Here is a 55,331-nt window from a genome sequence, read left to right on the forward strand (position 1 = left end):
GGACTCCCGCTCCCGCCTGACCCGCAACCACCACCCGACCGTCACGGTCCACGATGCCGCATACCCACACCCAAATCAGGCACCTATCCAGTTACATCAACCGTACCGTCACCTTCGCCAAGCAGAACGCGCCCGAGTCATGGCGCATCGCAGCCCGCCGGGCCCAGCTGGAGGCCCACAACATCCGGTTGAGGCTGGCCGTGCCGGTCAGCGCGCGGTCGGAATTCGCGAACGTCTACCACTGCGCGATCCGCAAGACCGCCAGCCAATGGATAACCGCATTGTTCGGCGATCCGATCCTCTATCAATATTCGGGACTGCTGCCGTACGTTCCGCGCTACTACAAGTGGGAACACCCCGAGCCGCCACCGCAAGGCCGGGTCGCGCTGTCGATGTTCCTGTCGCACAGGAAGTTCGAGACCATTCCCAAACCGGAGCGCTGGCGCGCGTTCTATGTTTATCGCGATCCGCGGGACATGGTCGTATCGAGCTATTTCTCGACCTTGAAGACACACGGCCCGATGGGCGACATCCCAGAACTCCGGCGGCAGCTGGCCGACAAGCCGGTGAAGGACGGCCTGCTCCACCTGATCGGCCACCTCAACAAGCAGGGCGCGTTCCGGGCGCTGCGCTCGTGGGTGACCGCGGCCGAGGACGAGCGCATCGCGCTGTTCCGCTACGAAGACCTGACCGGCGACCGGCAGGCCGACGAGCTCGACCGCCTGCTGCGGCACTGCGGCATCACGGTCCCGCCCGACGACCTGGCCACGCTGCGCCAGCGTTACAGCTTCTCCCGGATGCGCGGCAACCAGACGGTCTCGCACTACCGCAGGGGCTCGGCCGGCGACTGGCAGAACCACTTCGACGATGACCTGCACCAGGCCTTCACCACCGCGACCGGCAACCTCATCGACCTGCTCGGCTACCCGGCGAAACACCAGGTCCCGGCCCCGCGCCAGGGCACCTGACGCGCGCGTCCACAGGCGTCAGCGGCGCCCGCCGAACTGCCAGTTGTGCACCTCGATCCCGGCGTACCGGCCGGGGGTCAGGATCGCGCGCGCCGCAGCCGGGCCGGGCGCCTGGATCAGCGCCGCGGTGCCCAGCCAGGCGGCGCCGTCGTCCGAGAGCAGCGGACCGTACGCGATCAGCCGCTCCTCGCCGGGTGGCACGGCCAGGTCGGCGGCCTCGCCCGCGCCCAGGCCCAGCACCAGGTAGCGGTGGCCGCCGGCCGGGCCGCCCGGGAACTCCCACATGGTTCGCCCGAGGGTGTTACGCCAGCGCCGGAGCAGCACGTCGCGGTAGACGCCGGCCTGATAGTTGGGCTCGTCGAACGCGAACGCCCGGGCCGCCGCGGGGCCGGGCAGGTCGACGATGTGCAGGCTGCCGGTGGCCGTGTCGAGATCGTCGGCGAGGGCCGGCCCGCGGGCGATCAGCTCCGACGCGTACCGGTCCATGTAGGACCAGTGATCCTCGACCAGCTCGTCGCGCAACGCCCCTGAGCCGGGCCGGTCACGGTGGAAGCACAGGAATTCCATGCCCCATTGTTGATCACACGGGGGCCGTCGCGCCGTCCCGGGCCTGGTCGAAGGCGGCCAGCCGCGCCTTCAGAGCGGGTTCGATGAAGCTGAACGCGGCCGGGCCGACCGGGACGCGCAGCGGTGGCTCCGGCAGGTCGGCGACGCGGCGCACGGTGTCGGCGAACAGGCTCGGCGGGCTCACGATGTCGCTCTCGGTCAGCCCGCGCACCGCGTCGAGCATGCCGCCGACCAGCGGCTGGTAGGCCGTGATCGGGTTGCGGGGCAGGCGCAGGTTCGATCCGTACGCGGTGGCGAACCCGCCGAGCTGGAGGATGGTCACCTTCACCCCGAACTGGCCGGCCTCGGCCGCCAGCGCCTCGGCGAGTCCCTCCAGCGCGAACTTGCTCGCCGTGTAGGCGGACAGGCCGGGGAACGCCACCGTTCCGGACACCGACGACGAGAAGATCGCATGGCCGCCGCCCTGGGCGCGCCACACCGGCAGCGCGTGCCGCAGCAGCCGCCACGGCCCGTACACGTTGGTGTCGAACTGCTCGGCCAGCTGGTCGTCGCCGACTTCCTCGACCGCGCCGAACTGACCGTAGCCGGCGTTGTTGACCAGGACGTCCAACCCGCCGAGGCGGTCCGTGGCGAGCGCCACGGCCTCCGCACACTGCGCGTCGTCCCGGACATCGAGCGAGGCGGTGAGCAGCCCGAGGTCGGTCAGCGCGGCCAGACTCGCGGCGTCGCGCGCGGTCGCGAGGACCTGTTCACCCTCCGCGGCCAGGCGTTCGGCCAGGGCCCGGCCCAGACCCGACGAGCAGCCAGTGATGAGCCAACGACGCTGTGCCATGTCGGGAAGCCTGTCGGATTGGACGGCAAATGTCACGTCCTGTCCCCTCGGCGGGTGACGGGGCGTGGTCGAAACCGCAGCCGGATTCGAACCGGCGTACACCGTGTTGCAGACGGTTCCCTGGCCACTCGGGCATGCGGTCGTGCCCCCGGCTGGAATCGAACCAGCGACCTCGGCGTTCGGAACGCCGCGCTCTTTCCCCTGAGCTACGAGGGCGGGGTGACCGAAGTTCGTGTTCGCACGGGCGAGCGCCGGGATGGTCGACGGGACCATCCGGGACGACTTCTTGGAGCTGCGCGACAAGGCCGATATATACCAGCTGACCGGCAGCGTGGTGGAGCGTCCGCTGGACGAGGTCAACACGCCCCGCGGCCGCACTGACATCCAGCTCCGTATCCCGCCGACCGACGCGGAGGTCGACACACGCTGTTCCGCGGATGGCGAGACGAGATGGCCACGCCAGACCCGCAGTCTCCACTGGTGCGCAAGCCGCTCAGAAGCATGCGTTCGGTGGAGGATGGGTTCAGCTGTCTGACCGGCTCGCCTTCTCCCACACTGGCACCGACGGCAGGCCGAGCTCGGCCCGTGCCCGGTCGGTCAGCTCCTGGATAAGATCAGTCTTGGCCTTCGCGTAATCGCCGGGATGGATGCTGGCGGCGGCGAGCGTCTTCTTCAGCCGGGCGTAGCGCTCAACGTCTCGCGGGTGATCGCGGAGGTAGTCGCGCAGCAGCCGCTGGTTGCGAGTCGCCCAGGTGTCGAGCGTGACCACGTGAAGGATGTGGGTGCGTCGTTCTTCTGCACTGCGCACAAAGAGCAGTCTGTCCGCCATTCCGTTGAAGTGCCGGCAGTACCCAAGATCCGCCAGCTCGTTTTCATGCTCCTCAACGAGGTCCAGCCTGTCGACGGCTGCCATGAGGTCGATGGTGGGTTTGGCCGCGAGGCCCGGCACAGCGGTGGACCCGATGTGCTCGATCTCAGGCGTAGTCCCATGCAGCACAGACCGGAGCTCAATGATGGCGATCGCCGCGAGGTCTACCCAAGCGGGATCGTAGTCAACTACTTCTATGGCCGGTCTAGTCACGGCGACATCGTCTCAGCCCTCACCGGGCTTGACCAACTGTCACCTATGCCGACGCACGGACCTGCCGCAGATAAGTGCGCGGCTCGCCTCCGGCGCTGTCTCCGTGTGAGCGGCGCTGATCCGCTGACAGGTGCATTTCTCCCGACGAACGTCAGAATCTGGGCCTGGCCAGAGGCGTTGAGCATCCCGAAGTTCACGCCGACGAGCCTTCAGTTTTCGTGAACTTCGGCAGGGTGCCCGCACCAGGGTTCGAACCTGGGACCTTCCCCGTGTGAAGGGGACGCTCTTCCACTGAGCCATACGGGCCGGACAACGAGCGGAGACGGGGCGAGTCGAACGCCCACGGGAGTTACCCCCGACCGCTTTCGAGGCGGTGGCCGGCGCCCATCGGCTGGCGTCTCCGAGCAAACCAAGATCCGACGGCGATGGGTACGCCGGACGGAATGGTGATCACCGGCGGGGCCCGGCGTGAGCGCGGGGAGACCTCCTCGCGCCCGGTTCCGGGTTGTCCCGGTGGGTCGCGCCTGGGTGCACGACCGACTGCGTCGGGACGGCCGGATTCGAACCGGCGACCCCCGGTCCCCCAGACCGGTGCGCTACCAAGCTGCGCCACGTCCCGCAGTATCGCCGGGTGGGTTCGAACCACCGACCTCCGCTGTATGAAAGCGGCGCTCTCACCGACTGAGCTACGGCGACACGGACGGCCGGCGGGGGTGGCGAAGTCCCCCCGCCGGCCGATCCCTTCAGCGCGGCGGCAGCGTGTCCCAGGTCGGGACCGCGGGTACGGTCCGTAGGGGCATACGCGCCTCGACCGGCGTACGGTCGCCCTTGCGCTGGTTGCAGCCGCCACAGGCGGCCACGGTGTTGAGCCAGGTGTTGCCGCCACCGCGCGAGCGCGGCAGCACGTGGTCGATGGTGGTCGCGAGCCGCCCGCAGTAGGCGCACCGCCCGCGGTCCCGGGCCAGCACACCGCCCCGGGACCAGGCCGGCCCCCGGCTGTGCCGCCAGCGCGTCACCACATAGCTGACCAGCCGGACCACGGTCGGTACGGGCCAGACGCCGATCACCCGGTCGGGCCGGGCCTCGTGGACCTCGGCGACCTCCCGGACGAGCATGCGGACGGCGTGCCGCAGACTGACCCGGTGCAGCGGGCCGAGGTCGGCGTTGAGGACAAGCACGTCGCTCACCCGCTTCTCCCTTCGTGAAATGCTGAAACGTCCGTGGAATGCGGAACCGTCCGCGGAATGCTGAAACGTCGTGGATCGTGAACAAGGAGCGGCTGACCGGGATCGAACCGGCGACCTCCACCATGGCGAGGTGGCGCTCTCCCAGCTGAGCTACAGCCGCAGATGACTAACCACTGTGGACTTGTCAACGAACAAAAAAGAACCGCCGTTCCGGGTTCGGAAGCGGCGGCCGACCAGCGGGCTGTGCCGGGCTAGTCAAGCCACCGATGGGAACAACCGCGCCGCGGCGAGGTGGTGGGTACGGGCCACATCATCGGAGGTTCTCCTTGGTCGTTGCCGTGTTTGGTGATCTCCACGGTAGGAGCCACGGGCGGCCACGGCAACGGATTAACGTGACGCCATGACCTTTCCCGATCTCGTCGCCGAGACGCAGGGCTTTTCGCTGGGCCGCGCCCGCCACGTCCGGATCGCCCCGGACGGTTCGCGGGTCCTGTTCCTGCGGTCGAAGGGCGGCACGGACCGCGTACACCATCTGTGGTCCTATGACGTCGCCACCAGGACCGAAACGCTGCTGGTGGACGCGGCCGCGCTGGACGCCGGGCCGGGCGCCCCGATGTCCGAGCAGGAACGGGCGCGACGGGAGCGGATGCGGGACCGGTCGGCCGGCATCGGTTCCTTCGGTACGGACGCCGGCGTACACACCGCGGTCTTCGCCCTGAACGGCAGCCTGTTCGCCGCCGACGTGGCGACCGGCGAGGTCACCGCCCTGGACGCCGAGGAGCCGGCCGCCGAGGCCCGGATCGACCCGACCGGCCGGACGATCGCCTACGTCTGCGACGGCGCCCTGCACGTGATCGGCCGCGACGGAGCCGGCCGGCGCGTGCTGGCCGGGGACGAGAGCCCGGAGGTGACCTGGGGCCTGCCGGAACACGAGGCGGCCGAGTCGATGGGCCGGTACGAGGGCTACTGGTGGGCGCCGGACGGCACCCGGCTGCTGGCCGCCCGGGTGGACAACGAGCCGGTGCAGATCTGGCACATCGCCGACCCGGCCCACCCGGAGAAGCCCGCGGTGGCCCTGCGCTACCCGGCCGCCGGCACCCCGAACGCCGACGTCACCCTGCACATCCTCGGCCTGGACGGCGGCCGCGTGGAGGTCGAGTGGGATCGGGCCGAATTCGAGTACGTGACCCGCGCCGGGTGGGACGAGCACGGCCCGCTGATCGCGGTGCAGAACCGGCGGCAGACCGTGATGCGGGTGCTGGAGGTCGAGCCGAAGTCCGGCGCGACCGAAAGGACGGCCGAGAACACCGATCCGCACTGGACCACGATCGTCGACGGTGTGCCGGCGCGGACCGGATCGGGACAGCTCGTCTGGAGCGTGGACGACGGCGACACCCGGCGGCTGACCGTCGGCGGCGAACCGGTCACGCCGCCCGGCCTCCAACTGGATGAGGTGCTGTCCGCCGACGGTGACACCGTGCTGTTCGCGGGCCGGGAGGAGCCGACCGAGCGCCAGCTGTGGACCTGGTCGCGGGCCGGAGGCCTGGTCCGGCTCACCACCACGCCGGGCGTGCACAGCGGCCGTCGCACCGAGCGGGTGACCGTGATCGAGACGGCCGACCTCGACGGGGCCCGAGTGACCGTCGACGGGCACGAGCTGCGGAGCGTCGCCGCCGAGCCGCCGATCCGGCCCCGGCCACAGATCGTCACGCTGGGTGAGCGTGAACTGCGGGCGGCCGTGCTCTTCCCGACCGGGCACGAGCCGGGTTCGGTGCGGCTCCCGGTGCTGATGGACCCGTACGGCGGGTCGGCCGGCCAGAAGGCCGAGGTGGCCCGCAATCGCTACTGGGCCTCGCAGTGGTTCGCCGACCAGGGCTTCGCGGTGGTCGTGGCCGACGGCCGGGGCACACCGGGCCGGGGCCCGCGCTGGGAACGGGCCCGCGGCGGGGACCACGCCGCCACGCGCCTGACCGACCAGGTCGACGCCCTGCACGCGGCGGCCGAACGGTTCGGCGACCTCGACCTGACCAAGGTCGCCATCCGCGGCTGGTCGGCCGGCGGTTACCTGGCCGCGCTGGCGGTGCTGCGCCGCCCCGATGTGTTCCACGCGGCCGTGGCCGGCGCCCCGGTCACCGACCTGTTGCTCTACAGCTCGCACTGGCAGGAGCGCACGCTGGGCCTGCCGGACGAGAACCCGGAGGCGTACGCGCGGGGCTCGCTGATCGCCGATGCCCCGAACCTGCGCCGCCCGCTGCTGCTGGTCCACGGCATGGTCGACGACAACGTGCTCCCGGTGCACTCGATGAAGCTGTCCGCGGCCCTGCTCGCGGCCGGGCGCCCGCACGCCGTCCTGCCGCTGTCCGGCGCCTCCCACATGGGCGCCGTGGCCAAGAACCTGTGGCGGTTCGAGCTGGATTTCCTCCGTACGTCGCTCGGGCTCAGCGCCCCGGCGGACCGGCCGACCGGATAGGTATGCCCTGCTGGCCGCCGCGCTGCGGGTCGAGGTCGACGCCGCGCCGCTGGACACGATCAGGCGGGTGTCCGGGCCAGATCGAGGCGGGTCAGGCCGGCTTCCACGTGGGCGGGCAGCCGCCGGCGGCCACGCAGCGCCCAGCCGAGGCGGGGCAGGGTCGCCAGGAGCGCGGCCGGGTCGGCGCGCCAGGCCGCCGTGACCGCCCGGCTGACCTCGGCCGGCGGGCGGCGCAACAGGGCCACCAGCAGCCGGTTCCGCGCCTCCAGCCGGCGGCGTGCCCGCGGATCCCGGCCCTGGGCCTGCGGCAGGTGGCGCACCTCGAGCCGGGGCGTGTAGCTCAGCTGCCAGCCGTGCGCCGCGAGGTCCATCGCCAGGAGGTCCTCCTCGCCGTAGATCAGCAGTTCGGGCGCGAAACCGCCGACCGCGAGGAACGCGTCGCGCCGCACCACCGCGGCGCACGCGAGAAAGCCGAGCACCGCGGGCCCGGGGGCGGAACGGGCGGCGCCCAGCGGCGCCGCGGCCATCGCCTCGGAGATCGCATCGGCCCGTTTCTCCGGCCCGACGACCACCCGGCCGGTGATCAACCCGGTCCGGGGGTGATCGCGCAGCACCGACGCGGCCTCCCGCAGCGAGCCGGGCGCCCAGTACGAGTCGTCGTCGGCGAAGGCCACGTACGGCGTGTCGGCCATCGCGGCCCCGGCGTTGCGGGCCGCCGCACCCCGGTTCGCGCCCAGCCGCATCACGGTGACGTGCGGGAACGTCTTCCGGATGGCCTCGACGCTGCCGTCGGTCGACCCGTTGTCGACCACGATCACCGGGGCAGCGTGCCGGGGCAGCGTCTCGAGCAGCCGCTGCCTGCGGTTCCGCGTGGCGACGACCACCGTGACCTCGTCGGTCTCCTGTTTCATGGCGCAGCGGGTACCCGCCTGGAGCCGTCGAAACCTGTCAGAACAGCGCCGGCTTGGTGCCCTTCTCCAGCTCGAAGTGCATGTAGTCGTGCACGGAACTGCAGCCGAGCCAGTTGAGGTTACCGGCGTCGGTGCCGGAGAGACCGGCCACGAGCAGCGGCTGGAGGCTCAGGAAGCCGTTCGCGGCGACCGAGCCGACGGTGCCCTCGGTGGCCGGTTTCGGCCGCTTTCCGGACGCCGGGTTGGCCGCCCGCCAGGCCTTGGACAGGCGCAGCAGCGACGCCACGGCCGTCTTGCGCGCGGGGGTCTCGGCCCCCGGACCGAAGGCGGCGGTGAGGACCGCGTCGGCGCCCGGCGCCTTCTTGCCCTCGCGGAGCAGGGCGCTCAGGGCCCCGGCGGCGGTGTCGTCGAGGCCGGTCAGCTTGTCGGCCGTGCGTACGCCATCGGCGATCTGCCGCACGCGGGCGGTGAACTTCGGCTCCTCGGTCATCGTCGCGACGTAGTCGGCGCTGGCCTGGTGGAGGGCCGCCGCGACCTTCTGCACGCCCGCGGCGTTCAGGCCGTCGTCCTCCTGCCGGCCCGGGTCGACGCCGGTCGCGTCCTTGACCGCGTCGAGCCCGCCCTTCTTGCCGATGTTGGGGTTCATCGACGCGTTGAGGTCGATGGCGAAGCCGAAGCTGTGCTCGCTGAGGGCGAGCGGGTTGTTCCGGTTGGGCCGGATCCAGAAGCCGCCTGGCTTGCCCATGCCGGTCTTCACCGCCTCGACGTCGACGCCGGGCTGCGCCTTGATCCAGGTGGTCGCGGCGTCGAGCGCGGCCTGCATGTCGGGGTGGACCAGGCTGCCCTTGACCCCGAGCAGCTCCGATCTCACCATCTTGTCGTAGAAGTCGTTGGCCCGGCCGATCGCCTTGTCCGGGCCGACCTCGAGCGCGCCGAAGGTGGCCAGGATGGTCCGCCGCACGTTGACCCAGCCGCCCTCGCAGTTGTTCCGGATCTGCTTGCTGACCGAGGCCTCCTCGGCCGCGGCGGCGGTGTCGTTGGCGATCGGCGCGTCCGGCGCGGTCACCGCCCCGGTGGTCTTGTCGGCCGCGCCCAGCTGGGGGATGAGCGCGTCGAGCAGGCCGTTGACCACCTCGAGGCGCTGCTTCTGGCTGAGCCGGGCGAGCAGCGCCACGGTGTCCTTCGAGTACAGCTCGGTGTAGAGGCCGGCCATCGGGTCGTCCGGCTTGTGCTTCGGGGCGGTCGCCCGGGGCTTCTTCCGGTTGACCTGGTTGGTAATGACGCCGAAGAGGCCGGCCGCGGCGGGCGTGCCGACGATGTCGTGGGCCGCCTTCGCGATGGCCGTGCCGAGGGTGCTGAGCTCGGCCGGCGTGACCGCGGCGGGGGCGGCCGCCTTGGCCTTGGCGAGCTGCACGACGGCCTGGTTGCCCACGGTGCGCTGGAGGTCGATGACGCGGTCGAGCGCGGACTTCTGGGCGCCGGGGATGAGTTCGGGCGGCACGGCCGTGGCGCGCCGCGGCCGATCGGCCTGGACGGGGGCCGGGCGACTGCCCGGTGCGGCCTGCGATCGCGCCTTCATCTCGTCATTGTCGCTGGTCGAGAGCGTGCCGGGAGGGCAGAGGTCGGTGCCCCTCCGGCCCCGCCCTACCTCCCCGAGATCAAGCGCCAGGGCTCGCTGCTGCCGCTGCTGCGCGAGCGGCGATAGCCGGGATGTCGCCCAGCTCGGCCTCGGTCGCGGTCACGGTCGGGCCGAGGGTCGCCCCGAGCTCGGTGAGCAGCGCGGTCAGGTGTCCGGCGGCGGCGTCGGCCTGCGGCTGGACGCCGGCCGTGAGCACCGGCACCGCGGTCTTGCCGGCCAGCGCGTTCGCCTGGAGGTTGTCGAGCAGCACCTTCAGGACGCCGGTGTACGAGCCCTTGTACGTCGGCGTGGCCACCACGAGCAGGCTCGCCTCCAGCAGCGCCTCGACGGCGGCGGCGGTGGCCTCGTCGCCCGGGGTGAGCAGGCCGGCGCCGATCTCGCCGGCGTCGATCACGGTGACCGGGGTCTCGGACAGGGCCTCGCCGACCGCGACGGCGAGCTTCAGCGTGCGCGAGCCGGGCCGCGGGTTCCCGGACACCACCAGGGTCGTCACATCGATCTCCTTGAACAACTCGTATAACCTATTAAGCCGGTAGGTGTTGTAGGTTACCAGCATGACCACACCGACCGTCCAGCGACGTACTCTGCTGCTTGGCCTTCTCGGGGCATCGACGCTCGGCCTGGCCGGCTGCGGCGAGGCCGCGGCCGGGGACGGACTGGCCGCCGCCGCGCCCCTGCCCAGCGCCGTCCCGCCGGGCACCAAGCTCGCCATCGCGATCCACCCGACGCAGGTGGCGCTGCAGGCCTCGGGCGAGATCGGCAAGCTGCCGTTCCAGGTGACCGACTGGCCCAATCTATCGGCCGGCCCCGACATCATCCAGGGCTTCCGGGCCCGCTCGATCGACCTCGCCTCCAACGCCGGCATCCCGCCCATCCAGGCCGCGGCGATCAACGTGGAGGCCCGGATCGTCGCGGTCCAGACCAAACAGAAACCCCTCTACACGTACGCCACCGCGCCCGGCGCCGCGATCAACGCCGTCACCGACCTGCGCGGCAAGAAGATCGGCTTCTCGCAGGGCCAGGCCCAGGGCGTCGTGGTGCTGCGCACGCTCAAGGAACAGGGCCTGACCCCCAAGGACGTGGAACTGGTCGCCCTGCCGAGCACGAAGTTCCTGGTCGCGCTGCAGAGCAAGCAGGTCGATGTGGCCCCGTTGAGCGAGCCAGTCCTGACCAAATACCTCAGCGAGTACGCCAAGGACGGCGCCAAGGGCATCCCGATGACCGCCGTCGACTACCTGACCATCCTCTGGGCGCCCGCCGAGGTGCTCGCCGACGCGGCCAAGGCGGCGGCGATCCGCTCGTTCATCCCGTTCTGGGCGCGGTCCGAGGTCTGGCAGTTCAAGAACCAGCCGGCCTGGATCGACGCCTACTACGTCAAGGACCAGAAGGTGACCGCCGACGACGGCAAACGCATCGAGGCGGTCCAGGACAAGCCGATCTTCCCGACCAGCTGGGACAAGGCGATCGCCTGGCAGAAGGAGTCGGCCGACCTGCTGGTCGAGGGCGGGTTCATCAAGCCGATCAAGGCCGCCGACCTGTTCGACCGCCGGTTCGAGAAGATCGCGGCCGAGTCCGTGCCGGCCGAGTACCGGGAGTGACGCCATGACCCTGACCACGTCGTCCCGTGCCGCCACCGCTCCCCCGGTGGCGGCCGGGCCCATCCGCCGCCGGCGGCTCGGCCCCGGCCGGCCCATCCCGTACGGCCGGGCCGCCGGCCCGCTGCTGCTGATCGTGATCTGGTCGATCGCCTCGGCGACCGGCCTGCTCGACCCCCGGATGCTCTCCGCGCCGTGGACCGTGTTCAGCACCGCCGCCGACCTGATCGTCTCCGGCGACCTCCAGCAGAACATCCTCGCGTCGCTGCAGCGCGCGGCGCTCGGCTTCGTCATCGGCGGCGCCGCCGGAACCGCGCTGGCGGTCGCGTCCGGGATCAGCCGGATCGGCGAGTCGATCATCGACGGGCCGGTCCAGATCAAGCGGGCCATCCCCACCATCGGCCTGGTCCCGCTGCTGATCCTCTGGCTCGGCATCGGCGAGACGTTCAAGGTGGTGACCATCGCGCTGGCCGCCGCGGTCTACATGTACGTGCAGGTGTACGCCGGGCTGACCGGCATCGACCACCGCTACGTCGAGCTCGCCGAGGTGCAGAACTACACCCGGTGGGAGTTCCTGCGGCACGTCGTGTTCCCCGGCGCGCTGCCCGGCTTCTTCGTCGGCCTGCGCCTGTCGGTGACGTTCTCCTGGCTGATCCTGATCACCGTGGAGCAGATCAACGCGCTCAGCGGCGTCGGCTACATGATGTCGCAGGCCCAGTTGTACGCGCAGACCGACGTCATCGTGGTCGGCCTGCTGGTCTACGGCGTCTTCGGGTTCGTGTCCGACACCCTGCTCCGGCTTCTGGAACGGAGGGTGCTCTCATGGCGCCGCACGCTGACCAGCTGACCTCGGCGGTCGAAATCCAAACCCTGACCCGCCGCTTCGGCGAGCACGTGGTGCTCGACCGGCTCGACCTGAGCATCGTCGACGGCGAGTTCGTGGCCCTGCTCGGGCGCAGCGGCTCGGGCAAGAGCACGCTGCTGCGGGCGCTGGCCGGGCTCGACTACGACGTGGAGGGCGACGGCGGGCTGCGCATCCCGTCGCGGGTGTCGGTCGTCTTCCAGGACTCGCGGCTGCTGCCCTGGCGCCGGGTGCTGGACAACGTCATCCTCGGCCATCGGGCGCCGGACGCGCGTACCCGCGGGATCGACGCCCTGGCCGAGGTCGGTCTCAGCGGGCGCGAACGCGCCTGGCCGAACCAGCTCTCCGGCGGCGAGCAGCAGCGGGTGGCGCTGGCCCGGTCGCTGGTCGGCGCGCCGCAACTGCTGCTGGCCGACGAGCCGTTCGGCGCGCTGGACGCGCTGACCCGGCTCAAGATGCACGGCCTGCTGCGCGACCTCTGCCGCCGGCACACGCCCACGGTCCTGCTGGTCACGCACGACGTCGACGAGGCGATCGCGCTGGCCGACCGGATCGTGGTGCTGGACGCCGGGCGGATCGCTCTGGACGTACGCCCGGCCGTTCCTGATGTTCGTGATCTTCTGCTTCGCGCCCTGGGAGTGACCGCATGAGCTCTTCGAGAAGAAAGCTTCACCTGAACGCCTTCCTGATGACCGTCGGGCACCACGAGGCGGCGTGGCGGCTGCCCGAGAGCGACCCGTTCGCGCACGTGGACGTCCGGCACTACGTGGAGCTGGCGCGGATCGCCGAGCGCGGCAAGCTCGACTCGCTGTTCCTGGCCGACAGCCCGGTGCTCTGGAACAGCATCGGCCGCCGTCCGGCCGGTGGCCTGGAGCCGACCGTGCTGCTGACCGCGCTGGCCGGCGCCACCGAGCACATCGGGCTGATCGCCACCGCCTCGACCACCTACAACGAGCCGTACAACCTGGCCCGCCGGTTCGCGTCGCTCGACCACATCAGCGGCGGCCGGGCCGGCTGGAACGTGGTCACCACGGCCGGGGTGGACGCGGCCCGCAACTTCAACCTGGACGAGCTGCCGTCGCACCGCGACCGGTACGAGCGGGCGGCCGAGTTCATCGACGTGGCCCGCAAGCTCTGGGACAGCTGGGAGGACGACGCGCCGCTGGGCGACAAGGACTCCGGCGTCTGGGGCGACGACACCAAGGTGCACCCGCCGTCGCACGTGGGCCGGTTCTTCAAGGTGGCCGGGGCGCTCAACGTGCCACGCTCGCCCCAGGGCCACCCGCTGCTGGTCCAGGCCGGGTCGTCGGCCGACGGCAAGGAGCTGGCCGCCCGGTACGCCGACGCGGTGTTCACCGCGCAGCAGACGCTCGAGGAGGCGCAGGCCTTCTACGCCGACCTCAAACGTTCCGTTTTAATGAATGGGCGCGACCCGGACACCGTGAAGATCCTGCCCGGCATCGTCCTGGCGATCGGCGCGACACCCGCGGAGGCGCTCGCGCTGGAGGAGGAGCTCGACCGGCTGATCAAACCCGAGTACGCGCTGCGTCAGCTCGCCCAGACGCTCCAGGTCGGCCCCGCCTCGTTGAGCCTGGACCGCGAGCTGCCCGCCGACCTGCCGGACGAGGAGCAGATCGAGGGCGCGAAGAGCCGCTACACGCTGATCGTCGAGCTGGCCCGGCGGGAACGGCTGACCGTGCGGCAGCTGATCGGGCGCCTCGGCGGCGGCCGCGGGCACCGGACCTTCGCCGGCACACCGGTGCAGGTCGCCGACGCGATCGAGCACTGGTTCGTGAACGGGGCGGCGGACGGCTTCAACATCATGGCGCCGGTGCTGCCCTCCGGACTCGAACGATTCGTCGAGGAGGTCGTGCCGATCCTCCAGGAGCGGGGACTCTTCCGGACCGAATACTCGGGAAACACGCTGCGCGAGCACTACGGCCTCGAGCGCCCTCGTATCGTGCCGGAGTGGACGCATTAGAGATCGCCTCGCAGCGCGCGCGTGAGTGGCTCGCGCAGCGCAACACGCGGCCCATCCCGCCCCGGGCCTCCTTCGACTCGTTGACGGCGGCCTTCGCCGATCTCCCCGCCGGACCGACCGACCCGGCCACGGTGCTCGACCTGCTGGCCGAGACCGCCGAGCCGGGCCTGATGGGCATGAACTCCGGCCGGTTCTACGGCTGGGTGATCGGCGGGGTGCACCCGGCCGCGCTCGGCGCCGACTGGCTGACCAGCGCCTGGGACCAGAACACGGCCCTGCGGGCGGTCACCCCGGCCACCGCCGCGCTGGAGGCGGTGGCCGGCGACTGGCTGCTCGACCTGCTCGGACTCCCGTCCCGGTCGGCGGTCGGCTTCGTGACCGGCGCGACCATGGCCAACTTCACCGGGCTGGCCGCCGGCCGCCACCAGGTGCTCGCCGACCGGGGCTGGGACCTGGCCGCGGACGGCCTGATCGGGGCGCCGCCGCTGCGCGTCCTGGTCGGCGCGGAACGGCACGACACGATCGACCTGGCCCTGCGCTACCTCGGGCTCGGGCGGCCGACCGCGGTCGCCGCCGACGAGCAGGGCCGGATCCGGGTCGACGCGCTCACCGAGGCGCTGGACCGGGCCGGCGACCGCCCGGTGATCGTCTGCCTGCAGGCCGGCAACCTGCACTCCGGCGCCTTCGACGACTTCGGGCCGGCCATCGAGCTGGCCCACTCGCGCGGCGCCTGGGTGCATGTGGACGGCGCGTTCGGCCTCTGGGCCGCCGCCTCACCGGCGCTGCGCCACCTGACCGCCGGGGTCGCCGCCGCCGACTCGCTGGCCACCGACGCGCACAAGACGCTCAACGTCCCGTACGACTGCGGCGTCGCGATCGTGACCCGCCCGGAGGCGCTGCGTACCGCCATGGGGGTCCGGGCCGCGTACATGATCAACGCGGCCGACGCGGCCGGCCCGCCCGACCCGGTCGAGGTCACCCCGGAGTTCTCCCGCCGCGCCCGCGGTGTGCCGGTGTGGGCGGTGCTGCGGTCGCTCGGCCGCGACGGCGTGGCCGAGCTGGTCGACGGTCTGGTGGCCAATGCTCGGGCGCTGGCCGAGGGCATCGGCGCCCTGCCCGGCGTCGAGATCCTCAACGATGTCGCGTTCACCCAGGTCTGCTTCGCGATGGCCGACGACGACGCCACCCACGCTCTTACCGACCAGTTGGTAACTTCGGGCACGGTGTGGATGTCGGGCTCCCGGTGGCGCGGCCGGGCCGTCACCCGCATCTCGGTGAGCAACTGGGCCACGAACGCCGACGACGTGGCCGCCTCGATCGAGACCGTCCGCGCCGCGGTTCAGGGCACGTAGACCAGGGCCGCCCGGACGATCTCGCCGTTGTCGGTGGTGATCGCGACCATCTCGCCCGGGTTCTCCTTGATCCAGTCGGCGAACGCCTTCTCCTTCATCGGGCAGGTGCCGCCGTCCTCCGGCTTCTTCAGGCAGACATCGCCGTTGTCGTCCTGCCAGGTGAAGTACTTCGGCTTCTCGGCCAGCGGCACGGTGACCTTGCTGCGGCTGTCCTCGGTGTCCCACTCCCGGTTGCAGTCCGGGGCGTCGGCCGCGCACACAGCGGTCTTGAAGTCGATCGGCTCGACCACCGCGGCCGAGTTGTCGGCGTCGAACGAGTACATCTTGACCACGGTCTTCGCGCTGCCCTGGGTGAGGTCGGCGAAGGCCGGGGCGGCCTTGCTGCTCGCCGGCGCGGCGCTCTTGGGCGGCGCGCTGCTCGGGGCCGCCGCGGACGGCGGTGGGCCGGCCGGCGCGCCGCCGGGTGTGGCGGTGCCACAACCGCCGGCCAGGGCGACGAGGGCGAGAGCGACCAGGGCACGCTTCACAGCGTCCGTACCTCCACGTTGGCGAAGGCGACCTTGAAGGGGTCGCCGCTATCGAGGTCGTCGTTGTACGGGCCCAGCTCGACCCGCCCGGCGGCCAGCAACGGCTCGTCGACCGGGAAGGTGAGCTTGACGATGCCGTCCACGTACACCGACGCCTGCTGACCGGTCACGGTGATCTCGATCCGGCGCGCGTGGCCCAGCTCGACCGCCGGGATCGCGGCCTTGACCTCGCCGGTGACCTCACCGCCGCTGTCCAGGCCGGCCCGCACCTCGGCCGGGCAGACCAGCACCTGGTACCCGTTGTCCTCGACCACCCGGAACCAGACGGCCGCGCAGGCGCCGCGACCGAGGATCGACACGTCCAGGGCCACCGACTGGTCCCCGGCGAAGGTGTCCGTCGGCCCGGGGCAGGCGAACCAGTTCGAGTCGCCGGTGCTTGCCTCGAGCCGGTCGTTCGCGAACTCGCACCGGCCGGCGGCCTGCCGGCTGGTCCGCCACTGCCCCGGCCGGTCGAGCCGGTCGAAGATCGACGGGCCTCGGATCACCCGGCTCCTGGCCGGTGTCGGCGACGGCGCCAGGACCGCGGTGTCGCTCCGCAGGGCGGCCGGCTCGGCGCCCAGCGCCTCGGAGATCTGCGGCGCGAAGGAATGCGCGGCGAGCAGGCCGCCGGCCACCAGGGCCAGCACCGCGGCGGCGGCCACCAGCGCGCGGCGGAGCTTGTTGACCGGCCGGGTGCGCCGGCGCGCCTCCTGGGCCACCCGCAGCAGCTCCGGGCGTACCACCTGGGTGGCCTCGCTCGGGTCGACGTCGAGCAGCAGGTCGAGCAGTTCGTGGGCGCTGGGCCGCTCGCGCGGGTCCTTGGCCAGGGTGCGGGCCACCACCGGCTGGAGCGAGGCGGGCAGCCCGGTCAGCTCCGGCGGCTGGGTCAGGATGCGCGCTGCGGTGGCGGCGGGCGAGTCGGCCTGGAACGGGGTGCGGCCGATGCCCGCGTACGTGACCACGGCGCCCCACGCGAACACGTCGGCGGCCGGGCCCACCGGCGTGCGGTGGTCGGTGTCGAAGCGCTCCGGGGCCATGTAGGCGACCGTGCCGACCATCTGGTCCGTACGCGTATGTTGGCTGGTCACCTCGAACGCCCGGGCGATACCGAAGTCGATCACCTTCGGCGTGCCCAGCGCGAACAGCACGTTGGCCGGCTTGAGGTCGCGGTGGATCACGCCGGCGGCGTGGATGGCGGCCAGCGCGGTGGCCACCCCGACGGCCACGCTGTGCAGGTTGCCGGCTGTGAGCGGGCCCTGGTCGGCGATCACCTTGGCCAGGCTGGGCCCGTCGACGTACTCGACCACCAGGTAGGGCGTCGGGTGGTCGGGGTCGGCGTCGAGCACCTCGGCCGTGCAGAAGTGTGGCACCTGCCGGGCCCGGTTCACCTCGCTGCGGAACCGGCCGCGGAACTCGGGGTCGGACGCGTACTCGGGCCGGATGACCTTGACCGCGACCAGCCGCCCGTCGGCGCCCTGACCGAGGTAGACGGCGCCCATGCCGCCCTGGCCGAGCCGGCCGAGCAGCCGGTAGCCGCCGAGCTCGGCCGGATCACCCGGGCGCAGCGGATCAGTCACCCGCAGGACGATACATCGAGTCCTCTCAGTACTCGGCGGTACCGGCGGGACAGCTTTCCGGGGTCGGGCGGTCGCGCTGCGTCACCCGTTCGGCGACCCGAATTCAGGCCGCTGAACTGCGGAAACGCCCCGGCGGAACCCCGTGGCGGCGGCGGAAGGCGGCGGCGAAGGCGAACTCGGTCGCGTAGCCGACGCGCCGGGCCGCGGCGGACAGCGGCCAGTCGGCCCGCAGCTGGCGGAGGATGTGGACGATCATCAGGTCGAGCAGGGCCGAGCGGCCGGCCTCGGTGCCGGGCCCGGGCGACGTGAGGTCGGCGCGCAACATCTCGACGACCGCCCGCAGGCCCGGGTCGCCGTCCGGGGTCAGGGCGGTCACGCCGGGCAGGTGGCGCAGCTGGGCCGGGGCGCGGCCGGGGTCCATGGCGTACGCGGCGCAGAGGAACTCGCAGTCGCACGGCCCGTCGGCCGGCGGGAACTCACCCAGCTCGATCGGCAGCAGGTCGCCCAGGCGGCATGGGGCGTGGGCCAGCCCGTGATCGGTGCCGGCGGCCGTGAAGACGATGTCGCCCGCGCGTACCCGGGCCGGCTCCTGGGCCGCGGTGATCAGCCAGCCCTCGCCGCTGAGCAGGACGTGGAAGCCGAGCGCGGCGACCGGCGGGAACCGCACGCCCCAGGCGCCGGACTGCCGGATGCGGCGGCCGTTGGCCCGGCCGATCCGGGCGCTGCCGATCGCCGCGGTGATCATGTCCATCGACCGCATGGTAGCGACGCGTATGAAATCGGGCGGAACGCGCATGGCACCGCCGCGCCCGCGGTGCTGGGGTGGAGTCATGATCGACACGCTGGCCGCCATGCTGCTCTTCGGGCTCACCGTGCTCGCCCCCGTGGTCGGCGCCACGTTCGGCGCCCTCGACACGATCACCCGGATGTTCGCCTCCGGCCGCAAACCCTTCATGAGCGCGTACGCCAGAATGGGCGGCTCCCCCGGCGCACGGTACTGGCTGACCGAAGCCACCCACCTGGCGCAGCGCGCCGACCGCACCATGCTCGGCATCGCCACCGAGATCGACGCCGACCGCCCCCTGACCCCGACGACGACGTCCGCCTGCACGTCGACCTGGCCGACGCCGCCCGCGACTGCCGCGCCGCGGCCGACCTGATGCTCGACCTGCACGGCTCGAGCGGCTTCCACATGAGCAATCCCCTGCAACGCTTCTGGCGCGACGTGGCCGTGGGCAGCCGCCACCCCCACCTGAACCCCTACCTGGCCGTCGAACGCTCGGGATCGCTGCTGGCTCAGTAGACGATCGGCTCCGCCTCCGCCGCATGTCGAGAACGGGCCGGTGGCTTCGTCCCAGGGATGGAGCGGCCACTTCGGCCGCACCACGCCAGGGAGGCAGAGCATGGCCGTCAAGCGGATGGACAACGTTCTCATCGTTGTCGAGGACATCGACGCTGTCATCGCGTTCTTCGTCGAGCTCGGCATGGAGCTGGAGGGCCGAGGCCCGGTCGAAGGACGATGGGTGGAGCGGGTGATCGGCGTGCATGACGTGCGGCAGGACGTCGCCATGCTGCGGATCCCGGGCGGCCCCGGCCGGATCGAGCTGGCGAGGTTCCATACGCCGAAGGCGATCAGGTCCGAGCCGGCCGACGCTCCGACGAACACGCTGGGCCTCCGGCGCGTCATGTTCGCCGTCGACGACATCGACGACGTCCTCGCCCGGCTGCGCGCGCACGGCGCCGAGCTGGTGGGCGACGTGGAGCGGTTCGAGGACGTCTATCGGCTCTGCTACGTCCGGGGGCCGGAAGGCATCATCGTCGGGCTGGCCGAGGAGCTGGGCTGACGACCGGGCCGAACATCTTGCGCTGGAGGACCGGCACGTGGGAGCCGATGCGCAGGAGGGTGCGGAAGGCCCGGCGGTTGGCCGGGCCGTGATCCTCAACCGGGTCACCGGCAGTCCCCGCGACTGGCACCACCACCGGGCCCTGCGCCGGGTTCACCTGACCGCCACCGCCACGGCCATCGGCATCAACAGCGTCAACGCCGCCGTGCAGGTCGTCTTCTACGGCCGTGGCGACACCGCGGTGCTCGCGGTCGCGCACACCGCGACCGGGCCGGTGTTCGCCACGCTGGTCGCGGTCACGATCGTCGCCGCCCGCCGCGCTCTGGCCCGGCAACGATGACGCCGACCGCGGCCGATCACGACGGCTGACCCCTTCTCTCAGTACATCGTGCGCTGTACTGTCGGCCGGGTGGAGACGGCGACGTACGGGCAGGTTCTGGCGCGGTTCGGGCACGCGCTCTCCGACGCGACCCGGGCGCGGCTGCTGCTCGCCCTGCGCGATGCGCCCGGTTATCCGGCCGAGCTGGCCGACCTGCTCGGCGTGAGCCGGCAGAACCTCTCCAACCACCTGACCTGCCTGCGCGGGTGCGGCCTGGTGGTGGCCGCGCCCGAGGGCCGCCGCACCCGGTACGAGCTGGCCGACGTCCGGATCCGGCACGCGCTCGACGACCTGCTCGGGCTGGTCCTCGCGGTCGACCCGGCGGCGTGCGCCGACTCCGCCGGCCAGGGCTGCTGCTGATGAGCCTGCCGCTGATCCCCCTGACGCCCGCGGGGCCCGGTGAGGCCCGGCGAGCATTGCTGGCTCGTCGCATCCGGCTGCTGGTCGCGGCCACGATCGCCTACAACGTCGTCGAGGCGGTGATCGCGATCGGCGCCGGGCGGGCCGCGGGCTCGACCGCGCTGATCGGCTTCGGCCTCGACTCGGTCATCGAGGTGTCGTCGGCGGCCGCGGTCGCCTGGCAGTTCGCCGGTCACGACCCGGAAGCCCGGGAGAAGACGGCTCTGCGGATCATCGCGGTCTCGTTCTTCGCGCTGGCCGCCTACGTCGTGGTCGATTCGGTACGCACCCTGGCCGGCGGCGCCGAGGCCGATCACTCGTACGCCGGGATCGCCCTGGCCGCGGTGTCGCTCGCGGTGATGCCGGGCCTGTCCTACGCCCAGCGCCGGGCCGGCCGTGAGCTCGGCTCCCGCACCGCGGTCGCCGACTCGAAGCAGACGCTGCTCTGCACGTACCTGTCGGCGGTCCTGCTCGTCGGTCTCGGCCTGAACGCGCTGTTCGGCTGGACCTGGGCCGACCCGATCGCCGCCCTGGTCATCGCCGCCGTGGCGGTCAAGGAGGGCCGCGACGCCTGGCGCGGCGACGCCTGCTGCGGGAGACCGACAACCGGGAGCGGCTGCGCCGACGGATGTTGCGCTAACCAGAGCCACCGGCCCGGCGTCCATTGAGGACGCCGGGCGTGGCTGGCAACCGGCCAATGCGGTTGCGGCGCACCATCGAACCTACCGCGGTTCACCCCGCCTGTCCATGGTTCACCATGGCTCCCCTTTGTCGACCACGGTCGGCCTGGGCGTGAGATGTTCGCCGGGTGATCGACCATGACGGGCCCGTGCCGCTGTATGTGCAGGTGGCGGACGCGGTTCAGACACGCATCGAGTCGGGTGAGCTCCTACCGAACCGGCCGATCCCCTCCGAGAATCGGCTGGTGCAGGAATACGACGTCGCCCGCGGCACCGCGCGCAAGTCGATCCAACTGCTCCGCGAGCGCGGTCTGGTGACGACCGTGGTGGGGCGCGGCACGTTCGTCGCGCCCCACCCCACCGGGTGACCCACTGCATACCCATGCGGCGATCCCCCAGTCCGGGGACGCGCCGCATGGGTCGACCGTCGGTCACGCCGAGCAGGTCGGCTGCATCCTCACGAGCAACTGAGCGCCGGGCTCGACGTGGGCCCGGTGGCGACGAACCCGAACTGGGCCGTGGCGCCGGGCCGGAGGGCGCCGTTCCACGACTCGTTCGTGACGGTGACCGCCGAACCGGACGCCGACAGGCGACCGCCCCAGACCTGGCCGATCGACTGTCCACTGCCGAGCGTCCAGGTGACCCGCCAGCCGGTCAGCGCGGTGCTGCCCGCGGTCACCGTGACCTGGCCCTGGAAGCCGCCGTTCCAGGTCGACGTGGTCTCGTAGGTCGCGGCGCAGGCGCCCGGCGTGGGCGGCGGCGACGAGGACGAACCGGCCAGGCTGAAGGCCAGGTCGGGCTGGAAGGAGCCGGCCGCGTACCGGCATCCGTCGGCCTCGCCGGGCGGCTTGATCCACACGTACGCGTCGATGTCGGCGCTCCCGGTGGCCGTGGTCGGCGCCGGGCCGACGCGCCGGTCGGTGTTGTCGTCGCCGCACCAGTCGCCGGCCGCGCCGCCGTTGCGGCTGGTATCGATGACCTGCCGCTTGCCGGTGACGCCGCGGCTGTTCAGGGCCGCGATGACCGCCCGGCCGAAGGCGGCCTCGTTGGCCGTCGAGTTGAAGTTCGACGCGTTGCTGTAGAAGCCGTCGGCGTCCGCGATCCCGGCCGCGATCAGCCGGTTCGCCTGTTCGGTGGCGGAGTTCCAGGTGGAGTGCCCGGCGTCCAGGTAGACCTTGCCGCCGGCCCCGCGCAGCGTCCTCGTGGCCGTGTGCAACGCCTGGTCGCGGGCCGTGATCTCGCTCGCGCTGAGGCAGGTCTGCAACGCGATCGAGTCGGGCTCGAGGATGATCACGGTGGTGCGCCCGGCCAGGCCGCGGGCGATCAGGTTCACCCAGGTCTGGTACGTGGCCAGGTCCGGCGCCCCGCCCGCGCTGGCGCCGCCGCAGTCGCGGTTCGGGATGCCGTAGAGCGTGAGGACGGGCACCTTGCCGGCGGCGGAGGCGGCGTCCACGTACCCGTCGACCTCGGTCTCGATGGTGTTGAGGTTGAAGTTCGAGAGCCAATGCGACGCCGGCTGGGAGGCGATCCGGTCCCGGATGGCGGCGGTGCGCGCGTCGCCCGGGTTGGCCGCCACCCAGCGGGCGACGGGCGTGTCGGGCTCGCGGTAGAACTCACCGGTCAGGGTGCCGGCTTCGGCGACCCCGCTGGTCAGGACGGCTCCGGCACAGGCGAGGACGGTCGCCAGGATGGCCGTACGAGCGGGTTGTCTCACGGGCGGTCCTTTCACGTACATCGATGGGAGCGCTCCCAGAAGGTAAGCCTCCCGACGTACGTCAGGCAACCTCAGCGACGGACGGCGGCGGTGCGCGCGCGAAAATCGCACGACAAGATCACCAGCCGGCGGCCATGCCGTCCTTGCGCGGGTCGGAGCCGCCCAGGATGCGGCCGTCCCGGATCTCGATCGCCTGACCGCCGCCGAAGATGCCCCGGTCGGGATCCTCGATCACGGTCAGCCCGGCCGCGCGCAGGCTCTCGGCCCGCGGCCAGTGGCCCTCCTCCAGCCGTACGCCGTCGGGCTCGATCCGGAACCGCGGCCGGTCCAGCGCCGCCTGCGGATCGAGGCCGTCGTCGACCACCGACGTCACGTACTGGACGTGCGCCTGGGCCTGGATGAAGCCGCCCATGATGCCGAACGGGCCGCGCAGCCGTCCGTGTTCGAGCAGCAGGCCCGGCATCAGCGTGTGATACGGCCGCTTGCCCGGCGTGACCTCGCCGGCCACCCCGAAGCCCTCGGCCCGGTTGTTCAGCACCACGCCGGTGCCGGGCGCGACGATGCCCGAGCCGAAGTTCTCGTACAGGCTCTGGATGAACGACACGGCCATGCCGTCCGCGTCGAGCGTGCAGAGATAGACGGTGCCACCTTGCGGTTCGCGGGCCAGTCGCGCGGTTTCCCGGGTACGCGCGGCGAGGTGCTCCGGTGACAGCAGGTGGGCCACGTCGGCGTCGTCCCGGACGTACGCGAAAGCATCTTCGAGGGCGAGCGCGACGGCCCGGACCTGCTCGTCGAAGCCGGGGCCGCCGAGCAGCGCGAGCGCCTCCAGGGCGACCACCCCCTGGGTCGGCGGCGGCAGTTCCAGAACCTCGACACCGCGGTAGGTGACGCGCATCGGATCCACCCAGCGTGGCCGGTACGCCTCCAGGTCACCCTCGGTGAGCCAGCTCGCCCCGGCGATGGCGGCCGCGACCCGCCCCCGGTAGAACGCGTCCGGACCGCCCTCGGCGATCGCCCGCAGTGTGGCGCCGAGTTCCGGCAGCCGGTAGACCTCACCCGTCCTCGGCGCGGCGCCGAACTCCTTGGGCGCGTGTTCCGTGGTCCGCCACGCGTCGGCGCAGTGGAAGCCGGCCGCGACCCCACGTTCGGCCAGGTCGATCGCCGGGCGCAGGCAGGTGTCCAGGCCGAGCCGCCCGTACCGCTCGCTCAGCGCCGCCCAGCCGCGCACCGCCCCGGGAACGTCCACCGCGTTCGGCCCGCGCACCGGCACCGGCAGCGGACTCGCCTCGCGTGGCGCCGGGCCGGCCGCGTCGAGCCCGGTGGCCTCGTTCCCGTCCCAGACGATGGCGAAGGCGTCCCCGCCGATCCCGGTGGACATCGGCTCGGCCACGCAGCAGACCGCGGCCGCCGCGATCGCCGCGTCGGCCGCCGACCCACCGGCCCGGAGCATCTCGAGTCCGGCCAGGGTCGCCGGCGTCTGGCTGCTGGCGACCATTCCCTGCGCGGCGACGGCGGGGCCGCGGCCCGGCGAGAAGCGAAACATGCCTACAGACAACCACGCCGGCCCGCGGTGAGCCCGCCCGAGAAGCGGACAACCACGCCGGCCCGGCGGTGACGATCAGTCGGGCGCGCTGAGGCCGCAGGAGAAGCGGAGCCAGGCGCCGGCCGTGGTGATCAGGTCGACGGTCAGGTCCAGCGGCCGGCCGGATGGCATCGGCACGACGGCCAGGGCCAGCCGCTCGCCGACCGGCTGCACCGCCGCGACCTCGGTGGCGCCCGGGAAGGCGGTGATCGTCCAGTGCCGGATCGGCCCGGTCGACGGGTCGGCGCACAGGTGCACGAGCGAGCTTCCGCCGCGGGACGGCTCGGCGCGCAGGCGCAGCGTGTGCCCCTCGGTGGAGGTGACGGCCGAGGTGCGGACCGGGCAGTCACCGGTCGGCGGGGCCAGGTCGCGGCTCACGCCGGTGCGCAGGGCGGCCACGCTGCCCACCATGATCAACAACGCGATCAGGACCATCAAGTACGGCGAGAGCCGGCGCCTTTCACCCGTTGGCGTGACCTCGCGCCGCCGTACGGTGAGGATCGTCCCGTCCGGGGTGTGCCGCACGATCAACCGGGCGCGCGACCTCACCGGGCGGCGCCTCGCGACGCTGCACCGGCGGACGTATTGCGCACGCTCCCCCATGGACACCCCCGTGACCATAGTCGTCTCCCGGATGACCATGGTTCCCAGGTGTTGCGTATAGGTGCGCAGAGCTGCTCTGCGCACCTATAGGCAACACAGGTGGGTCAGGAGAAGACACCGCTGTACGCGTTCAGGGCCGGCTGGCCGCCCAGGTGGGCGTAGAGGACGGTGGAGGACTTGGGGATCTCGCCCTGCTGGATCAGGGAGATCAGGCCGGCCATCGACTTGCCCTCGTACACCGGGTCGATGATCATGCCCTCGAGCCGGCCGGTCAGCCGGATGGCCTCGATCGTGGAGTCGACCGGGATGCCGTAGCGGTCGCCGGCCCAGCCGGGCAGCACGGTGATCTCGTCGTCGCGCAGGTCGCGCCCGAGGCCGATCAGCTCGGCGGTGTTGCGGGCGATGCGCGCCACCTGGTCGGTGGTCTCGGCGAGCTTGGCCGAGGCGTCGATGCCGAGGACGCGACGGCGCCGGTCCTGGCCCGCGAACCCGGCGATCATGCCGGCGTGGGTGCTCCCGGTGACGCTGCAGACCACGATCGTGTCGAAGAAGATGCCCAGCTCACGCTCCTGCTGCTCGACCTCGTAGGCCCAGTTGGCGAACCCGAGCCCGCCGAGCCGGTGGTCCGAGGCGCCGGCCGGGATGGCGTACGGGACACCGCCCGCCGCGATCACGTCGTCGAGCGCCTGGCGCCAGCTGTCCTTGAAGCCGATGCCGAAGCCGTCGCGGACCAGGCGTACGTCGGCGCCCATGATCCTGGAGAGCAGGATGTTGCCGACCTTGTCGTTGACCGGGTCGGGCCAGTCGACCCAGCTCTCCTGCACCAGCACCGCCTTGAGGCCGGCCTTCGCCGCGACCGCCGCGACCTGCCGGGTGTGGTTGGACTGCACGCCCCCGATGCTGACCAGCGTGTCGGCGCCCTGGGCGAGCGCGTCGGGCAGCAGGTATTCGAGCTTGCGCGTCTTGTTGCCGCCGAAGGCCAGGCCGCTGTTGACGTCTTCACGCTTGGCCCAGACGCGGGCGCCGCCGAGGTGGCCGCTGAGCCGGTCCAGCGGGTGGATCGGGCTGGGGCCGAACAGCAGCGGGTAGCGCGGGAAATCGTCCAGTGACATGCAATATATTGCACGTCGCGTGCCGATCAAAGTCAAGGTGACGCTTCACATATCGGCGTTCATCGATACGCTGTCACCATGCGTGTCGGATTGCTCGCAGCACTCGTCCTCGGGGCCGCCTCGATCATGGGCTTCAGCCTCGCGCCGGAACACACGGTCACCTTCGTCAACGCCAGCGACCAGAAGATCTGGGTCGGCAGCACGGTCAACTCCGACGAGTCGGTCAACTACGCCCACCTCCCGATCCTCGAGCCCGGCCAGACCGGGACGATCACCATCCCGGAGAACAGCTACCCCAACCACTGGCGCGGCAAGTTCTTCGCCCGGACCGGCTGCACGGGCACCCCCGGCAGCACGTTCCACTGCGCGGTCGGCGACTGCGGCACCGCCGAGGACCACTGCGTGCACGGGGAGCAGCCGGCCAGCCTGGCCGAGTTCAACTTCGACCCGGCCGACCCGTGGGGCGCGCCCTGGTACGACGTCAGCTACGTGAACGCGGTCTCGCTGCCGATCACGATCACGCCGACCGGGGCGCCGCCGCCCCAGCCCGGCTCGCAGTACTGCGCCACCGCCGGATGCGCCAAACCGATGCTCGACGCGTGCCCGCCGGCATACCTGACCAGGGATTCGCAGGGCCGTCCGATGGTGTGCACGAACCCGAACCGGGACGCCGTCACCGACTACAGCCAGGCGATCAAGGCGGCGTGCCCGCGGGCGTACAGCTGGTCGAAACACGACACCGAGCCCGGCAACCAGGTGATGTACAACTGCAAGGAGTGCACCGGCTTCACGGTCACGTTCCACAGCAACGCCGGCGGCACCACTCCCCCGCCGGCCGAGCCGACCACGATGATCGTCAGCGACTGGCACGGCAAGTGCGTCGACGTCCCCAACGGCGACTACTCCGACCGGGTCCGCCTGATCGTCTGGGACTGCTGGAACGGCCCCATGCAGCGGTTCACCTTCGCGGCCGACGGCACCATCCACATCGGCGGCAAGTGTGTCGACGTGGCCGGCGGCTCCAGCGCCGACATGACCGCCGTGCAGATCTACACGTGCAACAACAGCGGCGCGCAGCGGTGGGTCCTGTCCGGGGCCGGCGACCTGGTCAATCCGCAGTCGAACAAGTGCGTCGACATCGGCGGCTGGAACGCGTCCAACGGCGCGCCGCTGCAGATCTGGACCTGCAACGGCTTCGCCAACCAGAAGTGGCACCGGGCCTGATCACGGGGCCGGCGGCGGGTCCGATCTCGGTGCGGCCGGCAGTTCCGGTTCCGGGGCGGCCGGCAGCTGCGGTTTCGGACCGGCCGGCAGCTCGTGCGGGCCGTCCGCCACCGGCCCGCTGACGACCGGCTGCACCATCGCCGCGATCCGCGCCAGGTTGATGCTCCACCCCAGGCCGAACGCCGGCGGCCCGACCACGTTCGGGTTCTCCGGATCCCAGGCCGCCCGGCGCAGCTTGTCCACGCTGGGCGTCCGGAAGTCGTACGGAACCCCGGCGATGTCGCCGTGCCAGTCCCGCGTCTCATCGGGCTTGTCCAGTTCCTTCGCGACAGCCGCCCCCGCGAGGGCACCCGCGGCCGCGGCAGCGATCCGAGCCAGCACGCCAATCATCGGTCCAGGCTAGTCCCTCTTCTCAACCCCAGATGGGTACGCCCGACGAGGTCCCCAACCGCAGACACCGCCGACCCGTGACACACCGCGACGTAGGCGGGCCTACAGGCCGTGAACGCGACGTTCGCGTGAGGTGATGGCCCAGCACGGCCGGGGTGATCACGATGGCCGTACGCTCACCGCCGTGTTCAACGACCCCTGGGAGATCGTGCCGGGCGAAGGCGCCGGTCCGCTCCGCTTCGGCACCGCCCGCTCGGCCCTGCACGACCGGTTCGGCCCGTCCCAGCCGTTCCGCCGGGCGAACTACTCGGCCGACCTGACCGACACCTACGGCCCGGTCATGCTCACCTGTGACCCGGCCGACGGCCTCTACCTGATCGAGATCAACCTCCCGTCGCTGGCGACCTTCCGCGGCGTGCGCCTGGCGGGCCCGGTGACCGAGGTGGGCGAGGCCCTGCGAGCCATCGGCGTCGAACCGGCCCAGTTCGAGGAGGGCAGCTGGTCCTTCGCCGACGACACCGTCGCCATGACCACGACCTGGGACGAGGACGACGACCAGGTGATCGAGATCGTCACCGTCGTCGCGCCCGGCCGGTCCGGCGACGAGATCATCTGGACCGACGGCGGCGCGACCACCGACCCGGTGACATCCCATGCGGTCACCCCCGGCCGAGGCATCGGCCTGGTCACCCTGGGCGACCACCGCTCCGACGTCCGCCGGCGCCTGCACTCCGGCATGACCACCGCGCCCCCGGCGGCCTCGACCGCATCGCGGGAGGACCTCTTCTGGGACGACGGCCTCGTCGTGCGCTACTCACCGGACGATCGGGCCGAGCGCATCGTCATCGTGCGCGCCGACCAGGTCACCTTCGCCGGCGTCACGCTGATGCCGGGCCAGTTCGACGAGACCCGCCAGGCCCTGATCGAGGCCGGCCACCCGATCACCGACCGGGAACTGGCCCTGGAGATCGACCACACCGGCATCGAGCTGTGGCTGGCCAACACCCAGACCACCCACCGACTTCCCGTCTGCTCGGTGGTCATCTCCGCCCCTGACGCGCCCTAGCCGGCGGCCCGCCGCGTGACGAGGCCGGACCCCGAGGAGGGTGGCCGGCGCCGAGGCCGGGAACGACACGGCGGACGAGCGGTCGCCGCGGTGACCAGTTCCGTCACCCGCCCGGCCGGCCGGTGCCGGAAGGTGACCATGGACCGTCAGGTAGCCGACACCCGATCGTGCAGGTCGCCGTGCACCATGGGGTGCCCGTGGGGACGGTTCCCCGGAACGCCGGCGGCCGGAAGGATGCGACGAGTGAAGGTCTCGGGTTTACCAAGCCGATCCGGCGGCGCCACGTCACGCCCACCGGCGCCCGCGAGGAACGGGCCGGCCCATCAGCTGCTGCGGCTCCAGCGTGCGGCCGGCAACCAGGCGGTCGCCGGGCTGGTCCAGCGCGCGCCCGGTGACAAGCCCAACTTCAAACAGGACGACGTCCACCTCAAGGACGAGGGTGTCGTCCGCCGCCGCGTGACCGGCCTCAAGTACGGGCTGAAGGGCGGCTGGCAGGGCAAGTACGGCGACGGGAAGGACGACAAGAGCTTCGAGGCGGAGAAGACGGCACAGAAGCCCGAGCACTCGGCGGTCGTGATCTTCCCGGAGAAGCTCGGCGGCGGACCGGTCCAGGTGATCCTGCACTTCCACGGCTACGGCTTCCGGAACGGCGATCCGTACGCCGGCTTCGCCACCTCCAAGGCCGGCAAGACCCGCGACTACCACCAGGAGCACTGGGAGCAGCAGACCGGGCAGGTCGGCAAGGAACGGGCCGCGGCCAACACCGGCGTCGCGGCCGACAAGGCTCAGCCGTCGATCGTCACGATCCTCGCGCAGGGCCGCGGCAAGTCCGACTTCGGTGAGGTGCCGACCTTCGACTACATCGCCGACGTGCTCAGCAAGGTGCCGGAGTTCAGCGGCGTCAAGCAGTACTCGCTGATCCAGACCGGCCACAGTGGCGGTGGCGGCGCACTGCGCAAGGCCGTGCACGGCGGTCAGGCCGCGACGGCCGACCGGGGCAAGCTGCCGGCGGCGAAGGCGGGCCAGGCGGCGCCCCAGCCGGCCGACATGATCGTGATGCTCGACGCGATCGCGATGCTCGACGTCACGAAGAAGGGCAAGGACGACAAGAGCTACAAGATTCTCGGCATCGCGTCATGGGCGCTGGCCCACATCGCCCGGTTGAACACCGAGATCCGGGCGGCCCTGAAGGCGGGCCGGCCGGCCGACGCGCAGGCGGCCATCCTGGCCACCCCGAAGCTGCGGGCGTACTACGTGCCCAAGAGCGACCGCGGCTCGTACGCCGCGGCGCACACCACGGCGGCCGGGTTGATCAGCAAGGCGATCGCCGAGATTCCCGAGCCGTACGCCACGCAGTCGGCCGAGGTGACCGTGTCGGACCTGTTCCGGATCGTGCCGGTGGCCGGCACCGTCCACGAGTCCCTGATCAGCAAGGGCACCAAGGGCAAGGAGGAGGACGGCGCGATCGCCGACGCCTTGCGCGCCTCGCTCGACCCGAGGATCGACCGGCCCGCCGCGCCCGCGGCCACCGGGAGTAAGGCGCAGCCGGCGATTCCGACCACCACCCCGGCTCCGGCGACGAAGGGACCGGCCCCGGCACCCGCTCCGGCGACGAAAGCACCGGCGCCCGCTCCGACGGCGGCCGGCGCGCCGGCCACGGTGGAGAAGGGGAAGACGGCGACCGCGGCGACCCCCAAGGGGTGGAAGGCGGCCGGGGCCGCCGGTGACTACAAGGTCACACAGGCCCACCTGGACACCATCGCCGCGCAGACCCCGGAGGAGCGGAAGGCGGACGCCAAGACCTGGGACGAGGGCCAGAAGCGGCTGGCCGAGCTGGTCAAGGCCGAGAAGGCGGCCAAGCGGAAGAAGGGTGAGCTCTCCGAGGCGGACGCCAAGGAGATGGCCGATCTGAAGGAGTCGCTGCCGAAGGTCGGCGCCCGGATGAAGCCGGCCCAGCGGGCGCTGAGGCACCAGGACGTCGAGCTGATCCTCAAGGCGGCCGGCCACACCGTCGACGGCTGGTACGGCGACGTCCGGTCGGGCAAGTTCCTCAACGTCAAGGTGCGCGTCCACAAGCACATGGCCGAGGCCCTGCAGCGCGCCGAGGACACCCTGGTGGCCGACACCACGGCGAACCCGGACAAGCTCGACCCGGTCGCCCTGGGCAAGAAGCTGGGCATGGCCGACCACGCCAGCGACATGCGCGTGCCGAAGGCGGCGGTCGGCGGTACGAGCATCAGCATGCACACCTTCGGCCTGGCGGTCGACCTGAACTACGCCGGCAACCCGTACCTGGGCAACGCCGACAAGAAGGTCGGCCGGGCCGTCATCAAGCGGGCGAGCGGCCTGGTCGGCAACGCGCCGGTGGACATCCTCACCAGCCTCGGGAGCGCCAAGCAGTCGTTCGACAAGCTGACCGCCGCCTCGAGCGCGCTGGTCACGTACCTCTCCTTCCGGAAGGACGAGAACCGGGAGGCGCTCCGCGCGGCGATCGCGGGGCACACCGCGGCCAAGGGCGAGCCGACCGACGAGGCCGGCTGGGTGAAGCAGATCGAGAAGGATCACACGGCGATCACGAAGAGCGCCGATTTCAAGGGCCACACCTCGCCGGAGAAGGGCTTCATGGACTTCCAGGAGTCGGTGGTGATGGCTCTGGCCGGCGCCGGGCTGTACTGGGGCGGCGAGTACGCCGGCACCAAGGACCTGATGCACTTCGACCTCCGCACGGGCGAGGGCGCCAAGATCCACGACGCTCGGACCGCTCACAAGGCGAGCCAGTAGTGGAGCGCCGGCCCTGGTTCGAGCCGCTCCTCCCACAGGCCGGGGCCGACCGCCCGGTTGAGCGCCGTGACCACGAGCATCCGCTGATGCGGCTCCAGCGGCTCGGCGGGAACGCGGCCGTCACGCGCATGGTGCAGCGCAAGCCGCTGGACGAGAAGGATGACCCGGGGAGATACACCTCCGACGCCGGCCACACCTTCGACGCCGAGGGGCTGATCCGACGGGAGGTGCACGGTCTCAAGTACGGCGTGAAGGGTGGCTTCGCGGGCTCGTACCCGACGAAGAACCATCCCGAGGGTGAGGACAGCTCCGAGAAGTCGATGACCAAGGAGAGCCCCGATCGCATGGCGGTCGTCATCATGCCGTCGGCGAAGCTCGCCGAGGGCACGCCGGTGCAGGTGGTGCTGCATTTCCACGGGTGGGGGTTCCGGGGCGGCACCGACCCGTACGCCGGGTATCTGGTCGCCACGGGACGTTCGTCGGTCGCCAGGAAGGGAACCGTCCGGGACGTCGACCAGGAGCACTGGGAACAGCAGATGGGCGCGGTCGGCAAGGAACGCGCGGCCCGGACGCCCAAGGAACCGGTGGTCGTGGCCGTGCTGGCGCAGGGCCGGGGCACGTCCGACTTCGGCGACCTGCCGACCTTCGACTACCTCAAGGACGTGTTCAGCAAGGTGCCGGAGCTGAGCGGGGTGACGAACTACTCGCTCATCCAGACCGGCCACAGCGGCGGCGGGTACGACGTCGCCGGCAATCTCGGCCGGGGTGAGGCGAAGACGGCGGACCCCAAGGCGACGCCGACGCCGGCCGACATGGTGGTCATGTTCGACGCCGAGGCGATCGGAAAGGTCACCGAGTGGGCCATCGGTCACGTGAACACCCTGGCCAAGTTGATCGTGGACACGACACCGAAGCCGGCCGACAAGCCGAAGGCCGGGGACGCGCAGCAGCCCGGCGACGCCCAGAAGGCGGCCGACGCGCTGAAGGCGGAGGCGGAGGCGGCCGAGGCTCAGCGGCAGGTGGTGAAGGCGGCGATCGCGGCCACCCCGAAGTTCCGGGCCTACTTCGCGAAGGGCCAGAGTTACGACAGCGCCTACCGGGCCGCTGACAAGGCCCTGACCAAGGCGATCAACAGGGTTCCGGCGCCGTGGGGCTGGTTCCCGTCGCCCGACGTGGTGGTGGCCGACCTGTTCCGGTTCATCGAGGTCGCCGGCGTCACCCACGAGTTCGTGATCAGCAAGGGCCAGAACGAGGACGCCGCCGCGCAGAAGGACGGCGCGCTCGCCGACGCCCTGCGGGCCGAGACCGACCCGACCATTGACCGTGCCAAGGGGCTCGGGCAGCCACCGGCCGCGCCCGCCAGAAAGAAGAAGTAGGGAGGGCGTACGCACTTCGAGCCCGACCTCAGGCCGAGATGCGCCGGGCCGGCGCCGGATTGATGATCGTCCGGCAGCGGCTCCACCGGGTCACCTCGACCGCCCGCGGGTGCGGGATCTCCACCGGATGCCCGCGGGCCGGTCCGAGCAGCCCGTTGGCCGTGCACCAGTCGTCGTCGAAGATCGTGTCGAGGTAGCGGTGCGGCCCGTCCGGGAAGACGGTCACCACCCGGGCGCCGGGCCGGGTACGGGCGATCCACGCCGAGACCAGGGCCACCGCGCCGGTGCTCCAGCCGCCGGTGACGAAGGCCGACCGGGCCAGCCGCCGGCACCCGTCCACCGCCTCGGCCGGGCCGACCCAGTGCACCTCGTCGAACGCCGGATAGTCGACGTTCGACGGGTAGACGCTGCTGCCCAGCCCGCGCATCAGCCGGGAGCGGGCCGGCTGTCCGAAGATCGTCGAGCCGACCGTGTCCACGCCGACCAGCCGCAACCGCGGCCAGTGCCGGCGCAGCGCCCGGGCCAGGCCGCCGCTGTGGCCGCCGGTGCCGACGCTGCACACCAGCACGTCCACCTCGTCCAGCTGGGCGGCCACCTCGTCGGCGAGCCCGGCGTACCCGATCAGGTTGTCGGGGTTGTGGTATTGATCGGGCCAGTAGGCGCCGGGCAGGGTCGCCAGCACGTCGGCCAGCCGGTCGCGGCGCGCCTGCTGCCAGCCGCCGGTCGGGTGTGGCCGGTCGACGATCTCGAGCCGGGCGCCGTAGGCCCGCAGCAGCGCCCGCATCGACGGCTCCAGCTCGCGGTCGACGACCAGCACCACCGGGTGGCCGAGGGCCTGCCCGGCGAAGGCCAGCCCGACACCGAGCGTGCCACTGGTCGACTCGACGACCGGGGCCCCGGCGACCAATGAGCGACGTGAGCGCGCGCCGGTCAGCATGGCCACCGCCGCCCGCGCCTTCATGCCGCCGGGCGCGGCGCATTCCACCTTGGCCCAGAAGCCCGGGTGCGGGTGCGGCAGCGGGGCGTCGACGAACACGATCGGGGTGTTGCCGACCAGGTTCAGCAGCTGCGGGGCGGTCACGTGCTCAGCCCGTACCGGAAGATCGTGGTGGGTCCGCCATCGAGCCAGAAGAACGGGTAGGGCTCGGCGCTGACCGCGGACAGGCCGGCGCCGAGGAAGCGGGGCAGGACGGCGCTGCCGGTCTGGGCGAACGCCACGAACGGTTTGCCGGTGGCGGCGGCATGCGCGAGCAGCGGTTCGAAGGTGCCGTTGCCGAGCGTCATCCCCGAGGCCAGGATCGCGTCGCAGCGGTCGAGCAGCGCGGTGGCGTCGGGGAGGAACGGCTCGCCCCACTCGGTCTCCCCGCCGGCGTGGTCACAGGGCAGATAGTCCTGGCCGCGCTGCCGAAGCTGCTCCAGGAGCGAGTTGACCACCCCCACGACCAGGACCGTGCGGGTACGCGGAAGCAGGTCGACGACGGCCGCGGCGCGCCGCCGGGACTTCTCCAGCGAGGTGCCCCGTTCGATGGTCATCGCGCCTTCGGCGTGCGGCCGCGTGTCCATCAGCGCGGCGTCGAGGGCCGCCACCCGGACCGCCCGGTTCTCGTGTGACAGGAGCTTCTTCACGGGTACGCCGACGCAGTCGTAGGCGATGTCGTCGTCGAGCTCGCCCGGCTCGATCGCGCAGGAGCCGACCGCGGCGCCGACGCGCAGGCTGAGCACGTGGTTCCGATAGGCGCGGCCGCGTCCGGCGTGCCGCGCGCCCTGCCGGGTGACGAAGGCGACGCTGACCCGCTGGTCCACCGGGGAGTCCCGCACCTCGTCGATGAGTGAGTCAAGGGTGGTCACGCGTAGGTCACCTCGGCCCGCGCGGCGAGGGCGTCGGCCGTCGCCCGTGCGGCTCCCGGCCGCTCGTCGACCGTCATGACGTACCCCAGGTAGTCGTTGTTGCTGCTCGCGTCGCCGGCGCGGTGACCAGGGCCGCGGAGGGTGGAGTCGACGATCCGCTCGTCGTCCGGCCACGGCGTGATCGCCTCGACCGTCCCGGCCCGGGGCGGCAGCACGAACGCGATGGCGGCGCTGCCGACGCCGGTGTCCGTGCGGGTCAGGTCGGGGGTCTCGCCGATGGCCAGCTGGGCGTACACCATCGGCAGGTCGATGCCGGTGACCCGGCGGACCAGCTCGGTGATCTGGTTGCCGGCCGGGCGCGGGTTCACCTCGACCACCTTCGGGCCGGCCGCGGTCAGCCGCAGCTCGGTGTGGGCGACGCCGCGGTCCAGCCCGACCGCCTCCAGGGCGGCGATCGCGGTCTTCTCGGCGTCCGCGGCGTCCAGCGCGGCCGGGAACATGTGTCCGGTCTCGACGAAGCCGGTCGTACCGCCGAGGCTCTTGTCGGTGACACCGATGACGTGGGTCGTGCCGTCCACCGTGACCGTCTCGACGCTGACCTCGGGGCCGGTCATCAGCTCCTCGATCAGCAGCGTGGGCACCCGGGGCTGCCGCCGCGCGTTCACCGGGAAGGACGCCACCGCGTCGAAGGCGGCCCGCAGCCCGGCCCGGTCGGCCACCTGCCGGACGTACAGCCCGGCGCACAGGTCGACCGGCTTGAGGACCAGCGGGAAGCCGATCCGCTCGGCCGCCCGGAGCACCTCGGTCCAGCCCTCGGCCAGGGCGAACCCGGGCTGCGGCAGGCCGGCCCGGTCGAGCGCGGCGCGGGACAGATCCTTCCGGTACGCCGTACGCATCGCCCCCGGATCCGGACCCGGCAGCCCCAGCCGGCCGGCCAGCAGCGCGACCGTCTCGAGGTAGTAGTCGCACGACGTGAGCACCCCGTCGAACGGGATCACCTCGTGCAGCCGCTCCACGTGCGCCAGCAGCGCCGGGACGTCGTTGGTCTCGGCGGTGAGCAGGTTGCGGGCCGCGAGCAGCGGGTGCCCGCCCCCGGCCGGCGCGTCCCGCAGGTAGTGGTGCAGGTCCCGGGTGAGGAACGAGAACCCGTGCCCCGCCTCGAGAATCGCACCGGGCAGCAGGCGGCTCATCGCACCGACCCAGCTCTCCACGAGCAACACATGCGCCATCTTCCGGAACCCCTTCGTTCGCTTCCGGAGATGGTAACCGTTTCCATTAAGGTGGATGCACGCCGGGCCGATCGTAAAGTTCGAGGTATGGCACAACGACTCGTCAGCGTCTGGCAACCGTTCCTCAACTCCGGGGAGAACTCCGCCGCGGCCCTCGACGCCGCGCTCGAGCTGGAAGAGCTCGGCTACGCCCGGCTGTGGTTCTCGGCCGGGTTCGGGGAGAATGTTCCGCGACGGTTCCGGGACCTCCTCGACGGGACCAAGCGCATCGGCGTGGCCCCGGGGATCGTGTCGATCTGGCACTCGTCGCCGGCCGAGGTGGCGGCGTTCACCGCGGACGCGGAACGCGATCACCCGGGCCGGTTCCTGCTCGGGCTCGGCGCCAGCCACGCTCCGCTGGTCGAGGAGAAGGGCATCGACTACCGCAAGCCGTACTCGAAGATGGTGTCGTACCTCGACGCCCTCGATGACGCCGGGCTCCCCCGCTCGCAGCGCGTTCTGGCCGCCCTCGGCCCCCGCATGCTGGAGCTGTCCCGCGACCGGTCGGCCGGCGCGCACCCCTACTTCACGCCGGTCGAGCACACCGCCGAGGCCCGCGCCGCCCTCGGCGCCGATCGGCTGCTCGCGCCCGAGGTCGCGGTGGTCGTCGACCCGGACGCCGGCTCGGCCCGGGCCACCGCCCGGCAGTACACGGCCGGCTACCTCGCGCTGCCGAACTACACCAACAATCTGCGCCGGTTCGGCTGGACCGACGACGATCTCGCCGGTGGCGGCAGCGATCGCCTGGTCGAGGCGCTCATCCCGTGGGGCACGCCCGAGCAGGTCGCGGCCGGCGTCGAGAAGCACTTCGAGGCGGGCGCCGACGAGGTGGCGATCCAGGTGCTCAACGGCGGCAATGCCGGCGCGTTCCCGGCGGACGCGTTCCGTACCCTCGCCGCGATCTTGATCTGATCGTCAGCCCAGGGTCAGGAGCAGGTCACGGACGGCGGCGGGCCGGGACAGGAAGGGATGGTGGCCCGGTCGCAGCTCGGCAGGGCCGGGGACACGCTGACGATCCCCCGCTCCGACAGCAGCGCCGCGGTGCGGTGCCACCACCACGACCCGTCCCTCACACACGCCCCATGAACGAACACGACCCTCATCGCTGCCTCCACGCCTGCCTCCGACCACGTTCTGATCAACGGTAGACGTAGTGATCGTTACGTGAAAAAGTACGGCGATGGGACGGCGGCCACGGCCGGAGATCAAGGAGCGGCTGCTCGACGCGTGCACCGACCACGCGCTGGCGCACGGCCTGCCCGACCGGCTCGAACCTCTGGCCCGCGCCACCGGGACCTCGGCCCGCATGCTGATCTATCACTTCGGCACCCGCGACGCCCTGCTGCGGGCGGTGCTCGGGCACGCGCGGCAACGGCAGCTCGACGCCTTCGGCGCGCTCCTGCGCGCACGGCCCGGCGAGCGGTACACGACCACGCTGAGCAACGCCTGGGCCTCGATGACCGGGCCGGACGGGCAGCCCTTCCTGCGGATGTTCGGCCGGCTGCGGGAGAGCTCGGTCGACCCCCTGTGGCCCGAGTTCCGCCGGGCCGCGACCACCGACTGGCTCGGGCCGCTGGCCGACGGGCTGGCCGGCATCGGCCGGCCGGAACTGGCGACCCTGGTGCTCGCCGTCATCCGCGGCCTGCTCCTGGACCTCGACGCCACCGGCGACACGGCCCGCACCGATCAGGCGTTCCGGCAGTTCCTCGGCACCCTCGACCGCTGACCTCGGTTCGCCGACGTCAGGTCGCCAGGGCGTTCAGCACGTCGGCGATCGGGCCCAGGTCGACCAGCGCGCTGCCGGCGGCCCGTTCCCCGGCCGCGGGGGCCAGTCGCGCGGCCAGCGACGCCATCGCCGCCCGATCACCCCGGGCGATGGCCTCCCGCGCCTGGAAGCAGAGCCGCGCCTCCAGCATCGCGTCGGCGGTCGCCGGCCGGTCGAGCCGGGTGTCCACCCCAGGCATCTCGACGTGCATGGCCCCGGCCCCGCCCGCGCGCATCTTGCCGTAGCCCGCGGTGAACACGTCGACCAGCGGGATGCGGTACTCCCCGGCCAGCGCGGCGGCGGCCTCGGCGTGCGCGTCCGCCGACGCGAAGTCGCCCAGCGCCGACCGCGCCTGCATCAGCAGCAGGTGGCCGAGCACGCGATAGGTCACCAGCCCGTGCCGGTCGGCCAGCTCCAGCAGCTCGGCGGCGATCGCGGCCCGCTCGGACGCCAGCCCGGCCCGGTGGTAGGTCTGCAGGTAGAGGGCGTTCAACCCGTAGGCCAGCAGCGCCGGATCGGTCAACCCCCGCGCGAGCGCCACCGCCGAGAGCGCCGCCTCCCGCGCGCGCGGGCCGCCGGTGTTGCGCAGCTCCATCGCGATCGTGGCCAGCAGCCGGCTCCGGTCACGGTCGGATCGCGGCGATCCCAGTGCGGCGGTCGCGGCCGACGCGACCCGCTCGGCCAGCCCGGGATCGTCGTTCGCGGCCCAGTTCGCCGGCACGTCGAACGCGCAGATCACCCGGGTCGTCAGCGCCGCGTCGCCGGCCGCCAGCCCGATCGCCGCGCCGCGCTGCCGCCGGGCCTCCGCCAGTTCCCCGGTCACCGCGAGCGCCCGGGCCAACCCCATGATCAATTCCGCTCGGGTACGCACGGAAGCACCATCACCGTGCCGCAGCGCGATCCGCCACCACCGCACGGCCTCATGCGGCTCGAAGCGCACCTCGGCCCGTTCCGCCGCGACCCGTGCCGCCTCGGTGGCGCCGGCGCCGCCGGCCAGGTCCAGATGATGGGCCAGCGCGACCACATCATCGGGCCGCACCCGCCGGATCGCCGCGGCCACCTCCGCGTGCCACGCCGCCCGGCGTGTCCGGGACAGTCCGCCATAAACCGCGTCCCGGACCAGCGCGTGCGCGAACCGGAACCGCCCCGGCCCGACCTCGGCGACGAACCCCCGCGCGACGGCGTCCTCGACCTGGTCGAGGGAGGCGGCGGGCAGAAGATCGAGAGCGATGTCGATGCCGAGGACGGACGCGAAGCGGATCACGTCGCGGGTGGGGGCGGGCAGCTGGGCGAGGCGGTGGCGGATCACGTCGCGGACGTTGGGCGGGACGGCGTCCGCATCGGTGTCGGCCAGGCGGGCCAGTTCACGTACGTAGAAAGGGTTTCCGCCGGAACGCTCGTGGATCAGACGGGCCGTGGCGGCGGGCAGGTCGCGGGCCGGCGTCGACCGGAGCAGGGCGCGGGTGTCGGGCCGGGACAGGCCGGTCAGCGTCAGCCTCAGCGGGGAGGCCTGGGCCAGGCGGCTCAGCAGGGCGTCCGGCGGGTCGGTCGAGCGGTAGGTCGCCACCAGCAGGATCGGCGCGGCCAGCGGCGGGTCGACCAGGTGCTCGATCAGGGCGGTCGTCCCGGGGTCGGCGGCGTGCAGGTCTTCGACCACGACCAGCAGGGGCGCCACCCGGGCCAGGCCGGCCAGGTGCTCGGACACGGCTCGGCGCCAGCGGACCTGGGCGGTTGCCGGGTCGCCGGACGGGGCGGGGACACCCAGTTCGGACGGGTTGCGGTACCAGAGGGTGCGACGGCCGTGGGCGAAGGCGGCCACCAGCGCCGTCTTGCCGATGCCGGGCTCGCCGCTGACCAGGGCCAGGTTCAGGCGGTTGCCGGTGGCGGCGGCGGAGGAGAGGGCGGCGAGTTCCGCGGAGCGGCCGATCAGGGCCGGAGAGCCGGGAGCAACGGACAGGCCGGGGGCCTGGCGGAGGATGTCGACCTCCAGCTCGCGCAGCGCGGGGCCGGGGTCGACGCCCAGCGTGTCCGCGAGCATCTCGCGGGCCGATCGGAGGGCGGCCAGCGCGTCGGCCTGACGGCCACTGCGGTAGAGCGCGAGCGCCAGCAACCGGCGCGACTCCTCGCCCAGCGGGTGTTGCTTGACCAGCGCCTCCAGCGGCGGGACGGCCTCGGCGGCCCGGCCCCGGGCCAGCAGCGCGGACGCGCGGCGGTGCTGGGCCAGCAGCCAGAGCTCGTCCAGCCGGTCGATCTCGGCGCGGGCCCACGGCTGGTCGGCGACATCGGCGTAGGCCGGACCGCGCCACAGGGCCAGCGCCGCCTCCGTGGTGTCTGGCTCCGGAAGGGCGCCCGGACCCGGCGGGGCGCCCGGATCCGGAGGGGCGAGCACGGCGGCCTCGAAGCGCCAGGCGTCGACCGCGTCGGCCGGGAGGCGCAGGGCGTAGCCGGGACCTTCGGTGATCAGCAGGCGGGGTGGCGTGCGCGGCGGACGGCCCGGCTCGATCGCCTTGCGCAACGCGCCGACGAAGGTCTGCACCGCGCCCGCCGCGCGCTCCGGCGGGTCGGGCCACAGGTCGGCGATCAGCGTGGTGGCCGGCACCACCCGGCCGCGGGCGATCAGCAGCCGGGCCAGCACCGCCCGATGGCGCGGCCCCTTGAGGTCGACCGGCCCATCCTCGTCGATCGCCAGCAACGGACCGAGCACCCCGAACCGCACCCGCCCACGGTAGCGCTGATCATCTGCTGATCGAGCCGCGGCAGGCTGGGCCGCATGCAGATTCCCGGCTTCGACTACCAGCGCGTTCCCGTCGACGGCGACGTGGCCCTCAATGTGGCGGTCGGCGGCGACGGCCCGCCGATCGTGCTGCTGCACGGCTTCCCGCAGACCCACCTGATGTGGCGGAAGGTGGCCGCCGACCTGGCCGCCGATCACACCGTGATCTGCCCTGACCTGCGCGGATACGGCGCCAGCGACAAGCCGGCCGAGGGGTATTCGAAGCGGCGCATGGCGGCCGACATCATCACCCTGGCACGGGCCCTGGGTCACGATCGGTTCGAGCTGGCCGGCCACGACCGCGGCGCCCTGGTCGCCTTCCGGGCCGGCCTGGACCACCCGGCGGCGATCACCCGCCTGACCCTGCTCGACATCGTCCCGACGCTGGACATGTGGGACGTCCTGCACGGCGTACGCGCGGCGATCGGTTTTCATCTCTTCCTCATGGCCCAGCCGCCCGGCCTGCCCGAGACGATGATCGGCGCGGCCCCGGACGCCTTCTTCGGTCACTTCCTGGACGTCTGGGCCAAGAGCCCGTTCCCGGCCGACGTCCGGGCCGAGTACCTGGCCGCCTCCGCGGCGGCGGTGCCGTCGATCGTGGCCGACTACCGGGCCTCGGCGACCACCGACATCGAGGACGACGCCGCCGACCGGGCCGCCGGGCGCACCCTGACCATGCCGGTCACCGTGCTCCAGCAGGACTGGGGCGCGCAGCTCGGCTACGACGCGACGGCCGTCTGGCGTCCGTGGGCCCCGCGGCTGGACCACCGGCTGGTGACCTGTGGCCACTTCATGGCCGAGGAGGCGCCGGACGAGGTGATCAAGGCGATCAGGTCGTGAGCGCGGCGAGGGATCCGGCCCGATGACCTACCGGTGAAGTGCGCGGGCACCCCGATTTCCGACATTCGCCGGAAGACCGCGGTCCGGGCACTGTGGAAGCGTCTGCGGTCGTGAGAAGACTCCTGCTCGCCGCGTTCGTCACCCTGGGCCTGCTGGCCACGCCGTCGATCGCGTACGCCGCGGCCGACCCCCTCCCCGACCCCAAGGTCACGCCGATCCAGGTGACCGGCCCGGCCGCCGAGCGCCTCAACCTGGTCATCCTCGGCGACGGCTACCAGGCCGACCAGCAGTCCCTGTTCCGGGCCGACGTCGACCGGAACCTGGCCGTCATGTGGGCGACCGAGCCGTTCCGCAGCTATCGGGACTACATCAACGTGTACGCGGTGGAGCTCGCCTCGATCGACTACGGCGTGCGCTGCGACCCGGACGGCCGGGTGCGCAGCCCGGACGGCACGATCCGGGACACCGGCGAGCGCGAGGGCCCGATCGACGCCAAGGACACCGCGCTTCGGATGATCTTCCAGAACGGGTGCGCCGACCCGCTGGCCCGCGGCGTGGTCTACGGCGACGCGCCGGTCGGCTGTCAGACCCACCCCGGCCCGGCCCCGTGCGAGACCGGCAACCAGGCCCTCAACCGGATCCTGGACACCTACGTCACGCCGGCCCTGGGCATCCCCCGCGGCGCGCAGAACCTGCAGAGCCTCGCGATCTTCAACTCCTTCACGTACGGCGGGATCGGCGGCACCAGCGCGACCACCTCGGGCGGCTCGCCGCAGGGCCCGCTGATCTCCCTGCACGAGATCGGGCACTCGCTGGGCACCCTGGCCGACGAGTACCCGTACAGCTCCCGGGACGTCGTGCGGCCCTGCTACACCGGCGCCGAGCCGAGCAGCTTCCACCACACCGTCTACACCGACGAGCAGAAGATGATCGCCGACCGGCACAAGTGGTTCCGCTGGCTGGGCGAGGAAAGCCTGTCCGGCGGGCGGATCGGGCTGCACGAGGGCGGCGGGACCTACCCGTGCGGGCAACGCCGCCCCAGCGAGCACTCGATGATGCGCTGGCTCGGCTTCGACTGGGACCAGATCGGGCGGGAGAACATGGTCGCCCGGATCACCGGCCTGCGGAACGCCGGGCAGATGGTGGTCCGCAGCACCCCGGCTGAATCAGTACCCCGCGACGGTGTGCTGTGGGCCGAGGCGGGCCGGCCGCGCGACCACGAGCTGTCCTTCACCTGGCGGGCCGGCGGCCGGGTGATCGGCGCCGACCAGAACCTCGACCTCGCGGCCCTCGACCTGCCGGTCGGCACGGCCGTCGAGGTGGAGGTACGCGACCCGGTCGGCCCGGACGGGACGGACTGGGTCCGTAACCCGTCGACCAACAACGCCGCCGCCGACTCGGGCTTCAACGGGCCTCGGTTCGTGCAGAAGCGCTCCTTCGTCCTCAGCGCGGAGAGCGCGACCCGTTCCCAACCGGCCGCCGAGATCACCGCGTCGACCCAGACGGCCCAGCCGGTGGCCCGGGACGAGGTCGTGTTCGTGGAGACCAACCACCCGGCCGACCGGATCGTCCGGGTGTCGTGGGCGCTCGACGGCCGTCCGGTGGCCAACCCGGCCAACCGCCGTACCCTCGACCTGGGCGGGAAGCGCCTCTCGACGGGCAACCACACGCTCACCGCGACCGTCACCGACCGGGGCGTCACCGACAGCGTGTCCTGGACGATCGACAACACCATGCCGACCGCCCCGCGCCGGCTGTCGGCGCCGCTGACCACGCTCCGCGGCGCGGTCGACCATCCGGTGTACTTCGACGGCTGGGACATGTGGCTCGACCCGGCCGACGACCAGGCCGGACGGTACGTGGTGAGCCAGTTCCGGCTGGACGGCGACGGCTGGTTCAACTACTTCGGCTTCGCCGAGCGGCCGATGCCCGCGTCACCGTTCCACTTCAGCCACTCCGGCACCGTGGTCAAGGCCCTGACCTACGGCAACCTCGGCACCGGCGGCCTGTCCAAGGCGGCGTTCGAGCAGGAGCTGCCGGACGACCACCCGTCGGGCGGGTTCGTGCCCGGCTTCGGCACGCACACCGTCGAGCACCGGGCGATCGACCCGGCCGGCAACGTCGGCCCGGCCGGCTCGTACCGGGCGACCGTGCTCCCCGGCGCCTCCCCCGCCTGCACCACCACGCTGACCGGCCGGCAGCCGACGGTCGTGGTGGCCACCGGCGTCACCTGCCTCACCGGCGCCACGGTCCGCGGCGCGGTGACCGTCAAGCCCGGCGCCTCCCTGGTCGTCCGGGACAGCCGCATCACCGGCGCGGTCAACGCCGCCGGGGCGCGGGCCGTGCAGATCTTCGGCGCCACGGTGGTCGGCGCGACCCGGCTCACCGGCACCACCCGGGACGTGACGATCGCCGGCAGCACCTTCAAGGGCGCGCTGACCCTGCGCGACAACACCCAGGTGACGGCCAATGAGCGCTACTCCCGGCTGGCCGGCGCCTACGGGCCGATCCTGGCCGGCTCCCGCGTCACCGGCACACTGACCTGCACCGGGAGCAACGCGGCGGTGGCCGACTTCGGGGCCGCCAACCAGGTGCTGGGTGCGGGCATCGGCGACTGTGGAGAGCCGCTACAGTCCCGCCCGTGATCGACCAGCCTCACCACTGCCCGCACTGCGCCACACCACTGTCCACAGCGGAATTCGCGGAACCGTGGTGTGGCGGGTGCGAGTGGAACCTCGCCCGGATGCCCGTCGCCGAGAACGTCGGCTGGGTACTGCGCCGCATGCTGCGCTGGGACGGCGAGGCCGGCTTCCGGGCCGACCGCGCCCTGGTGCGGTCGGGCGACCTCGAGGCCGGGCGGCCGCACGGGTTCCGGCTGCTGGTGGCGATCTCGGCCGCGTTGCTGGCTGGCAGCTGGTTGCCGGTTCGATCTCGCTGCTCCGGTACGCGACCCATCTCGCGGTCACCGCCGTGGACGCCCGCGACTCCCGCCGCGCCGAGCTGCGCGCCGCCGGCATGGCCGTGCGGGCCGCCGGCACCACCGCGGCGCTCGACCTGACCGACACCCTGGCCCTGCTGCCCGGGCTGACCACGTACGTGCAACATCACGTCCCGGCCGACGACCCCGGCTCGCACTGGCGGCGCATGCTCGCCACCGTCCGCGCACGGGAGCTGCCCACCGCCGCGAAACTCCGCCAGCTCTCCCACCGCACGGAGGCGTCCCTGCTGGCCAGCCACCCGGCGCCCGACCGCCGCCACGACTGGCTCTCCCGCCAGCCCCGGGAGTACCCGCGCGTCACCCTGGACGAGGCCGAGACCGAACAGATCAACCTCGAGCTGCGCCCGTACGGCCGGGAACTGCGCAACCGCCTCGAGAGCCAGCAGCCGATCTGACCGCTCCGGGCCCCGCCCCTGCTGCCCCTGGGCCCGCCGCCCCTTGGGGCCCCCTTGGGGCCCCCTTGGGGCCCCCTTGGGGCCCCCTTGGGGCCCCCTTGGGGCCGCCCCCTTGGGCCCGCCGCCCCCTGGGCCCGGGCACTCGATCTGGCGCCCAGGTTAGGCCTGCCCCTCGACCGGGGTATGAGGGGGCATGACCGAGTTCGGCCTGCACTGCTCCCATGAACAGATTCCGCCCGGCGACCTGCTCGGGGCGGTGATAGCCGCGGAACGCGCCGGTTTCGACGCGGCCATGTGCTCCGACCACTTCTCGCCCTGGAGTGAACGCCAGGGCGAGTCGGCGTTCGCCTGGTCGTGGCTGGGCGCCGCGCTCCAGGCCACCAACCTGTCCTTCGGCGTGGTGAACGCACCCGGCCAGCGCTACCACCCCGCGATCATCGCCCAGGCCATCGGCACCCTGGCCAGCATGTATCCGGGCCGCTTCTGGGCCGCCCTGGGCACCGGCGAGTACAGCAACGAGCACATCACCGGCGGGGCGTGGCCGCGCAAGGAGGTCCGCAACGCCCGCCTGCGCGAGAGCGTCGACGTGATCCGTGACCTGCTGAACGGCGAGGAGGTGTCCCGCGACGGCCTGGTCAAGGTCGACCGGGCCCGCCTCTGGACCAGACCCGCCGAGGCGCCGCCGTTGATCGGCGCCGCGGTCAGCACCGCCACCGCCCGCTGGTGCGCCGAGTGGGCCGACGGCCTGGTCACGGTCAACGCCCCCGACGACCACCTGCGCGAGATGATCGCCGCCTACCGCGACGCCGGCGGCCGGGGCCCGGTCTGCCTGCAGGTGCACCTGAGCTGGGCGCCGACCCAGCAGGAGGCCGAGTCGATCGCCCACGACCAGTGGCGCGGCAACATCTTCCCGCCGCCCATCTGCTGGGACCTGGCCACCGCCGAGGAGTTCGACATCGTCGCCGACCAGGTCACCGTCGACCAGGTCGCGAAGGTCGTCAACATCTCGGCCGACCTGGAACAGCACACGGCCTGGCTGCGCGGCTACATCGACCTGGGCTTCGACCGCCTCTACCTGCACCACGTGGGCCAGGACCTGCGCCCGTTCATCGAGACCTTCGGCGCCAAGGTCCTCCCGGCGCTCCGCTGACCCCATGGAGCGCGTGCTCTACGTGTTCGTCGCCCTCGTGGGCCTGGCCGCCGCCATCCTGAACCGCCGGGCGGCGGCCCGGGCTTACCCAGCCATGGCGGTCAGGCCTGGGTGGCGGCGGCGCGGCGGGCCGGGCCGTAGGCCGTGAAGGCGATCAGGCCGGCCAGGGCGAGCACCACCGCGGTGATGGCGGCCGGGCGGCTGCCGGGCGGCTGGTGCTGCCAGGTGGCCACGACGGCCGGCAGCGGGGACGGCTGCGGGAAGATGGCCACGCCCAGGGTCCAGATCAGCGGCAGGAACCACGATCGGGCCGGGCCGACGAGCGCCGCGCCCAGGGCGATCAGCCCGAGCACACCGGCCGCGTCGCGGAGCACGAAGAGCGGCGGGCCGAACCGGGCGCCCGTCGCCAGCGTGGCCAGCACGAGGGCCACGGTCACGCCGAGCGCGAGGATCAGATGGGTGGCCCGGCGCCGGGGCCACCGGACGGCGGCGGTGCGCTCGAGTTCGTCGTCGGGCCCGTTCAGCGTGTGGGTGAAGCAGGCGGCCGCGATCAGCACGGTCAGGATGACGACCGTCGAGTTGGCGTCGCGGTCGTCGGAGGCGAGCTGCCAGATCCCCCACATCAGGGCGGTGCCGCCCGCGGCCACGACCAGCGCCAGAGGCACCCGCCGCGACCGCAGGTACAGCGTCAGGAACCTCACGGCGCCTTCACCGGGCCGAGCGTGATCGTCTGCTTGCAGGTGACCACGGCCTCGCGCAGGGCCGTCACCCGGGCCAGGGCCTCCCGTTCCGGCAGCTTCCGCAGCTCGTTCCAGAGCGCGATGGCTTCCTGGTTGGTCTCCGGCGACTCCTCGGGCTCGGCCACCGGCTCGACGCCGGACAGCCACGACCCGGCCGCCCGCGCGACCTCGTCCGGGGCGCCGCCGTGCTCGCAGCCGAGCCCGTCGGCGCCGGCCGCGTCGAGCATCCGGGGCACCACCAGGCCGGGCCAGGCGAGGTGACCCTCGCGGTCGACGGTGATCGGGATCGTCACGATCTCGGGCCCGTGCGTCGGTCGCGGGGCGTCCTTCTCGAAGTACGTGACCGTCTTCTCCTCGGCCGCCGTCGGCGCGCCGGGGACCTTGGCCAGCAGCGCGAGCGCCTGACGAGCCTTCGGCACGACCTCGGGCAGCAGCCCCTCGTGCACCCGGCTCACGCACACCCGCGGCAGGTCCGGGGCGCACACCAGCTCCTGGGCGACCCGGTCGGTGGCGGGATAGACGTAGTCGTCGCCGTGCGGCATGACCACCACGCCCAGACCGAGCCCGAGCACCGCGGGCAGCAGCGCGGTCAGGCGGGCCCGCGGGCTCCCGGCCGCCAGCAGCACGACCGCGGCCACCGCGAGCCCGGCCAGGAAGACGGCCTGTCCGGCGCTGACCCGGCCGGAGATCGTCTGGAAGTCGTGGAACGAACCCATGTCGGCCATCGGCGAGATCAGCGCGCCGAGCCACTCCTCCAGCGCGAACGGCAGGAAGGCCAGGTAGGCCAGCGCGCCGACGCCGAGCAGCGGCGCGGTCACCGGCGACGGCAGCAGCCGGCCGACCGCCATGCCGAGCCAGGCGGCCGCGATGACCGACAGCACGCCGACCGCGGCCACCGCGAAGGCAGCCGCCGGCAGGTAGCGGGCGGTGTCCCAGATCCACGGCGCGGCGACCGCGATCATCAGCAGGTAGCCGGCCACGACCGAGATGCCCACGGCGCCGAGCGTCGGCACGACCCGCTGGAAGCGCGGCCGGGCCGTGCTGGCGAACAGCTCGTCGACCTTGGACCGGTGCTCGCGGCGGGCCTGGTAGGCCCCGGCGCTGATCGCGAGCGGCCACAGCAGCACGAGATATTCGCGCTGGACCATCATCAGTTCCATCCAGCTCGACGACCAGCGCTGGGGCGCCGCGTACAGCATGATCGCGCCGACCACCACCACCATGACGATGGTGGCGATCCCGAACGAGCGGCGCAGTTCGATACGCAGGATGCGGCTCATCGGGCGACCTCCCCACGGTGCCGGCGCAGCAGGGACGAGTAGCCACGCTCGGCCGGGCTGTCCCCGGCCCCGCCGTGGTCGCCGTAGGCCACCAGTTCGTCGGGCGTGCCCTGGAAGACCAGCCGCCCCTCGTTGATCAGGACCACGTCGCTGCACGCCACCGCCACGTCTTCGACCAGATGGGTGGAGACCAGCACGCAGCTGTTCACCCCCAGGTCGCGGATCAGCTCACGGAAGTCGAGCCGCTGTTCCGGGTCGAGGCCGACGGTCGGCTCGTCGAGCAGCAGGACCTCGGGGTCGTTCACGATCGCCTGGGCGATGCCGGCCCGGCGCTGCATGCCACCGGACAATGTCTTCATCCGCGCGTTCGCCTTGCCCGACAGCCCGACCCGGTCGATGGCTCGTTGCACCGCCCCGGGTATCGCGGCTTTCGGCATCTCTTTGAGCCAGGCCATGTATTCGATGAACTCACGCACCGTGAAGCGCGGGTAGAACCCGAACTGCTGGGGCAGGTAGCCGATCCCCCGGCGCACCCGGCGCAGGTCGGTGTGGCCGTCGGCGGCCTGGCCGAGCAGCGTCAGCCGCCCGCCGGCCGGTTTCACCACGGTGGCCAGCGCCCGCATCAGCGTGGTCTTGCCGGCGCCGTTCGGGCCGAGGAGCCCGTGCACGCCCGTGCCCAGGGCCAGGTCGAGCCCGTCGACGGCGAGGTGCCGTCCGGCGCGTACCCGTAGCTCCTCGGCGTGGACAGCCCAGGCGTACCCGGTCGGGGCCGTCTCGGCCGCACTCACCGCGCGCATCATCGATCCTCCAGTGATTCAGTCGGTGCTGGACAGGCGCCGGAAACTGTCGGCGCGAGTGAGGGCGAAACCCGCCGTGGCGACGGTGACGAGCACCCAGACGCCGAGGCTGGACGGGCGCAGCAGGACCGGCAGGTCTTCGGTGATCAGGCTGGGGGTGAGCACGGCGAGCACCCAGGCCCCGGCCAGCCCGATCGCGGCCCGGCGGACACCGACGAGGGCGCCCAGCGCCATCGTGGCGGCGGTGAAGGCCAGGCACGGCACCAGCGTGAGCGCCAGCGACGTCCCGGCCCGGAGACCCACCAGGGCGAGCAGCGGAACGACCAGAGCCAGCACGCCGAGCGTCCGCCGCAACAGCATGGACAGCCCCGCGGCCGGGGTTCCGGCGACCAGTTCCCACGCCGGGTCGCGCCGCCGGCTCCAGGACGCCGCCACCGCGGGCAGCGGCGCCACCGGCGCGACCAGGAGCACCAGCGACGGAAGGGCGGGCAGAGCCGACTCGAGAGTCAGCGCGGTGAGCAGAAGCCCGGCCGTCATCGACAGCCAGGGCAGCAGCGACCACACCACCCAGCGCCGGCGCACGGCCGACCAGCTGTGGGGCCGGCGGACCGGCGGCGGGCCGGTCGCGATCTCACGGTCGACCCCGGCGGCCACCCGGTCGAGCAGGGTCTGGGTGCCGGCGGGCGCACCGCCCGCCACCCGTGCCCGGCACTCCGGGCAACTCTCCAGGTGGACCTCGACCGACCAGAGCGTGGCCTCGTCGATCGCGGTGTCGCCCTCGGCGTAGCGGGCGATCACCGCCGGCTCGGGGTGCTGGGTCATGACAGCGCCTCCCGCATCGCGATCCGGGCCCGGCGGGCGCGGGTCTTGACCGTGCCTTCCGGGACGTTGAGCAGCAGCGCCGTGTCACGCACCGACAGCCCGTCGAGGACCATGGCCCGCAGCACCTCACGCAGCTCGGGCGGCAGCTCGAGCAACGCCCGCTCCATCTCGTGACCGACCCGGCCGGCCAGCACCTCGTCCTCGGCGGCGGGCGCGGTCGTCTCGGTCATCGGCACCGGCGGGACCTGCGCCTGCCGGGCGCGCCGGCGGAACGCGTCGATCAGCCGGTTGGCCGCGATGGACCACAGCCACCCCACGGCGCTGCCCTCGGCCGCCTGCCCGGCGAAGCTGCCGGCCGCCCGCCACACCGCCAGGTAGGTCTCCTGGAGCACGTCGGCGACCACGTCTTCGTCGGCGCACCGCCGGCGAAGACGCACGGCGAGCCACGGCGACGTGCGCCGGTAGAACTCGTCGAACGCCTGCCGGTCGCCCGCCGCGGTGCGGCGGACCAGCTCGGCTTCGTCCAGGCTTCCTCTCACATCAGGCAAGACGATCGAGAGCGCGCGATGGTTCTCGGGAAGATGTGAGCTGCGTCACAGCTAGGACCGGTGGTGCCGCTTCACGTAGGTGTAGCCGGGCTCCAGCGGCTCGCCGTGCAGCGTCGCCTGCTTCTCCGACGCGTGCGCCCCCGGCGGCAGCTTGCGTACGAAACCGTTCACCCAGTGCTCGGCCCGGTCGTCGCCCTCGGCCGGCACCGGCTCGACCATCGGCGCGTAGAACAGCATCTCCGCGGTCTTCTGCCCGGCCACCGCCGGGTACGAGGGATAGCCGGACGAGTCGACACTTCCGGTGACCCGGGTCAGGTAGCCCTCCCGGGTCAGCTGCTCGAGCGCGTTGTCCAGCAGGAACGTGCCGCGCCGGCCCCGGCCCAGCCCGGCCTCCTTGGCCACGGCGGAGACGGGCAGGGCGGCGCTGCCGTCCTCGAAGACCCGGCCGGAACGACGGACGGCGTGCAGCACCTTGCCCCGGTTGGAGGTGCCGGAATCGAACTCCCGGGTGACCACCTTGGCGTCGTACTCATGGAAGTAGTCGAGACCATCCACCCGCACCGGCTCGTCCAGCGGCGTGGTCCGCACCGCCACCTGGTCCTTCCCGACCGGCCAGGTGACCGTCACCAGCACGCCCGGCCGCATGTCGTCCGGCCACTCGAGCCCGGTGAGCTGCCACTCGACGTCCTCCCGGAGCTCGGCGGGGAACGAGGCCCGGATCGGGCTGACGCCTCGCCACCGATGCTCGAGGACCACGGTCATCTCGGAGCGGTCGCGCAGTTCCTCGGGCACGGCGCACACGCCGTCGGAGAGGTCCGCCCGCCACAACGCGAGCCGTCGGGTCACCGTACGCATGCCGAGAATCTAGAGGATCGGCTTGCCCCCGGTGACCGGGACGACGGCGCCGGAGATGTAACTGGCCTCGTCCGAGGCGAGCAGCACGTAGACCGGCGCGCACTCCTTCGGCTCGCCGGCCCGCCCGAGCGGCGTGTTCTTACCGAACTCGGCGACCTGCTCCGGCGGCATCGTCGACGGGATCAGCGGTGTCCAGATCGGGCCGGGCGCGACCGCGTTCACCCGGATGCCACGGTCGCCCAGCAGCTGCGCGAGCCCGGCGGTGAAGTTGGCGATCGCGCCCTTCGTGGTGGCGTACGGCAGCAGCGTGGGTTTGGGTTGATCGAAGTTGACCGAGCTGGTGTTGATGATCGACGCGCCCTCGCCGAGATGGGGCATGGCCGCCTTGACCAGCCGGAACATCGCGTGGATGTTGACGTCGAAGGTGTGCTCCCACTCGTCCTCGGTGATCTCTTCGACGCTTTCCCGGGTCATCTGGTAGGCGGCGTTGTTGACCAGCACGTCGATCCCGCCGAGTTCGGTCACCGCCGTCTCGACCAGCGACCGGCACTGTTCCGGATCGGCCAGGTCGCCGCGGGCCAGCACGGCCTTGCGCCCGGCGGCCTCGACCAGCTTGGCGGTCTCGCGGGCGTCGTCGTCCTCGTTCAGGTACGCGATGACCACGTCGGCGCCTTCCCGGGCGAACGCGATCGCCGCCGCGCGCCCGATGCCGCTGTCCGCGCCGGTGATCACGGTCCGCTTGCCCGCCAGCCGGCCCGACCCGCGGTAGCTGTCCTCGCCGTGGTCCGGCTTGCGGTTCATCGCCCCGAGAGTGCCCGGCGGTTGCTGCTGCGGCTCGTTCGACTGGTCAGTAGACATCTTCGCCGCATTCCCGGCGGGAGCGGCGTGAAACGTCAGTACGCCTGAACGAGTTCCCAGACCACGCTGCGGCCGGCGTGCGCGGGCATCGCCTGACCCTTCTGCATCGGCGTGCTCGACGTCGTGACCTTGATGACGCGCCACACGCCGCTCTGAGTGCACACGTCGCCGGTACGCAGTCTCGTACCCAAAGCGACTCGCATGCCGGCCCCCCAATAGTCACCACTGACTCAGCCAACATGGATCTGCAATTTGCACATCGCAAGTCCGCCACGCCTGCGGACGGTAGGGAAGAGACGTCATTCAGTCACAAATCGCCCACCAATCACCCCCACTGACCTGCCCGAACTCAACCTTTCGGCCAGCCGCGAAAACCGAACGGTCACGTTTGCATCATGACAACTTCTGGGGGGCTACCGGTACGGGCCGAGCGGGATCGCCGCGGCCATCGCGGCCATGCCGGCGTCGTTCGGATGAAGGCCGTCACCGCTGTTGTACGCCGGCCGCAGCCGCAGCGGATCGGCCGGATCACGCACCGCCGCGTCGAAGTCGATCACCCCGTCGTACTCCCCCGAGGTGCGGATCCACCGGTTCACCGCGGCCCGCTTACGCTCGTTCGCGGCCGACCAGAAGCCCAGCCCGTCACCGCGGAACGGCAGGATCGTCGCGCCGTAGGCCCGGATGCCCGCGCTGTGGGCGCGCGCGATCAGCTGCCGGTGCCCGCCGATCAGATCGTCGGCGCTGACCACTTCGGACGGTGGCGCCGAGGTGCCCGGGTGGCCGAGATCGTTCACGCCGAGCAGGACGATCAGATGCGCGGCGCCGGGCTGGGCGAGCACGTCGCGGTCGAAGCGGCGCAGGGCCGACTGCCCGAAGTACGCCGCGTACGCCTCGGCCGGACCGCCGGCCGGCGGATTGGGGTCGTGCAGCAGCCGGTTGCCGGCGATGCCGACGTTGGCCACGCCGTACGGTCGCCCGGCGGCGCGCAGCCGGGCGGCGAACAGGTCGGGCCACCGGTGGTTGGCGTTGGTCCGCGTGATCGCGCCGTTGGTGATCGAGTCGCCGAGGGTCACGATCGACGATCCCCGGGTACGCACGGCGACCCCGCTGAGGAACAGCACCTGCCCGATCGTCTCGGCCGGCGTCACCGACGCGGCGCCGGTGACGTTGCCGGCGGCGATCACGTTGTCCTGGTAGGAGAACGCGAACAGCGTGGTGACCGGGGTCCGCTCGGGCAGGTAGAGGCTGACCACCAGGTCGGCGCCGGCCGGGACGACCAGGTCGAGCGGGTCGCTGACCGCGGGCGTGCCGGCCGGCAGCGTGACGGCGCCCCGGCCGGAGAACGTCACCCGGCGGCCGGTTCCGCGGGCTACGTCCGTACTCGCGCCGTCGCCGGAGCGCAACCCCACGCGGACCTCGCCGATCCGCAGCGGCGTCTCCCCGAACTCGTTGGTGACGCGCACACGCACCTGGTCGCCGCCGATGCTGGCGTGCGCGACGTGCCGCACGGTCTGATCCTGGAGCACGCGCGGCTCGCCCGGCGGGATGGTGGTGGGTGGAGCGGCCCAGGTGGCGACCCAGGTATTGGCGCTGTTCGCGGTCTTTTCGGTCTTCTCGGTCCTCGAGGGATTCGCCAGCGGGACGAACCCCGTGGCGGCGGTTCCGGCCAGCAGTGCGCGACGCGTAGCCATCAGCGAAACTTTCGGCAATCGTTCGGACAGATCCTCGTAACGTAAGGCGGGCCCGTAGCCCAGTCAAGGAGCGTGTATTGATCAACATCACCCTCTTGACCGTACTGAGCAGGCGGCCTATGTTTCCGGCATTCTCGCGGAAGTTTCAGGAGGATCCCCATGAGACGTACGCTCGCTGTCGCGACCCTGTTGCTGTTGCTCCTGCCCACCACCGCGGCCCAGGCCGCCGCCCCGGACACGCTGCGGGCCGCGGCCCACGGCGCCGGAATCAAGATCGGCACCGCGGTGGACATGTCCGCCCTCGACTCCGACCCCCGGTACCGCGACCTGGTGGCGGCCGAGTTCTCCACGGTGACCGCCGAGAACGTGATGAAGTGGGAGGCGCTCGAACCCACCCGCGGGACGCACAACTACGAGCCGGCCGACCGGCTGGTCCGGTTCGCCCGCCAGCACAATCAGAAGCTGCGCGGCCACGTGCTGGTGTGGCACAGCCAGAACCCGGCGTGGCTGACCGAGGGCGACTTCTCCGCCGCCGAGCTGCGCCAGATCCTGCGCGAGCACATCACCGAGACCGTGACCCACTTCAAGGGTCAGGTGTGGCACTGGGACGTGGTCAACGAGATCTTCAACGACGACGGCACCTGGCGCGACACCATCTGGTACCGCACCCTCGGGCCGTCCTTCGTGGCCGACGCCTTCCGCTGGGCGCACCGCGCCGACCCGGCCGCCAAGCTCTACCTGAACGACTACAACAACGAGGGTCTCAGCCCGAAGAGCGACGCCTACTACGCCCTGGTACAGCAGCTCAAGGCTCAGGGCGTTCCGGTTCAGGGGTACGGCGTGCAGGGCCACCTGGCGACCCAGTACGGCGTGCCGCAGACCACCCTGGAGAACCTGCGCCGCTTCGAACGGCTCGGGCTGGACACCGCCTTCACCGAGGTCGACGTCCGCATCCCGCTGCCCGCCGACAGCGCCGAGGTCCAGGCCCAGGCGCAGGGCTTCACCACGCTCCTGCAGGCCTGCCTGCTCGCGTCACGCTGCGTCTCGTACACCCTGTGGGGTTTCACCGACCGTTACAACTGGGTCCCGGGCGTGTTCGACGGCGAGGGAGAGGCCACTCCGCTCACCGTCGACTACGAACGCAAGCCGGCGTATCGCAGCATCCGCGACACGCTGCGGCTCGCGTCCTGACTCAGTCGCCCTTGACGTTGACGATCTGGCGGAGGGTGTGCCGCACCTCCACCAGGTCGTCCGCGTCCTGCATGACGACGTCGATCGGCTTGTAGGCCTGCGGGATCTCGTCCAGGAACGCGTCCGTGTCCCGGTACTCGATCCCCTTCATCGCCTCGCGCAGCTGCTCGCGGGTGAAGGTCTTACGAGCCTTCGAGCGCGAGTACGACCGGCCGGCGCCGTGCGGCGACGAGTTCAGTGACACCGGGTTGCCCTTGCCGACCACCACGTAGGACGCGTCGCCCATCGAGCCCGGGATCAGGCCCGGCGTACCCTTCGCCGCGTTGATCGCGCCCTTGCGCGACAGCCACACCGTCTTGCCGAAATGCTTCTCCTGCTCGGTGTAGTTGTGGTGGCACTGCACCCGCTCGAGCTCACGGACCGGCTCGCCCATGAAGTCGGCCAGGCAGCCGATCACCCGGTCCATCATCTCGTCGCGGTTGGCCAGCGCGAAGTTCTGCGCCCACCGCAGCTGACGGATGTACGCCCAGAACTCGTCGGTGCCCTCGGCCAGGTAGGCCAGGTCGGGGTCGGGCAGGTCGATCCACCAGCGCTTCATCGCCTCCTGCGCGACCTTGATGTGATGCTGGGCGATCTTGTTGCCGACGCCCCGCGAACCCGAGTGCAGGAACAGCCAGACGGCGCCCTTCTCGTCCACCGACACCTCGATGAAGTGGTTGCCCGACCCGAGCGTGCCCAGCTGCAGCTTCCAGTTGCCCGCGTACCTGGCCGGAT

General features: G+C 72.1%; 55 protein-coding genes and 7 tRNA genes (1 of these 62 running past the window's edge). 25 read left to right on the forward strand and 37 right to left on the reverse strand.

The features are described from left to right. Positions 1–53: 53 nt before the first annotated feature. Positions 54–968: a sulfotransferase domain-containing protein gene (locus AB0O15_RS43800; protein ID WP_364332655.1), complete on the forward strand. Its 915-nt coding sequence runs from the start codon at positions 54–56 to the stop codon at positions 966–968. 18 nt (positions 969–986) lie between these two features. Here AB0O15_RS43800 and AB0O15_RS43805 read toward each other — a convergent pair whose 3' ends face one another. The 11 genes from AB0O15_RS43805 to AB0O15_RS43855 form a co-directional block, all read right to left on the reverse strand. Beyond that, the gene (locus tag AB0O15_RS43805) at positions 987–1,535 is read right to left on the reverse strand and encodes a YciI family protein (protein WP_364332658.1); all 549 of its coding nucleotides are present in this window, start codon (positions 1,533–1,535) and stop codon (positions 987–989) included. A gap of 13 nt (positions 1,536–1,548) precedes the next feature. Further along, positions 1,549–2,367, reverse strand: a complete 819-nt coding sequence (locus tag AB0O15_RS43810; RefSeq protein WP_364332661.1) for an SDR family oxidoreductase — start codon at positions 2,365–2,367, stop codon at positions 1,549–1,551. A 71-nt stretch (positions 2,368–2,438) separates the two neighbouring features. Then, a tRNA-Cys gene (locus AB0O15_RS43815) sits at positions 2,439–2,509 on the reverse strand. A gap of 1 nt (position 2,510) precedes the next feature. Continuing rightward, a tRNA-Arg gene (locus AB0O15_RS43820) sits at positions 2,511–2,583 on the reverse strand. A 307-nt stretch (positions 2,584–2,890) separates the two neighbouring features. Next, the gene (locus AB0O15_RS43825; RefSeq protein ID WP_364332663.1) at positions 2,891–3,448 is read right to left on the reverse strand and encodes a GrpB family protein; all 558 of its coding nucleotides are present in this window, start codon (positions 3,446–3,448) and stop codon (positions 2,891–2,893) included. Between the two features lie 234 nt (positions 3,449–3,682). Beyond that, a tRNA-Val gene (locus AB0O15_RS43830) sits at positions 3,683–3,754 on the reverse strand. 11 nt (positions 3,755–3,765) lie between these two features. Beyond that, positions 3,766–3,850, reverse strand: a tRNA-Ser gene (locus AB0O15_RS43835). Positions 3,851–3,993: 143 nt separating this feature from the next. Then, positions 3,994–4,067: transfer RNA gene (locus AB0O15_RS43840), tRNA-Pro, on the reverse strand. Between the two features lie 3 nt (positions 4,068–4,070). Beyond that, a tRNA-Met gene (locus tag AB0O15_RS43845) sits at positions 4,071–4,144 on the reverse strand. 47 nt (positions 4,145–4,191) lie between these two features. Then, positions 4,192–4,635 carry an HNH endonuclease gene (locus AB0O15_RS43850; RefSeq protein WP_364332665.1) on the reverse strand — a complete coding sequence of 148 codons (444 nt, stop codon included), beginning with the start codon at positions 4,633–4,635 and terminating at the stop codon, positions 4,192–4,194. A gap of 87 nt (positions 4,636–4,722) precedes the next feature. Next, positions 4,723–4,795 (reverse strand) — tRNA-Gly (locus AB0O15_RS43855). Between the two features lie 240 nt (positions 4,796–5,035). On the opposite strand from AB0O15_RS43855, the gene AB0O15_RS43860 reads away from it, so the two are divergent. Beyond that, positions 5,036–7,105, forward strand: a complete 2,070-nt coding sequence (locus AB0O15_RS43860) for a prolyl oligopeptidase family serine peptidase (RefSeq protein WP_364332668.1) — start codon at positions 5,036–5,038, stop codon at positions 7,103–7,105. 59 nt (positions 7,106–7,164) lie between these two features. On the opposite strand, the gene AB0O15_RS43865 is transcribed toward AB0O15_RS43860, so the two are convergent. The 3 genes from AB0O15_RS43865 to AB0O15_RS43875 all read right to left on the reverse strand — a co-directional run bounded on the left by AB0O15_RS43865 (position 7,165) and on the right by AB0O15_RS43875 (position 10,211). Further along, the gene (locus AB0O15_RS43865) at positions 7,165–8,016 is read right to left on the reverse strand and encodes a glycosyltransferase (protein ID WP_364332671.1); all 852 of its coding nucleotides are present in this window, start codon (positions 8,014–8,016) and stop codon (positions 7,165–7,167) included. Between the two features lie 37 nt (positions 8,017–8,053). Further along, entirely contained in the window at positions 8,054–9,595 is a 1,542-nt protein-coding gene (locus AB0O15_RS43870) for a hypothetical protein (protein WP_364332674.1), read from the reverse strand. Positions 9,596–9,674: 79 nt separating this feature from the next. Further along, positions 9,675–10,211, reverse strand: a complete 537-nt coding sequence (locus tag AB0O15_RS43875; protein WP_364332677.1) for an NAD(P)H-dependent oxidoreductase — start codon at positions 10,209–10,211, stop codon at positions 9,675–9,677. On the opposite strand from AB0O15_RS43875, the gene AB0O15_RS43880 reads away from it, so the two are divergent. Genes AB0O15_RS43880 through AB0O15_RS43900 form a run of 5 tightly spaced genes read left to right on the forward strand, consistent with a single transcriptional unit; the run spans position 10,210 to position 15,445 of the window. Continuing rightward, entirely contained in the window at positions 10,210–11,253 is a 1,044-nt protein-coding gene (locus AB0O15_RS43880) for an ABC transporter substrate-binding protein (protein ID WP_364332680.1), read from the forward strand. The genes AB0O15_RS43875 and AB0O15_RS43880 overlap by 2 nt on opposite strands. Before the next feature lie 4 nt (positions 11,254–11,257). Next, complete coding sequence (locus AB0O15_RS43885) at positions 11,258–12,097, forward strand: ABC transporter permease (protein ID WP_364332683.1); 840 nt, start codon at positions 11,258–11,260, stop codon at positions 12,095–12,097. Continuing rightward, positions 12,073–12,762, forward strand: coding sequence for an ABC transporter ATP-binding protein (locus tag AB0O15_RS43890; RefSeq protein WP_364332686.1), 690 nt, complete (start codon positions 12,073–12,075; stop codon positions 12,760–12,762). The genes AB0O15_RS43885 and AB0O15_RS43890 overlap by 25 nt, the downstream gene beginning before the upstream one ends. Further along, positions 12,759–14,093 carry an LLM class flavin-dependent oxidoreductase gene (locus AB0O15_RS43895; RefSeq protein WP_364332689.1) on the forward strand — a complete coding sequence of 445 codons (1,335 nt, stop codon included), beginning with the start codon at positions 12,759–12,761 and terminating at the stop codon, positions 14,091–14,093. The genes AB0O15_RS43890 and AB0O15_RS43895 overlap by 4 nt, the downstream gene beginning before the upstream one ends. Beyond that, positions 14,081–15,445 carry an aminotransferase class V-fold PLP-dependent enzyme gene (locus AB0O15_RS43900; protein WP_364332692.1) on the forward strand — a complete coding sequence of 455 codons (1,365 nt, stop codon included), beginning with the start codon at positions 14,081–14,083 and terminating at the stop codon, positions 15,443–15,445. The genes AB0O15_RS43895 and AB0O15_RS43900 overlap by 13 nt, the downstream gene beginning before the upstream one ends. Here AB0O15_RS43900 and AB0O15_RS43905 read toward each other — a convergent pair. The 3 genes from AB0O15_RS43905 to AB0O15_RS43915 form a co-directional block, all read right to left on the reverse strand. Beyond that, complete coding sequence (locus AB0O15_RS43905; protein ID WP_364332695.1) at positions 15,433–15,972, reverse strand: hypothetical protein; 540 nt, start codon at positions 15,970–15,972, stop codon at positions 15,433–15,435. The two genes, AB0O15_RS43900 and AB0O15_RS43905, sit on opposite strands and share 13 nt — an antisense overlap. After that, positions 15,969–17,588 (reverse strand): serine/threonine-protein kinase, encoded by a 1,620-nt coding sequence (locus tag AB0O15_RS43910; protein WP_364332698.1) that lies wholly within the window; start codon positions 17,586–17,588, stop codon positions 15,969–15,971. Before AB0O15_RS43910 ends, AB0O15_RS43905 begins: the two co-directional genes overlap by 4 nt. Positions 17,589–17,691: 103 nt before the next feature. Continuing rightward, positions 17,692–18,339 (reverse strand): cupin domain-containing protein, encoded by a 648-nt coding sequence (locus AB0O15_RS43915; protein ID WP_364332701.1) that lies wholly within the window; start codon positions 18,337–18,339, stop codon positions 17,692–17,694. Positions 18,340–18,402: 63 nt separating this feature from the next. Between AB0O15_RS43915 and AB0O15_RS43920 the strand changes: the two genes are divergently transcribed. The 6 genes from AB0O15_RS43920 (at position 18,403) to AB0O15_RS43945 (ending at position 21,258) form a co-directional block, all read left to right on the forward strand. Then, positions 18,403–18,891 carry a hypothetical protein gene (locus AB0O15_RS43920; protein ID WP_364332703.1) on the forward strand — a complete coding sequence of 163 codons (489 nt, stop codon included), beginning with the start codon at positions 18,403–18,405 and terminating at the stop codon, positions 18,889–18,891. 100 nt (positions 18,892–18,991) lie between these two features. Then, the gene (locus tag AB0O15_RS43925) at positions 18,992–19,432 is read left to right on the forward strand and encodes a VOC family protein (RefSeq protein ID WP_364332706.1); all 441 of its coding nucleotides are present in this window, start codon (positions 18,992–18,994) and stop codon (positions 19,430–19,432) included. 37 nt (positions 19,433–19,469) lie between these two features. Further along, on the forward strand, positions 19,470–19,772 hold the full coding sequence (locus tag AB0O15_RS43930; protein ID WP_364332709.1) for a DUF3159 domain-containing protein: 303 nt from the start codon (positions 19,470–19,472) through the stop codon (positions 19,770–19,772). Between the two features lie 69 nt (positions 19,773–19,841). After that, on the forward strand, positions 19,842–20,171 hold the full coding sequence (locus tag AB0O15_RS43935; RefSeq protein WP_364332712.1) for a metalloregulator ArsR/SmtB family transcription factor: 330 nt from the start codon (positions 19,842–19,844) through the stop codon (positions 20,169–20,171). Beyond that, complete coding sequence (locus AB0O15_RS43940) at positions 20,171–20,878, forward strand: cation transporter (protein ID WP_364332715.1); 708 nt, start codon at positions 20,171–20,173, stop codon at positions 20,876–20,878. Before AB0O15_RS43935 ends, AB0O15_RS43940 begins: the two co-directional genes overlap by 1 nt. Positions 20,879–21,018: 140 nt before the next feature. Further along, complete coding sequence (locus AB0O15_RS43945; protein WP_364332718.1) at positions 21,019–21,258, forward strand: GntR family transcriptional regulator; 240 nt, start codon at positions 21,019–21,021, stop codon at positions 21,256–21,258. Positions 21,259–21,347: 89 nt separating this feature from the next. On the opposite strand, the gene AB0O15_RS43950 is transcribed toward AB0O15_RS43945, so the two are convergent. From AB0O15_RS43950 to AB0O15_RS43965, 4 genes are all read right to left on the reverse strand, one after another. Further along, the gene (locus tag AB0O15_RS43950; protein WP_364332721.1) at positions 21,348–22,604 is read right to left on the reverse strand and encodes a glycoside hydrolase family 6 protein; all 1,257 of its coding nucleotides are present in this window, start codon (positions 22,602–22,604) and stop codon (positions 21,348–21,350) included. A gap of 118 nt (positions 22,605–22,722) precedes the next feature. Then, positions 22,723–24,147, reverse strand: coding sequence for a gamma-glutamyltransferase (locus AB0O15_RS43955; protein ID WP_364332724.1), 1,425 nt, complete (start codon positions 24,145–24,147; stop codon positions 22,723–22,725). Positions 24,148–24,222: 75 nt separating this feature from the next. Next, on the reverse strand, positions 24,223–24,735 hold the full coding sequence (locus AB0O15_RS43960; protein WP_364332727.1) for a hypothetical protein: 513 nt from the start codon (positions 24,733–24,735) through the stop codon (positions 24,223–24,225). 158 nt (positions 24,736–24,893) lie between these two features. Next, the gene (locus AB0O15_RS43965) at positions 24,894–25,901 is read right to left on the reverse strand and encodes a 1-aminocyclopropane-1-carboxylate deaminase (protein ID WP_364332730.1); all 1,008 of its coding nucleotides are present in this window, start codon (positions 25,899–25,901) and stop codon (positions 24,894–24,896) included. 78 nt (positions 25,902–25,979) lie between these two features. On the opposite strand from AB0O15_RS43965, the gene AB0O15_RS43970 reads away from it, so the two are divergent. Then, positions 25,980–27,125, forward strand: coding sequence for a thaumatin family protein (locus AB0O15_RS43970; RefSeq protein ID WP_364332733.1), 1,146 nt, complete (start codon positions 25,980–25,982; stop codon positions 27,123–27,125). Here the strand turns inward: AB0O15_RS43970 and AB0O15_RS43975 are convergent, their stop codons facing one another. Then, on the reverse strand, positions 27,126–27,515 hold the full coding sequence (locus tag AB0O15_RS43975) for a hypothetical protein (RefSeq protein WP_364332736.1): 390 nt from the start codon (positions 27,513–27,515) through the stop codon (positions 27,126–27,128). Positions 27,516–27,699: 184 nt separating this feature from the next. Here AB0O15_RS43975 and AB0O15_RS43980 point away from each other — a divergent pair, with 184 nt between their 5' ends. The 3 genes from AB0O15_RS43980 to AB0O15_RS43990 all read left to right on the forward strand — a co-directional run bounded on the left by AB0O15_RS43980 (position 27,700) and on the right by AB0O15_RS43990 (position 32,738). After that, positions 27,700–28,581 carry a hypothetical protein gene (locus AB0O15_RS43980; RefSeq protein WP_364332739.1) on the forward strand — a complete coding sequence of 294 codons (882 nt, stop codon included), beginning with the start codon at positions 27,700–27,702 and terminating at the stop codon, positions 28,579–28,581. 243 nt (positions 28,582–28,824) lie between these two features. Continuing rightward, positions 28,825–31,362, forward strand: a complete 2,538-nt coding sequence (locus tag AB0O15_RS43985) for a hypothetical protein (RefSeq protein ID WP_364332742.1) — start codon at positions 28,825–28,827, stop codon at positions 31,360–31,362. A gap of 86 nt (positions 31,363–31,448) precedes the next feature. Further along, the gene (locus AB0O15_RS43990; RefSeq protein WP_364332744.1) at positions 31,449–32,738 is read left to right on the forward strand and encodes a hypothetical protein; all 1,290 of its coding nucleotides are present in this window, start codon (positions 31,449–31,451) and stop codon (positions 32,736–32,738) included. A 28-nt stretch (positions 32,739–32,766) separates the two neighbouring features. On the opposite strand, the gene AB0O15_RS43995 is transcribed toward AB0O15_RS43990, so the two are convergent. Genes AB0O15_RS43995 through AB0O15_RS44005 form a run of 3 tightly spaced genes read right to left on the reverse strand, consistent with a single transcriptional unit; the run spans position 32,767 to position 35,815 of the window. Beyond that, a complete protein-coding gene (locus tag AB0O15_RS43995; protein ID WP_364332747.1) occupies positions 32,767–33,819 on the reverse strand; it encodes a PLP-dependent cysteine synthase family protein in 1,053 nt (350 codons plus the stop codon). Then, positions 33,816–34,586: a DUF364 domain-containing protein gene (locus AB0O15_RS44000; RefSeq protein ID WP_364332750.1), complete on the reverse strand. Its 771-nt coding sequence runs from the start codon at positions 34,584–34,586 to the stop codon at positions 33,816–33,818. The genes AB0O15_RS43995 and AB0O15_RS44000 overlap by 4 nt, the downstream gene beginning before the upstream one ends. After that, positions 34,583–35,815, reverse strand: a complete 1,233-nt coding sequence (locus AB0O15_RS44005) for an ATP-grasp domain-containing protein (RefSeq protein ID WP_364332753.1) — start codon at positions 35,813–35,815, stop codon at positions 34,583–34,585. The genes AB0O15_RS44000 and AB0O15_RS44005 overlap by 4 nt, the downstream gene beginning before the upstream one ends. 87 nt (positions 35,816–35,902) lie before the next feature. On the opposite strand from AB0O15_RS44005, the gene AB0O15_RS44010 reads away from it, so the two are divergent. Next, positions 35,903–36,766 carry a TIGR03620 family F420-dependent LLM class oxidoreductase gene (locus AB0O15_RS44010; protein WP_364332756.1) on the forward strand — a complete coding sequence of 288 codons (864 nt, stop codon included), beginning with the start codon at positions 35,903–35,905 and terminating at the stop codon, positions 36,764–36,766. Between the two features lie 14 nt (positions 36,767–36,780). On the opposite strand, the gene AB0O15_RS44015 is transcribed toward AB0O15_RS44010, so the two are convergent. Beyond that, positions 36,781–36,927 (reverse strand): hypothetical protein, encoded by a 147-nt coding sequence (locus tag AB0O15_RS44015; protein ID WP_364332759.1) that lies wholly within the window; start codon positions 36,925–36,927, stop codon positions 36,781–36,783. Between the two features lie 107 nt (positions 36,928–37,034). On the opposite strand from AB0O15_RS44015, the gene AB0O15_RS44020 reads away from it, so the two are divergent. Next, on the forward strand, positions 37,035–37,580 hold the full coding sequence (locus tag AB0O15_RS44020) for a TetR/AcrR family transcriptional regulator (protein ID WP_364332762.1): 546 nt from the start codon (positions 37,035–37,037) through the stop codon (positions 37,578–37,580). Positions 37,581–37,596: 16 nt separating this feature from the next. Here AB0O15_RS44020 and AB0O15_RS44025 read toward each other — a convergent pair whose 3' ends face one another. Then, the gene (locus AB0O15_RS44025) at positions 37,597–40,335 is read right to left on the reverse strand and encodes a BTAD domain-containing putative transcriptional regulator (RefSeq protein ID WP_364332765.1); all 2,739 of its coding nucleotides are present in this window, start codon (positions 40,333–40,335) and stop codon (positions 37,597–37,599) included. A 54-nt stretch (positions 40,336–40,389) separates the two neighbouring features. Here AB0O15_RS44025 and AB0O15_RS44030 point away from each other — a divergent pair, with 54 nt between their 5' ends. The 5 genes from AB0O15_RS44030 to AB0O15_RS44050 all read left to right on the forward strand — a co-directional run bounded on the left by AB0O15_RS44030 (position 40,390) and on the right by AB0O15_RS44050 (position 45,775). Continuing rightward, complete coding sequence (locus AB0O15_RS44030) at positions 40,390–41,232, forward strand: alpha/beta hydrolase (RefSeq protein WP_364332768.1); 843 nt, start codon at positions 40,390–40,392, stop codon at positions 41,230–41,232. A 110-nt stretch (positions 41,233–41,342) separates the two neighbouring features. Next, positions 41,343–43,877 carry a M64 family metallopeptidase gene (locus AB0O15_RS44035; protein WP_364332771.1) on the forward strand — a complete coding sequence of 845 codons (2,535 nt, stop codon included), beginning with the start codon at positions 41,343–41,345 and terminating at the stop codon, positions 43,875–43,877. Continuing rightward, positions 43,874–44,290 carry a hypothetical protein gene (locus AB0O15_RS44040; protein ID WP_364332774.1) on the forward strand — a complete coding sequence of 139 codons (417 nt, stop codon included), beginning with the start codon at positions 43,874–43,876 and terminating at the stop codon, positions 44,288–44,290. Before AB0O15_RS44035 ends, AB0O15_RS44040 begins: the two co-directional genes overlap by 4 nt. Next, on the forward strand, positions 44,203–44,625 hold the full coding sequence (locus AB0O15_RS44045; RefSeq protein WP_364332777.1) for a hypothetical protein: 423 nt from the start codon (positions 44,203–44,205) through the stop codon (positions 44,623–44,625). Before AB0O15_RS44040 ends, AB0O15_RS44045 begins: the two co-directional genes overlap by 88 nt. A gap of 193 nt (positions 44,626–44,818) precedes the next feature. Next, positions 44,819–45,775, forward strand: a complete 957-nt coding sequence (locus tag AB0O15_RS44050) for a TIGR03885 family FMN-dependent LLM class oxidoreductase (protein ID WP_364332780.1) — start codon at positions 44,819–44,821, stop codon at positions 45,773–45,775. Positions 45,776–45,876: 101 nt separating this feature from the next. On the opposite strand, the gene AB0O15_RS44055 is transcribed toward AB0O15_RS44050, so the two are convergent. From AB0O15_RS44055 to AB0O15_RS44095, 9 genes are all read right to left on the reverse strand, one after another. Then, the gene (locus AB0O15_RS44055; protein ID WP_364332783.1) at positions 45,877–46,476 is read right to left on the reverse strand and encodes a hypothetical protein; all 600 of its coding nucleotides are present in this window, start codon (positions 46,474–46,476) and stop codon (positions 45,877–45,879) included. Further along, complete coding sequence (locus tag AB0O15_RS44060) at positions 46,473–47,795, reverse strand: hypothetical protein (RefSeq protein ID WP_364332786.1); 1,323 nt, start codon at positions 47,793–47,795, stop codon at positions 46,473–46,475. Before AB0O15_RS44060 ends, AB0O15_RS44055 begins: the two co-directional genes overlap by 4 nt. After that, positions 47,792–48,592: an ATP-binding cassette domain-containing protein gene (locus tag AB0O15_RS44065; protein ID WP_364332789.1), complete on the reverse strand. Its 801-nt coding sequence runs from the start codon at positions 48,590–48,592 to the stop codon at positions 47,792–47,794. Before AB0O15_RS44065 ends, AB0O15_RS44060 begins: the two co-directional genes overlap by 4 nt. Before the next feature lie 18 nt (positions 48,593–48,610). Next, the gene (locus AB0O15_RS44070; protein ID WP_364332792.1) at positions 48,611–49,414 is read right to left on the reverse strand and encodes a hypothetical protein; all 804 of its coding nucleotides are present in this window, start codon (positions 49,412–49,414) and stop codon (positions 48,611–48,613) included. After that, positions 49,411–49,953, reverse strand: a complete 543-nt coding sequence (locus AB0O15_RS44075; protein ID WP_364332794.1) for an RNA polymerase sigma factor — start codon at positions 49,951–49,953, stop codon at positions 49,411–49,413. Before AB0O15_RS44075 ends, AB0O15_RS44070 begins: the two co-directional genes overlap by 4 nt. A gap of 60 nt (positions 49,954–50,013) precedes the next feature. Next, a complete protein-coding gene (locus AB0O15_RS44080) occupies positions 50,014–50,817 on the reverse strand; it encodes a hypothetical protein (protein ID WP_364332797.1) in 804 nt (267 codons plus the stop codon). A 9-nt stretch (positions 50,818–50,826) separates the two neighbouring features. Further along, the gene (locus AB0O15_RS44085) at positions 50,827–51,675 is read right to left on the reverse strand and encodes a glucose 1-dehydrogenase (protein ID WP_364332800.1); all 849 of its coding nucleotides are present in this window, start codon (positions 51,673–51,675) and stop codon (positions 50,827–50,829) included. A gap of 35 nt (positions 51,676–51,710) precedes the next feature. Then, the gene (locus AB0O15_RS44090) at positions 51,711–51,878 is read right to left on the reverse strand and encodes a hypothetical protein (RefSeq protein WP_364332802.1); all 168 of its coding nucleotides are present in this window, start codon (positions 51,876–51,878) and stop codon (positions 51,711–51,713) included. A gap of 210 nt (positions 51,879–52,088) precedes the next feature. Continuing rightward, on the reverse strand, positions 52,089–53,366 hold the full coding sequence (locus AB0O15_RS44095; protein ID WP_364332804.1) for an SGNH/GDSL hydrolase family protein: 1,278 nt from the start codon (positions 53,364–53,366) through the stop codon (positions 52,089–52,091). A gap of 159 nt (positions 53,367–53,525) precedes the next feature. On the opposite strand from AB0O15_RS44095, the gene AB0O15_RS44100 reads away from it, so the two are divergent. Then, entirely contained in the window at positions 53,526–54,557 is a 1,032-nt protein-coding gene (locus tag AB0O15_RS44100) for an endo-1,4-beta-xylanase (RefSeq protein WP_364332806.1), read from the forward strand. Between the two features lies 1 nt (position 54,558). Here the strand turns inward: AB0O15_RS44100 and AB0O15_RS44105 are convergent, their stop codons facing one another. Further along, on the reverse strand, positions 54,559–55,331 hold the 3' portion of the coding sequence (locus tag AB0O15_RS44105) for an RtcB family protein (protein ID WP_364332809.1). The gene runs 394 nt beyond the window's last position; only the last 773 of its 1,167 coding nucleotides appear in the window; the start codon falls outside the window, past its right edge; it ends in the stop codon at positions 54,559–54,561.

Source organism: Actinoplanes sp. NPDC089786 (assembly GCF_040684855.1).
Lineage (GTDB): Bacteria > Actinomycetota > Actinomycetes > Mycobacteriales > Micromonosporaceae > Actinoplanes.

Bases quoted from the DNA above. Each gene is read 5' to 3' on its own strand.
- AB0O15_RS43940 (WP_364332715.1), top strand. From the start codon at position 20,171: ATGAGCCTGCCGCTGATCCCCCTGACGCCCGCGGGGCCCGGTGAGGCC.
- AB0O15_RS44080 (WP_364332797.1), bottom strand. From the start codon at position 50,817: ATGCGTACGGTGACCCGACGGCTCGCGTTGTGGCGGGCGGACCTCTCC.
- AB0O15_RS44090 (WP_364332802.1), bottom strand. From the start codon at position 51,878: ATGCGAGTCGCTTTGGGTACGAGACTGCGTACCGGCGACGTGTGCACT.
- AB0O15_RS44095 (WP_364332804.1), bottom strand. From the start codon at position 53,366: ATGGCTACGCGTCGCGCACTGCTGGCCGGAACCGCCGCCACGGGGTTC.
- AB0O15_RS44100 (WP_364332806.1), top strand. From the start codon at position 53,526: ATGAGACGTACGCTCGCTGTCGCGACCCTGTTGCTGTTGCTCCTGCCC.
- AB0O15_RS43870 (WP_364332674.1), bottom strand. From the start codon at position 9,595: ATGAAGGCGCGATCGCAGGCCGCACCGGGCAGTCGCCCGGCCCCCGTC.
- AB0O15_RS44010 (WP_364332756.1), top strand. From the start codon at position 35,903: ATGGCACAACGACTCGTCAGCGTCTGGCAACCGTTCCTCAACTCCGGG.
- AB0O15_RS44050 (WP_364332780.1), top strand. From the start codon at position 44,819: ATGACCGAGTTCGGCCTGCACTGCTCCCATGAACAGATTCCGCCCGGC.
- AB0O15_RS43800 (WP_364332655.1), top strand. From the start codon at position 54: ATGCCGCATACCCACACCCAAATCAGGCACCTATCCAGTTACATCAAC.
- AB0O15_RS44065 (WP_364332789.1), bottom strand. From the start codon at position 48,592: ATGCGCGCGGTGAGTGCGGCCGAGACGGCCCCGACCGGGTACGCCTGG.
- AB0O15_RS43880 (WP_364332680.1), top strand. From the start codon at position 10,210: ATGACCACACCGACCGTCCAGCGACGTACTCTGCTGCTTGGCCTTCTC.
- AB0O15_RS43895 (WP_364332689.1), top strand. From the start codon at position 12,759: ATGAGCTCTTCGAGAAGAAAGCTTCACCTGAACGCCTTCCTGATGACC.
- AB0O15_RS43875 (WP_364332677.1), bottom strand. From the start codon at position 10,211: ATGCTGGTAACCTACAACACCTACCGGCTTAATAGGTTATACGAGTTG.
- AB0O15_RS44020 (WP_364332762.1), top strand. From the start codon at position 37,035: ATGGGACGGCGGCCACGGCCGGAGATCAAGGAGCGGCTGCTCGACGCG.
- AB0O15_RS43925 (WP_364332706.1), top strand. From the start codon at position 18,992: ATGGCCGTCAAGCGGATGGACAACGTTCTCATCGTTGTCGAGGACATC.
- AB0O15_RS44005 (WP_364332753.1), bottom strand. From the start codon at position 35,815: ATGGCGCATGTGTTGCTCGTGGAGAGCTGGGTCGGTGCGATGAGCCGC.
- AB0O15_RS43970 (WP_364332733.1), top strand. From the start codon at position 25,980: ATGCGTGTCGGATTGCTCGCAGCACTCGTCCTCGGGGCCGCCTCGATC.
- AB0O15_RS44060 (WP_364332786.1), bottom strand. From the start codon at position 47,795: ATGAGCCGCATCCTGCGTATCGAACTGCGCCGCTCGTTCGGGATCGCC.
- AB0O15_RS43810 (WP_364332661.1), bottom strand. From the start codon at position 2,367: ATGGCACAGCGTCGTTGGCTCATCACTGGCTGCTCGTCGGGTCTGGGC.
- AB0O15_RS43860 (WP_364332668.1), top strand. From the start codon at position 5,036: ATGACCTTTCCCGATCTCGTCGCCGAGACGCAGGGCTTTTCGCTGGGC.
- AB0O15_RS43975 (WP_364332736.1), bottom strand. From the start codon at position 27,515: ATGATTGGCGTGCTGGCTCGGATCGCTGCCGCGGCCGCGGGTGCCCTC.
- AB0O15_RS44030 (WP_364332768.1), top strand. From the start codon at position 40,390: ATGCAGATTCCCGGCTTCGACTACCAGCGCGTTCCCGTCGACGGCGAC.
- AB0O15_RS44070 (WP_364332792.1), bottom strand. From the start codon at position 49,414: ATGACCCAGCACCCCGAGCCGGCGGTGATCGCCCGCTACGCCGAGGGC.
- AB0O15_RS43885 (WP_364332683.1), top strand. From the start codon at position 11,258: ATGACCCTGACCACGTCGTCCCGTGCCGCCACCGCTCCCCCGGTGGCG.
- AB0O15_RS43915 (WP_364332701.1), bottom strand. From the start codon at position 18,339: ATGGACATGATCACCGCGGCGATCGGCAGCGCCCGGATCGGCCGGGCC.
- AB0O15_RS43805 (WP_364332658.1), bottom strand. From the start codon at position 1,535: ATGGAATTCCTGTGCTTCCACCGTGACCGGCCCGGCTCAGGGGCGTTG.
- AB0O15_RS43990 (WP_364332744.1), top strand. From the start codon at position 31,449: ATGCGGCTCCAGCGGCTCGGCGGGAACGCGGCCGTCACGCGCATGGTG.
- AB0O15_RS43890 (WP_364332686.1), top strand. From the start codon at position 12,073: ATGGCGCCGCACGCTGACCAGCTGACCTCGGCGGTCGAAATCCAAACC.
- AB0O15_RS44085 (WP_364332800.1), bottom strand. From the start codon at position 51,675: ATGTCTACTGACCAGTCGAACGAGCCGCAGCAGCAACCGCCGGGCACT.
- AB0O15_RS43955 (WP_364332724.1), bottom strand. From the start codon at position 24,147: ATGTTTCGCTTCTCGCCGGGCCGCGGCCCCGCCGTCGCCGCGCAGGGA.
- AB0O15_RS43865 (WP_364332671.1), bottom strand. From the start codon at position 8,016: ATGAAACAGGAGACCGACGAGGTCACGGTGGTCGTCGCCACGCGGAAC.
- AB0O15_RS43965 (WP_364332730.1), bottom strand. From the start codon at position 25,901: ATGTCACTGGACGATTTCCCGCGCTACCCGCTGCTGTTCGGCCCCAGC.